Origin of the sequence: Sulfuricurvum kujiense DSM 16994, from assembly GCF_000183725.1 — a bacterium.
GTDB classification, from domain to species: domain Bacteria; phylum Campylobacterota; class Campylobacteria; order Campylobacterales; family Sulfurimonadaceae; genus Sulfuricurvum; species Sulfuricurvum kujiense.
Genome location: NC_014762.1, coordinates 1,207,964 through 1,265,634, shown reverse-complemented (window position 1 = coordinate 1,265,634; position 57,671 = coordinate 1,207,964). Strand labels below are relative to the sequence as shown.

General features: G+C 47.2%; 51 protein-coding genes, 3 tRNA genes and 1 pseudogene (2 of these 55 running past the window's edge). 37 read left to right on the top strand and 18 right to left on the bottom strand.

The features are described from left to right. On the bottom strand, positions 1-1,067 hold the 5' portion of the coding sequence (locus SULKU_RS06340) for an arsenic transporter (protein WP_013460116.1). Its footprint begins 187 nt before the window's first position; 1,067 of the gene's 1,254 nt are visible here — the first part of the coding sequence; the start codon lies at positions 1,065-1,067; its stop codon lies off the left edge, out of view. Further along, the gene (locus tag SULKU_RS06335; RefSeq protein ID WP_013460115.1) at positions 1,064-1,501 is read right to left on the bottom strand and encodes an arsenate reductase ArsC; all 438 of its coding nucleotides are present in this window, start codon (positions 1,499-1,501) and stop codon (positions 1,064-1,066) included. Before SULKU_RS06335 ends, SULKU_RS06340 begins: the two co-directional genes overlap by 4 nt. 110 nt (positions 1,502-1,611) lie before the next feature. On the opposite strand from SULKU_RS06335, the gene SULKU_RS06330 reads away from it, so the two are divergent. Genes SULKU_RS06330 through SULKU_RS06295 form a run of 8 tightly spaced genes read left to right on the top strand, consistent with a single transcriptional unit; the run spans position 1,612 to position 5,698 of the window. After that, positions 1,612-1,935, top strand: a complete 324-nt coding sequence (locus SULKU_RS06330) for an ArsR/SmtB family transcription factor (RefSeq protein ID WP_013460114.1) — start codon at positions 1,612-1,614, stop codon at positions 1,933-1,935. Beyond that, the gene (locus tag SULKU_RS06325) at positions 1,932-2,336 is read left to right on the top strand and encodes an arsenate reductase ArsC (RefSeq protein WP_013460113.1); all 405 of its coding nucleotides are present in this window, start codon (positions 1,932-1,934) and stop codon (positions 2,334-2,336) included. The genes SULKU_RS06330 and SULKU_RS06325 overlap by 4 nt, the downstream gene beginning before the upstream one ends. A gap of 2 nt (positions 2,337-2,338) precedes the next feature. Next, positions 2,339-3,283, top strand: coding sequence for a permease (locus SULKU_RS06320; protein ID WP_013460112.1), 945 nt, complete (start codon positions 2,339-2,341; stop codon positions 3,281-3,283). A gap of 8 nt (positions 3,284-3,291) precedes the next feature. After that, positions 3,292-3,552, top strand: coding sequence for a hypothetical protein (locus tag SULKU_RS06315; RefSeq protein ID WP_013460111.1), 261 nt, complete (start codon positions 3,292-3,294; stop codon positions 3,550-3,552). Then, positions 3,549-3,779, top strand: a complete 231-nt coding sequence (locus tag SULKU_RS06310; protein ID WP_013460110.1) for a thioredoxin family protein — start codon at positions 3,549-3,551, stop codon at positions 3,777-3,779. The genes SULKU_RS06315 and SULKU_RS06310 overlap by 4 nt, the downstream gene beginning before the upstream one ends. A 42-nt stretch (positions 3,780-3,821) precedes the next feature. After that, positions 3,822-4,214 (top strand): fluoride efflux transporter CrcB, encoded by a 393-nt coding sequence (gene crcB, locus SULKU_RS06305; protein ID WP_013460109.1) that lies wholly within the window; start codon positions 3,822-3,824, stop codon positions 4,212-4,214. Then, positions 4,211-4,522: a DUF190 domain-containing protein gene (locus tag SULKU_RS06300; protein ID WP_013460108.1), complete on the top strand. Its 312-nt coding sequence runs from the start codon at positions 4,211-4,213 to the stop codon at positions 4,520-4,522. Before crcB ends, SULKU_RS06300 begins: the two co-directional genes overlap by 4 nt. A gap of 9 nt (positions 4,523-4,531) precedes the next feature. After that, a complete protein-coding gene (locus tag SULKU_RS06295) occupies positions 4,532-5,698 on the top strand; it encodes an MFS transporter (RefSeq protein ID WP_013460107.1) in 1,167 nt (388 codons plus the stop codon). Positions 5,699-5,709: 11 nt separating this feature from the next. Here the strand turns inward: SULKU_RS06295 and SULKU_RS06290 are convergent, their stop codons facing one another. The 5 genes from SULKU_RS06290 to SULKU_RS06270 are packed head-to-tail and all read right to left on the bottom strand — an operon-like array spanning position 5,710 to position 12,347. Further along, positions 5,710-7,311 (bottom strand): cation:proton antiporter, encoded by a 1,602-nt coding sequence (locus tag SULKU_RS06290; RefSeq protein WP_013460106.1) that lies wholly within the window; start codon positions 7,309-7,311, stop codon positions 5,710-5,712. A gap of 59 nt (positions 7,312-7,370) precedes the next feature. Beyond that, on the bottom strand, positions 7,371-8,453 hold the full coding sequence (locus tag SULKU_RS06285; protein WP_013460105.1) for an ABC transporter permease: 1,083 nt from the start codon (positions 8,451-8,453) through the stop codon (positions 7,371-7,373). Next, positions 8,450-9,562, bottom strand: coding sequence for an ABC transporter permease (locus tag SULKU_RS06280; RefSeq protein WP_013460104.1), 1,113 nt, complete (start codon positions 9,560-9,562; stop codon positions 8,450-8,452). Before SULKU_RS06280 ends, SULKU_RS06285 begins: the two co-directional genes overlap by 4 nt. Further along, on the bottom strand, positions 9,559-11,175 hold the full coding sequence (locus tag SULKU_RS06275) for an ATP-binding cassette domain-containing protein (RefSeq protein ID WP_013460103.1): 1,617 nt from the start codon (positions 11,173-11,175) through the stop codon (positions 9,559-9,561). Before SULKU_RS06275 ends, SULKU_RS06280 begins: the two co-directional genes overlap by 4 nt. 14 nt (positions 11,176-11,189) lie before the next feature. After that, entirely contained in the window at positions 11,190-12,347 is a 1,158-nt protein-coding gene (locus SULKU_RS06270) for an HlyD family secretion protein (protein ID WP_013460102.1), read from the bottom strand. 160 nt (positions 12,348-12,507) lie between these two features. Here SULKU_RS06270 and SULKU_RS06265 point away from each other — a divergent pair, with 160 nt between their 5' ends. Beyond that, complete coding sequence (locus tag SULKU_RS06265) at positions 12,508-13,797, top strand: TolC family protein (protein WP_013460101.1); 1,290 nt, start codon at positions 12,508-12,510, stop codon at positions 13,795-13,797. A gap of 91 nt (positions 13,798-13,888) precedes the next feature. Continuing rightward, positions 13,889-15,556 (top strand): SulP family inorganic anion transporter, encoded by a 1,668-nt coding sequence (locus SULKU_RS06260; RefSeq protein WP_013460100.1) that lies wholly within the window; start codon positions 13,889-13,891, stop codon positions 15,554-15,556. 33 nt (positions 15,557-15,589) lie between these two features. Here the strand turns inward: SULKU_RS06260 and SULKU_RS06255 are convergent, their stop codons facing one another. Next, the gene (locus SULKU_RS06255; protein WP_013460099.1) at positions 15,590-17,932 is read right to left on the bottom strand and encodes an EAL domain-containing protein; all 2,343 of its coding nucleotides are present in this window, start codon (positions 17,930-17,932) and stop codon (positions 15,590-15,592) included. An 89-nt stretch (positions 17,933-18,021) separates the two neighbouring features. Here SULKU_RS06255 and flgA point away from each other — a divergent pair, with 89 nt between their 5' ends. The 12 genes from flgA (at position 18,022) to SULKU_RS06195 (ending at position 27,877) form a co-directional block, all read left to right on the top strand. Then, positions 18,022-18,885 (top strand): flagellar basal body P-ring formation chaperone FlgA, encoded by an 864-nt coding sequence (flgA, locus tag SULKU_RS06250; RefSeq protein WP_013460098.1) that lies wholly within the window; start codon positions 18,022-18,024, stop codon positions 18,883-18,885. Then, positions 18,882-19,412: a UbiX family flavin prenyltransferase gene (locus SULKU_RS06245; RefSeq protein WP_013460097.1), complete on the top strand. Its 531-nt coding sequence runs from the start codon at positions 18,882-18,884 to the stop codon at positions 19,410-19,412. Before flgA ends, SULKU_RS06245 begins: the two co-directional genes overlap by 4 nt. Beyond that, positions 19,405-19,896, top strand: coding sequence for a pantetheine-phosphate adenylyltransferase (coaD, locus tag SULKU_RS06240; protein WP_013460096.1), 492 nt, complete (start codon positions 19,405-19,407; stop codon positions 19,894-19,896). The genes SULKU_RS06245 and coaD overlap by 8 nt, the downstream gene beginning before the upstream one ends. Then, the gene (tmk, locus tag SULKU_RS06235; RefSeq protein WP_013460095.1) at positions 19,881-20,462 is read left to right on the top strand and encodes a dTMP kinase; all 582 of its coding nucleotides are present in this window, start codon (positions 19,881-19,883) and stop codon (positions 20,460-20,462) included. The genes coaD and tmk overlap by 16 nt, the downstream gene beginning before the upstream one ends. Further along, a complete protein-coding gene (hisS, locus tag SULKU_RS06230) occupies positions 20,459-21,676 on the top strand; it encodes a histidine--tRNA ligase (protein ID WP_013460094.1) in 1,218 nt (405 codons plus the stop codon). Before tmk ends, hisS begins: the two co-directional genes overlap by 4 nt. A 10-nt stretch (positions 21,677-21,686) precedes the next feature. Beyond that, the gene (speA, locus tag SULKU_RS06225) at positions 21,687-23,516 is read left to right on the top strand and encodes a biosynthetic arginine decarboxylase (RefSeq protein WP_013460093.1); all 1,830 of its coding nucleotides are present in this window, start codon (positions 21,687-21,689) and stop codon (positions 23,514-23,516) included. Positions 23,517-23,525: 9 nt separating this feature from the next. Further along, positions 23,526-24,227, top strand: a complete 702-nt coding sequence (gene cysE / locus SULKU_RS06220; RefSeq protein WP_013460092.1) for a serine O-acetyltransferase — start codon at positions 23,526-23,528, stop codon at positions 24,225-24,227. A 112-nt stretch (positions 24,228-24,339) separates the two neighbouring features. Further along, a complete protein-coding gene (locus tag SULKU_RS06215) occupies positions 24,340-25,728 on the top strand; it encodes a COG3014 family protein (RefSeq protein ID WP_013460091.1) in 1,389 nt (462 codons plus the stop codon). Continuing rightward, positions 25,715-26,083, top strand: coding sequence for a DUF1425 domain-containing protein (locus SULKU_RS06210; protein ID WP_013460090.1), 369 nt, complete (start codon positions 25,715-25,717; stop codon positions 26,081-26,083). Before SULKU_RS06215 ends, SULKU_RS06210 begins: the two co-directional genes overlap by 14 nt. 11 nt (positions 26,084-26,094) lie before the next feature. Next, positions 26,095-26,712, top strand: a complete 618-nt coding sequence (locus SULKU_RS06205) for a penicillin-binding protein activator LpoB (protein WP_013460089.1) — start codon at positions 26,095-26,097, stop codon at positions 26,710-26,712. A 3-nt stretch (positions 26,713-26,715) separates the two neighbouring features. Beyond that, entirely contained in the window at positions 26,716-27,474 is a 759-nt protein-coding gene (locus SULKU_RS06200) for a hypothetical protein (protein WP_013460088.1), read from the top strand. A 13-nt stretch (positions 27,475-27,487) separates the two neighbouring features. Then, positions 27,488-27,877 (top strand): glycine zipper 2TM domain-containing protein, encoded by a 390-nt coding sequence (locus SULKU_RS06195; RefSeq protein ID WP_013460087.1) that lies wholly within the window; start codon positions 27,488-27,490, stop codon positions 27,875-27,877. A gap of 12 nt (positions 27,878-27,889) precedes the next feature. Here the strand turns inward: SULKU_RS06195 and SULKU_RS06190 are convergent, their stop codons facing one another. Then, positions 27,890-28,927: a bifunctional 3,4-dihydroxy-2-butanone 4-phosphate synthase/GTP cyclohydrolase II gene (locus SULKU_RS06190; RefSeq protein ID WP_013460086.1), complete on the bottom strand. Its 1,038-nt coding sequence runs from the start codon at positions 28,925-28,927 to the stop codon at positions 27,890-27,892. A gap of 160 nt (positions 28,928-29,087) precedes the next feature. Here SULKU_RS06190 and SULKU_RS06185 point away from each other — a divergent pair. The 3 genes from SULKU_RS06185 (at position 29,088) to SULKU_RS06175 (ending at position 29,409) form a co-directional block, all read left to right on the top strand. Next, positions 29,088-29,162: transfer RNA gene (locus SULKU_RS06185), tRNA-Gln, on the top strand. 36 nt (positions 29,163-29,198) lie between these two features. Further along, positions 29,199-29,275 (top strand) — tRNA-Met (locus SULKU_RS06180). 57 nt (positions 29,276-29,332) lie between these two features. Next, positions 29,333-29,409: transfer RNA gene (locus SULKU_RS06175), tRNA-Met, on the top strand. Positions 29,410-29,498: 89 nt separating this feature from the next. Here SULKU_RS06175 and SULKU_RS06170 read toward each other — a convergent pair. Genes SULKU_RS06170 through SULKU_RS06135 form a run of 8 tightly spaced genes read right to left on the bottom strand, consistent with a single transcriptional unit; the run spans position 29,499 to position 37,546 of the window. After that, a complete protein-coding gene (locus SULKU_RS06170; protein WP_013460085.1) occupies positions 29,499-30,716 on the bottom strand; it encodes a type II secretion system F family protein in 1,218 nt (405 codons plus the stop codon). Continuing rightward, positions 30,716-32,230 (bottom strand): GspE/PulE family protein, encoded by a 1,515-nt coding sequence (locus tag SULKU_RS06165; RefSeq protein ID WP_013460084.1) that lies wholly within the window; start codon positions 32,228-32,230, stop codon positions 30,716-30,718. The genes SULKU_RS06170 and SULKU_RS06165 overlap by 1 nt, the downstream gene beginning before the upstream one ends. Then, on the bottom strand, positions 32,227-33,834 hold the full coding sequence (locus SULKU_RS06160) for a secretin N-terminal domain-containing protein (protein WP_013460083.1): 1,608 nt from the start codon (positions 33,832-33,834) through the stop codon (positions 32,227-32,229). The genes SULKU_RS06165 and SULKU_RS06160 overlap by 4 nt, the downstream gene beginning before the upstream one ends. Next, a complete protein-coding gene (locus SULKU_RS06155) occupies positions 33,818-34,636 on the bottom strand; it encodes a PDZ domain-containing protein (RefSeq protein ID WP_013460082.1) in 819 nt (272 codons plus the stop codon). The genes SULKU_RS06160 and SULKU_RS06155 overlap by 17 nt, the downstream gene beginning before the upstream one ends. Then, on the bottom strand, positions 34,620-35,132 hold the full coding sequence (locus tag SULKU_RS06150) for a hypothetical protein (RefSeq protein ID WP_013460081.1): 513 nt from the start codon (positions 35,130-35,132) through the stop codon (positions 34,620-34,622). Before SULKU_RS06150 ends, SULKU_RS06155 begins: the two co-directional genes overlap by 17 nt. Next, positions 35,129-35,530, bottom strand: coding sequence for a hypothetical protein (locus SULKU_RS06145; RefSeq protein ID WP_013460080.1), 402 nt, complete (start codon positions 35,528-35,530; stop codon positions 35,129-35,131). Before SULKU_RS06145 ends, SULKU_RS06150 begins: the two co-directional genes overlap by 4 nt. Next, positions 35,527-36,678: a hypothetical protein gene (locus SULKU_RS06140; protein WP_013460079.1), complete on the bottom strand. Its 1,152-nt coding sequence runs from the start codon at positions 36,676-36,678 to the stop codon at positions 35,527-35,529. Before SULKU_RS06140 ends, SULKU_RS06145 begins: the two co-directional genes overlap by 4 nt. Further along, the gene (locus tag SULKU_RS06135; protein ID WP_151174260.1) at positions 36,662-37,546 is read right to left on the bottom strand and encodes a general secretion pathway protein GspK; all 885 of its coding nucleotides are present in this window, start codon (positions 37,544-37,546) and stop codon (positions 36,662-36,664) included. Before SULKU_RS06135 ends, SULKU_RS06140 begins: the two co-directional genes overlap by 17 nt. Before the next feature lie 175 nt (positions 37,547-37,721). Here SULKU_RS06135 and gspG point away from each other — a divergent pair, with 175 nt between their 5' ends. From gspG to dgt, 12 genes and pseudogenes are all read left to right on the top strand, one after another. Beyond that, positions 37,722-38,153, top strand: a complete 432-nt coding sequence (gene gspG, locus SULKU_RS06130; protein ID WP_013460077.1) for a type II secretion system major pseudopilin GspG — start codon at positions 37,722-37,724, stop codon at positions 38,151-38,153. Next, complete coding sequence (locus SULKU_RS06125) at positions 38,154-38,708, top strand: type II secretion system protein (RefSeq protein WP_013460076.1); 555 nt, start codon at positions 38,154-38,156, stop codon at positions 38,706-38,708. It abuts the gene before it with no gap. Beyond that, complete coding sequence (locus SULKU_RS15005) at positions 38,680-39,132, top strand: prepilin-type N-terminal cleavage/methylation domain-containing protein (protein ID WP_172633602.1); 453 nt, start codon at positions 38,680-38,682, stop codon at positions 39,130-39,132. The genes SULKU_RS06125 and SULKU_RS15005 overlap by 29 nt, the downstream gene beginning before the upstream one ends. Then, positions 39,129-39,629, top strand: coding sequence for a PulJ/GspJ family protein (locus SULKU_RS06115; RefSeq protein WP_013460074.1), 501 nt, complete (start codon positions 39,129-39,131; stop codon positions 39,627-39,629). Before SULKU_RS15005 ends, SULKU_RS06115 begins: the two co-directional genes overlap by 4 nt. 115 nt (positions 39,630-39,744) lie before the next feature. Then, positions 39,745-41,937 carry a PhoX family protein gene (locus SULKU_RS06110; RefSeq protein ID WP_013460073.1) on the top strand — a complete coding sequence of 731 codons (2,193 nt, stop codon included), beginning with the start codon at positions 39,745-39,747 and terminating at the stop codon, positions 41,935-41,937. Between the two features lie 43 nt (positions 41,938-41,980). Beyond that, positions 41,981-42,403, top strand: coding sequence for a lytic transglycosylase domain-containing protein (locus SULKU_RS06105; protein ID WP_013460072.1), 423 nt, complete (start codon positions 41,981-41,983; stop codon positions 42,401-42,403). Positions 42,404-42,481: 78 nt separating this feature from the next. After that, a complete protein-coding gene (locus SULKU_RS06100) occupies positions 42,482-43,573 on the top strand; it encodes a methyl-accepting chemotaxis protein (protein WP_013460071.1) in 1,092 nt (363 codons plus the stop codon). A gap of 151 nt (positions 43,574-43,724) precedes the next feature. Further along, complete coding sequence (locus SULKU_RS06095) at positions 43,725-44,855, top strand: metallophosphoesterase family protein (protein ID WP_013460070.1); 1,131 nt, start codon at positions 43,725-43,727, stop codon at positions 44,853-44,855. Further along, the gene (locus SULKU_RS06090; RefSeq protein WP_013460069.1) at positions 44,845-47,202 is read left to right on the top strand and encodes an AAA family ATPase; all 2,358 of its coding nucleotides are present in this window, start codon (positions 44,845-44,847) and stop codon (positions 47,200-47,202) included. The genes SULKU_RS06095 and SULKU_RS06090 overlap by 11 nt, the downstream gene beginning before the upstream one ends. 42 nt (positions 47,203-47,244) lie before the next feature. Then, positions 47,245-47,748 (top strand): annotated as a pseudogene (locus tag SULKU_RS15440) (esterase/lipase family protein); the annotation flags it as partial. Positions 47,749-48,648: 900 nt separating this feature from the next. Next, a complete protein-coding gene (locus tag SULKU_RS15390; protein ID WP_342613691.1) occupies positions 48,649-49,551 on the top strand; it encodes a DUF2779 domain-containing protein in 903 nt (300 codons plus the stop codon). Beyond that, positions 49,544-50,986, top strand: coding sequence for a dGTPase (gene dgt / locus SULKU_RS06080; protein ID WP_013460067.1), 1,443 nt, complete (start codon positions 49,544-49,546; stop codon positions 50,984-50,986). Before SULKU_RS15390 ends, dgt begins: the two co-directional genes overlap by 8 nt. Before the next feature lie 33 nt (positions 50,987-51,019). Here dgt and SULKU_RS14875 read toward each other — a convergent pair whose 3' ends face one another. Beyond that, positions 51,020-57,671, bottom strand: partial view of a calcium-binding protein gene (locus SULKU_RS14875; RefSeq protein ID WP_172633601.1) — the 3' portion only. Its footprint extends 3,113 nt past the window's final position; the window shows 6,652 of its 9,765 coding nt (coding positions 3,114-9,765); its start codon lies off the right edge, out of view; its stop codon occupies positions 51,020-51,022.

The following is a 57,671-nucleotide window of genomic DNA, read 5'->3' as shown; positions in this document are numbered from 1 at the left end:
AGTGCTTGATTTCCCGCTTCGGCGATCGCGATATCCATCACCATAATGGTCGGCATATTATTCATGACCGAACTGAGGATGGCGGAGAGGAAGCCCGTTCCTATCACGGCATAGACATTCCCCATGCTTTGCAACTCGGTGATCACCCCAGCGAGATAGGTGGTCAATCCCCCGTTTTTAAGACCGTAGACGACGACGTAGAGGCCGATACTGAACCACACCACCTGCCACGGGGCAGCCTTGATCGTCATAATCGGCTTCGTAGCTTTAAAATAGGTTGCAATAGCTAAAAAGACGAGTGCACCGCCGAGGGCAAATACCGACACGGGGAGATGATACGCATCCCCGATGAAATACCCCGCCATCAGCAGAGCCAAAAACCACCAGCTCAGCCGAAACATCGTCATATTTTTGATCGCGGATTCGGGTGTAGCCAACTGTGTGATATCGATGAAAGTGGGAATATCTTTGCGAAAATAAATCCATAATACCGCAATAGAGGCGACGATACTGAGGAGATTCGGCAAGAACATCGTTTTGGCATACTCCCAAAACCCGATCCCAAAATACCCCGCCGTCACGATATTGGTCAGGTTCGAGATTACGAGCGGATTGGAAGCGCTGTCGCCGATAAATCCCCCCGCCATCAAAAAGGCGAAAACCGCGATCGGGTTCATTTTGAGGTGCTTCATTTTGGCGAGTACGATCGGGGTTAGGATCAGTGCTGCGCCGTCGTTGGCAAACAGTGCCGATACGAGTGCGCCGAGGATGAGGATATAGACGAACATCAGATGACCGTTTCCGCCGGATAGGCGCGCCATCTTGAGCGCCGCCCACTCGAAAAACCCGATCTCATCGAGTACCATCGAGAGTAAAATAATCCCGATAAACGCCAGCGTCGCATCCCATACGATGGAAGTGACCGTCCAGACATCGGTAATACTGACAACCCCCAACACCACGGCTGCAACAGCTCCGATAACAGCCGTAGTACCGATTTGCAGTCCGCGCGGCTGCCATATGACAAAAACGAGCGTCACTAAAAAAAGAGAAACAGCTAAAATCATAAGACATTCTCATCAAGCGGATTGGCAATAAATGCCTTTACTTTTTCTTCGATTGTATCACGGACAGCACGAACCTGCTGCATGATCTCCTCATCGCTTCCGGTAAATGTTGAAGGATCGGGAAAACTCCACATAATGATCCGGCTTATTCCGGGAAATATTGGGCAGCGCTGCGCCGCTTCCGCATCACAAACCGTAATAACGTGACTGTAGGTTCGCCCCTCTTTGTAAAGATTAAATACACCTTTCGTTTCATTAGCTGATATATCTATTCCTTTTTCGCTCATTGCCTGAACAACATAGGAATTGAGTTTACCGGGTTCTATCCCTGCACTTTCGGCACAATCGGTATTTGCCGCATATTGATTGAAAAAAGCTTCTGCCATTTGACTTCGAGCACTGTTATGAACACAGACGAATAATACTTTCAACATGGTATACCTTTTATTTTAATGACAACACTATAGCTAAAAGCAGATATTAAATCAATATATCTTGATATATGATTTCATTTATGTTACAATGCTGTAAAATGGAGGTGACAATGGATATCTTCTTAGAAACCGTATCGGCGCTAAACGATGAAACACGCGTGAAGCTCCTCGCTTTTTTGGATACGCACGGAGCACTGTGCGTCTGTGATATGCAGGAGAGTTTCGGGATGATCCAATCACGCCTCTCCCGTCATCTCAAAATCCTGAAAGACGGCGGCTTTTTACGGGTGGATCGGTGCGGCACGTGGGCCTATTATTCTATCCGTTCTCCGCTGGATCGTTTCCGCAGCGAAGCGTTAGCGGAAATCCGCTGTCTAAATCTCGATTTGCCTCCCTTGAAAAAATTATCCCAAAACGAAGGTTGTACCCTATGAAAAATGTTCTTATCCTCTGCACCGGCAACAGCTGCCGCTCAATCATGGCCGAAGCGCTGATCAATGCTAAAATGGGCGATTGCGTGTATGCGCAAAGCTCGGGCGTCAAAGCAAGCGGCAAAGTCAATCCGAACGCTCAGTCTCTGCTGGAAGAAAAAGGGTATTGGAAAGATGTGTACCACTCCAAAGTGATCGATACCGTGATCGATACTCCGTTCGATCTCGTTGTCACCGTCTGCGACCATGCCCATGAAACCTGCCCGATGTTCCCCAAAGCGGTCAAAACGATCCATGTCGCTTTCGAAGACCCGAGTGGTAAGGCGGTTGAAGAGTACGCAAAAACACTCGATCTGATAGAAAAAGAGTTGCTTCCTATCGTCAAATCCGAGTTGTGTGACTGATCATGTGGCAGGAATTCAGCGGCAAAATCGTCCTCGATTGGCTCGGGTTTTCCGGACGGTTGGGTGATGCTTTGCACTTTTTTCTCTACGATACGATCAAAATCTGGTTTTTACTCCTCTCCATCATCTTTGCCGTTTCGTTTTTGCGTACCTGGTTCAACACCGAGAAAGTACGTGCCTATCTGGCGGGCAAACGCGAGTTTACCGGCAATATCCTCGCCGCCCTCTTTGGGATCATCACCCCGTTTTGTACCTGCTCGGCAATCCCCCTCTTTCTGGGATTTTTGCAGGCGCGTATCCCCATCGGCGTGACGTTCAGTTTCCTCATCAGCGCCCCGCTGAACAACGAAATCGCGATCGCCATGCTCTTTAGCCTCTTCGGGTGGAAAATTACCGCTATCTACATCGGATTCGGTCTCTTTATCGCCATTTTGGGTGGATGGATCATCGGTCGTTTCAACGTCGAGAAATACGTTCTGATCACGGTGCCGCCACTCTCGGGCGATATCGAGCTGCCGACCTATAAACCGCCGTTTAAAGAACGGGTGAACGAGGCATGGAGCAATACGCGCGACATATTCGCCAAAATCTATCTGTGGGTAATGGTCGGGGTCGGTGTGGGGGCGTGGTTTCACGGCTATGTCCCTGCCGAATTTATCGCAACGTATGCCGGCGGAGATGCATGGTATACCGTGCCCGTCGCCGTATTGATGGGGATACCGATGTACGCCTCCGCGGCGGGGGTGATGCCGCTGGTCGAAGTGCTGACCCAAAAAGGGATGCTGTTAGGCTCGGCACTGTCGTTTATGATGGCGGTCACCGCCCTGAGCCTCCCTGAGGCGATCATCCTCAAACAGATTCTCCATATCCGCTTGATTGCCCTCTTTTTTGCCATCATCGGAGCGGGTATAATGGGTATCGGCTTTATCTTTAACACCATTTTATAGGATTTAATATGAATATTAATATCAGCAACCAAAAAGACGGAGTCAAAGCTATTCTTTCAGGATTTAAAACAGATGAACTCAATGCAAAGATCGAGTTATGCAAGAACGGTGAATGTGCCTGCAGCTGTGATCCTGACATGATGCAAAAAATCAAATCGATTGATGTCACAGGTCAAGACGGTTTTGCTACAATAACCATCACGGGCGATGTTGACGCTCAAACCCTTGCACCGATGATGCAGAAATGTTTACTAGGAGAAAAACAATGAAGATTGAAATACTCGGCACCGGATGTGCCAAATGCAACGAACTGGAGATGAAAGTAAAACAGGCGGTTGCACAAAGCGGCAAATTCGTCCAAATCGAAAAAGTCTCTGATCTCCAAAAAATCATGGGCTACGGCGTCATGAGTACACCCGGTCTGGTCATTGACGGTATCGTCAAATCGACGGGACGCGTTTTAAGTGTAGAGGAAATATCAGCATTTCTAGGATAAGCTATAATTGTGACAACTAAATTATCCCTATCAGGTTCATAAATGATCTATTCCATAGCCGCTATCGTATCAGGTGCAGGAATCGGTGCGCTGCTGCGATGGTTTTTAGGACTTAAATTCAATTCGCTCTATCCCGCCGTTCCGCTCGGAACGCTCAGTGCCAATATTTTAGGCGGCTATCTGATCGGTATCGCTATCGCTTTTTTTGCAACCAATACCTCGCTTTCGCCTGAATGGAAGCTCTTTATCATCACCGGATTTTTAGGGGGATTGACCACCTTTAGCACCTTCAGCGCCGAAATCGTCACCGCTATTCAAGAGGGGCGATTAACCCATGCCGCGACGGGAGTCATTTTACACGTCGGCGGATCGCTGATCATGACCTTTTTAGGGATCGCCAGCATGCTCTATCTTCAAAATAAGGGGACACTATGAAAACAGGATTTCAACTCACTTTTTATACCCTTCGAAGCCGCCGTCATAACGGTGCGAGTATCGCTGATTGGCTCGAAGAGATCGCTCAGAAAGCCGGTATCAGCGGCGTAACCGTGACGAATGCTTCCAAAGGGCTCGGACATGACGGAAAATGGCATTCTGCCTCATTTTTCGAGCTGACCGATCAGCCGCTTGAGATCATCATGATTGCCGATGCGGAAGCATGCGATCGTCTTTTCACCTTTTTGGAAACGGAAAAACCCAATCTTTTTTATACCAAAACCGCCATCGAATACGGAACGATCTAATCCCTTTTAATGAAGCTCTTATCGCTAAACCGAAATATCATCGCGTTAGGAGCTAACAGCTTTTTTACCGATTTTTCAACCGAGATGATTCTCCCCCTTCTCCCTATTTTTTTGGAGCGTTTTTTACACGCGACTAAAAGTGAAATCGGTCTGATCGAAGGTGCCGCTGAATTCGGTGTCGCCATGCTGATCGCCCTCTCAGGCTTTTATTCCGACCGTCTGGGAAAACGAAAAGGGATCGTCGTTCTCGGATACGGACTCTCCAATCTCATCAAACCCCTCGCTTTTTTCGCCCAAAGTGCAACCATGATCGCCACGATCCGTATCGGAGACCGTCTTTCAAAAGGGATCCGTGTCGCCCCCCGTGACGCTCTTATCAGCGCATCCACACCCAAAGAGATCAGCGGTTTTGTTTTCGGATTTCATAAAATGATGGACGGTGCGGGGGCACTGGCGGGTTCGTTGAGCGCATTTTGTGTTCTCTGGTTTTGGGGAAATAGCGAAGAGTCGTTTCGTACCGTCTTTGCCCTCAGTCTCATTCCCGGTCTCATCTCGATGGCAATTCTTATCTTTCTTGTCACCGATACCCCGTTTAAACCCTCAGCCGAGCGCCGTTTCAGACCCGAATCGCTTTCAAAGCCGTTTTACTGGCTGGTCGGTTTTCAGAGCCTGTTTAGCCTTTTTGCGATGAACTATTCGTTCATGCTTCTCAAAGCCGAAAACAACGGCTTGGCATTAGCGATGATTCCTCTGGCCTACGCCCTCTATAATCTGACCCAGTCGGCGTTCGCCATCCCCATCGGAAAACTCTCAGACCGTTTCGGAAAACCGGCACTTTTAAGCGTCGTTTATCTGGCTTTCGGGCTGGGAGCATTATCCATCGCTGCCGAAAGTATCTACGGGGTATGGATCGCATTTGCGATCTACGGTTTTTTTGCCGGGGGGTTCAATGCGCTGGCAAAAGCCGTCATCTCCGATACCGCGCCGCTTGAGCTAAAAGCCACCGCATACGGCATCTATTATACGGCAGTCGGATTCTCGACCCTCATCTCTTTGGTATGTGCGGGATGGCTATGGGATCATATCGGAAGCAGCGTCGTCTTCTGGATTGCATCGATCGCGGCGATTATCCTATCGATTGCCCTGTTTCTCATGCGAAACCGATTGAAAGCGTAAACTCTTTTTCTTTATTCGCTTTTCATAATCAACCGTGAAACCATCTGGCTCATCACGTCATTTTCAATAATAATATTACTGATACCGAGTTCGGCAATAATATTTTTTTCGTGCTGCGTATGAACTTTGACGATGATTTTTGAGCTATCCACAAACTGCTGTATCGTTTGGCAGACATGATAAAGCTTTGCCGGATTGTCGATAGCCACGATAACGTACTTCGCCATCTGTATATTGGCTTTTTTTAATACCTCTTTTTTGAGCGTATTTCCAAAAATAGCCGGCTCTCCCATTTTCTGTATCGCATGAAAGGTATTGATGTTATTTTCGATGGCTAAATAGAATTCGCCCTTTTCTTTCAAAGCCGCGGCGACATTTCGCCCGAATTCTCCGAAACCGAGAATCACCGTATGGTTTTTGAAGCCATCCGAATCTATAAGATGTTCGATTTGCTCGTCTTCTTGTTTCTGCAGCATATCGGTCAGTGGTGTCAGATGTTTCAAAATCAGCGGAGTAATGATCATGGATAAAACGATCGTCGCGATCATTATTTGACCGTAGGGCTGGGCAATAAGTTCATTTGAACGTGCCAATTCCAAGATTGCCAGAGAAAACTCACCGATCTGTACAAGACTGAAAGCCGTTTTCAAACTGACTCTTTTGCTTTCATTAACCCTAATCAAGCCGAAAATGATGATAAATTTCAGCACCATTACACCCAGCAAAAGCGCTAAGATAATATGTATCCGGGCAATCAGAATAAAAAAATCTATTTGCATCCCTACCGTGATGAAAAAGATTCCCAGCAGCAGGTCTCTAAAGGGTATCAGATCAGCTTCGGCCTGATGTTTGTATTTTGTTTCGGCGATCAGCATCCCCGCGACAAACGCCCCCAATGAATACGAAAATCCGAAAAAATGGGCAACATACGATGCCCCTATCGCCAAGAACAAAACGCTTCCGACAAATAGCTCATCGGAATTCGTTTTAAAAATCTGGGTTAAAAATGGCTCCAGTATATATTTTCCGAATATCCATAAAAATGCCAATAGGGCTACGGCACTGACCAGCATATTGCGCAATGCCGAAGATATATCATCCGTACTGCCGCTCATAAAACCGATAATAAGCAAAATAGGGATAACCGCAATATCCTGCATTATCAAAATACCCATTGCTCTTTGTCCGTGTCTGCGATTTATCTCACCGCTTTCATTCAATAATTTGAGAACGATAGCCGTTGATGAGAGGGCGATGACGATCGATATGATAATCGACGATTTTTGCTCAAACCCTAATGCGTAATAGGTGACAAAGAAAACAATCGATGAGGTCAGAAATATTTGGAGTGTGCCGGTGATGAAGACCTCATGTTTCATGCGCTTCAAATGGGCGAGTGAAAATTCCAATCCGATCGTAAACATCAGAAACACAACACCGAATTCGGCTATTTCTTTGAGCTCGTGATTATGAATCGCTTCATGCAGATTAAACAGGTATGCGATAAGCGTCCCCGTTAATATGTATCCTATGATTGTGGGCAAATAAATTTTTCGAAGAAAAATATTGATAAGCAAAGAGAGCAGTAGTGTCGTTACGATAATGGCCAGCACACGCTCTCCCACTTTTTCTTTTGGATAATTGTAACGCAAAAGCCTTAATCAAGTGTTTCTTAAAAGAGCCGTCCGATTTTTCGAAATCCGATCAGGTACATTACCCCTCCGACCGCTATAACACCCATAAAATAAGGCCACAGGTCAATCCACTCCGTTCCGCGGTAAAAAATGCTCTCGCTTCCCTCGATATAGTAGCGCAGCGGCGATATGTAGGATAGGTATTGCATCGCCGGATGCATGGCATATATCGGGGTCCACGCACCGCTTAAAAAGATTAACGGCATCATCACGACGATAGAGAGCTGTGCTACCTGCATCACGTCACGGGCAATCGCCGCAATAAACAGCCCTATGCCGGCACTGGCAAAGACAAAGAAAAAACTCAAAAACAAAAAAGCCCACAGCGATCCGTTGACGGGCACATTAAATGTCCCCAGTACGACAAATCCCAACGAGATGACGATCCCCGCCATGACAATGATTATCTGTGAAAACGATTTTGCGAGAATAATAATCTTGGGATTGACCGGCATCAAAAGCATCAGGTCCCAGGTCCCCTGCTCTTTTTCCCGCACAAATACGACGGCGGTCAATATGATGGAGAGCATTGTCGTAATGGAGAGCAGTTCCGTCAGCGCCATAAAGGTATGATTATCGGCATTCTCGTTAAAAAGCTTGTGGGTAACGATATCGACGGGAATATCAGGCTTTGAGATATCCAACACGATGTGCTGAAGATAGTTCAGGGTCGTATAGGCCTGTGACGCGGCCGTCGCATCCATCAGCACGTCAAGCTGCGTTCTTTTGTTTTGACGCCATTTTTTCTCAAAATCATCATCAAAAATAAGCCCGACGATAATCTCTTTATCAAATATCGCACGGCTCAGTTCCTGCTGAGAGTTAAAACGGCGCGGTGGGAGAAATTCGGGGCCGTGGAGACGGGTAAGGATTTTTTGGCTCAACCCTCCCCCCGTGGCGTCGACATATCCCACCGCAACATTTCGGGGATTGATCTCGATACCGCTTCCGGCGATGTATACTTCAAAAATAAACATATACAGCACGACTACGACAAGCTGCCATGAGCGCATAAAGGCGATCAGCTCTTTCCCCACGATAGACCAAAAGATTCGGCTCATTTAAGCTCCTTTTTAAGCCATAGGGTTCCCAAGCCAAGCAATACGGTTCCGTACAATGCCAAAATAACTAAATATGCCTGTGTTTTCACGGATGAAAGCCCTTCCCCTACCAAAAAAACATCATACAGAATATGGTTGTAGTACATGACGGGAAAAATATGGGCCTCATAGCGCGACATACCGACCATCGAAGAGATCGGCATTATTATCCCCGAATACATAAAGCCCGGGATAATCGTTACCATAACGGTCAACACCACGGCAACGATTTGGGTACGGGTAATGACGGAAATCAAAATGCCGATCGATATGCTCACGAGAATGTAAATCTCCGATGCTCCCCAATAGAGCCAAAAGCTCCCCCGAAACGGAACCTCAAAAAGATACATCGCCCATAAAAAGAGGATGAAGATATTGAGCGAATGGAGCAAAAACACCGGAACCAGTTTTGCCGCCACAAACTCCACTTTCGAAAGTGGCGATGCGTAAAAATTAAAAATAGTCCCCCTCTCTTTTTCTTTCACGATAAGCAATGCGGCAATAATGGCCGGAGCAACGAGCAAAACCAGCCCGATGAGCCCCGGGACGATCGCATCTTCATCTCGCATCGCCTGATTGAACATGGTTCGCTGATTGATCTCGATCGAGCCTTTCGAGACCGCAGGAACCAAACCTGCAGCGGCATTGAGAATAACCCCCTGCACATAGCTTTCGATCGTCGAACCGCGGCTCGGAAATGCCGCATCGACAAAAACACCGATCTGTGTCGATTGACCTTTTAGAAGCCGTTTTTCAAACGATGCGGGAATACTGATAATCGCGTCGCTCTCGGCCTGTTTAATACGTCTCAGCGCCTGAGCTTCATCTTTTACGGTGGTGATCGTATTAAAATATTTGGAGTGCTCGAATTTGCTCACCAGCAAACGCGACAGCCGGCACTGATCGTTATCGATAATAATCAGCCTCGCGTGCTTCACCTCCATTCGTATTCCGTATCCGAACAGCAGCATCAGCATCGTCGGCAATAAAAATACCATGATGATCAACCGGGAACGGAGCATTTCGCTCAGTTCTTTTTGGATATACGCTTTGAGTACCCTTGCTTTCATCGGTAATACTCCAAAAATATATCTTCAAACGTTTGGGCATTCGGATGCATTTGATAAAAGTCACTGATCGTTTCATCGGCCACTTTACTCCCGTCTCTCATCAATACGATCCGATCGCAAAACTCCGCTTCGCTCATGTAGTGGGTCGTAATCAAAATCGCTATCTTCCATTTCTCTTTCAAGGCTACCAGCAGCTGCCAGAACTGTGCACGGGCTATCGCATCGACACCTGACGTCGGCTCATCCAAAAAGAGAATCACCGGTTCGTGCAGCAGCGCCGCGGCCAGTGAAAACCGCTGATTAATCCCCAAGGGGAGTTCGGTAGGGATCGCATGCAAATACCCCTCAAATCCGAGTTCATCGGCATAACGGGCTATTCGTCTAAGCGCTATATCCATCGGTATTTGGTGCATCGATGCAAAATAGAGGAGGTTTTCTCTCACCGTCATATCGTTATAAAGGGCAAAATGCTGAGAGACATAGCCGATCGAGCTTTTGAGCGTCTGCCGATCCCACGTCGTTTCAATCCGTTTGCCCAGCAGATTCAATTCTCCGCCGTCCATCGGCAGCAATCCCAACAACATTTTGATAAATGTCGTTTTCCCGGCTCCGTTGGCACCGAGCAATCCCAAAATTTCGCCACGGCATAGCCGGATGTCTACACGGTCATTGGCTATGAAATCTCCGAATTTCTTCGTCAATCCGATCGCTTCCATCACAACCGAAGAAAAACCGTTATTACCGTCTCTGGGGGTAATTTCAATCAAAGGGAGAAGCCGATTTTTTTGCAGTGCATTGACGAAAAAAAGCGCTTCAAGCGTCGGTTCTTTATGCTCCGCATCCAGCGGCTCCAGCGAATAGGTCGTATCGAGGGTACTCATCGAGAGGAGATCGCTTGCGGAAGTCAATGTATACGCCATATCACGTACCGATTCGATCAGCTCGTTTGCATGGCCCTGAGCGATGATCTCGCCGTTATCAAACAACAAGACACGATCCATCCGCGCCGCCTCTTGCATATAGGCGGTACTTACCAGTACGATCGTCCCCTCTTCTTTGCGTATCTGATCGAGTATTTCCCACAGTTCTATCCGGCTGAGCGGATCGACTCCCGTTGTCGGTTCATCCAAAATGAGCAGTTTCGGACGGTGAAGCAGCGTACAGATCAAAGAGAGTTTTTGCATCATACCGCCGCTTAGATTTCCGGCTCTCCGGTCGACGAACCGATCCAATCCCGCCATCTTTAAAAGCCGTTGTTTATATTGAGAAAACTTCTCATCCTCTCTGATATCCCGTATATTCGAAAAAAATCTCAGATGTTCTTCCACCGTGAGCAGATCATAAAGCACCAATCCGATCCCCTGAGGCATCAGACCGATGATCGATTTTAATTTTTCGGCTTCCGCGGGAGAACGGTATGAGACCCCTTGAAACGATATTTCCCCTTCGAATCGGATAACCCCCGCTATAGCGTGCATCAAAGAACTTTTACCGGCACCGTCAGCACCGATAAACCCGATTATTTCACCCTCTTTGACACTCAAAGAGACCTCTTTGATCGCTAAACGATTGTTGTGCGCGACACTGACACGATCAATCTTCAGCGTTTCCATACTCTCTATCCGCTTTACTCAGGGACGGCATGCAAACTCGTAGGCAGCCCTTTGTTATCCAACGATATTACTCCAACTGCAGGGATACCCAGTTTCAAAAGCGGATCAACTTTCAGCGGCTGAAGATGAACGGCAAAAACACGCTGGATACGGTCACTCGCAACGCTCACCTCTTTGGGGGTAAACTCCGCTTTTTGCTCTATACGGACCACTTTAGCCGCTATCGGATGTTCCGGTGCGGCATCCAAAAAGATCACAGCCGAATCACCGATTTTTATTTTTCCGTTTTTGAGGGTATCGACGAATATTTTCAGATAAAGGCTTTTGGGATCGATGAGGGTCGCGACCGCCATCCCGGCACCTACGACTTCACCGTTATTGGCGATCTTTTCCATGACGAAGCCCTCAACGGGCGAACGCAGCACCATTTCGGAAAGAACGGCATTGGCCTGTGTCTGCGAAGCGATCAACGCTTTGATTCCCGATTCTGTTGCATTAATCCCCTCGCGCAGGGCATCCGTTTTTTGCTGTGCAGCAGATGCTTCGATCTGGTCGCTTTGCGTTATGTCAATTGCCTTTTTCAATTGTTCACGCTTATCCATCAGCGAGGAGAGCTGATCTTGATCGCTTCGAAGTTTTAGCACAGACATTTCAAGCTGATGTTTTTCGATCAGCCGATTATTAAAAAGATTGTTCAAACGCTCATTGTCACGCTGATCCTGAGTTACGAGATTCTTTTGGGTATTGATCATTTTATCCAGTTCGTCCAGCTGCGCTTTTTTGATCGAGCTGTTCGCTTTGGCTTTGACAAGCGTTTGCGGAATGCTTTTTTGGGCTATTGAAAGTTCGATTTTTCGGGCGGCGAGCTGTTGTTTTTGCGCTTCGATCTGCGCATCGATTTGGGCTTTCTGAGCTTTTTGCTCCGCACTATCAATCACAGCGATCACAGAGCCTATGGAAATCGCTTCCCCCTCGGACACTTCCATACTCGCAATCCGTCCGGGGTATTTGGCATTCACGTTAATCAAATCGCCGTCAATCCGACCACTCCCCTGTACCAGGTTATCAGGCAGTTCTTTCGTGTGAAGTTTGAGATAGATCAATACCGCAGCAATAGAAAAAAGGGCTGCTACAGCTACTCCGAGCCAATATTTTTTAGCAATCTCAATCATATCTTCCTCTCTTCAATCTCATCTGTTTACAATTTCTTGCCGTAGTAAGACTATATTATATTTTTCTTCCTTAACTAAGAGTGAATTAATATGTTCATGAATACAATTGATGAAGTATCTCTGATAGCTTTTTTCGCAGTCAGATTTAACAAGGAGTCGTGTGAGACGGTTGCTGTTTTTAATTTTTCCGACTTTTTTAGGGGCGCAAAGCTATCCCGACGTCATCATCGCCTTGGAAAACTCCCCGACGCTTCAAAGCGCACGGCAGCTCGAAACGGCGGCATTAGAGAGTTATCGTGCGGCAGAGGGAAAAAATTTACCGACATTGGATGCCAGTTTCAGCGATATTACGTTTCAAAAAACCCCTACCGTCACTTTTTCCTCCATGCAGCTTCCGATGGGGACCAAAAAACATATCGAGGGCTCATTAACCCTCTCTTACCCTCTCTTTAGCGGTTTTGCCATCTCCTCTTCTATCGAAAAAGCAAAGCTGTCCCATGAAAAAGCGGCATTGGAAGTTGCCGATCTAAAACGAAACCTTTTCATAAACGCGACAAAACTCTACACTGCTATTGCGGCTGCCGACGAGATTATTTCGGCACAGCACGAGGCCAAAAAAGCGATCGGCGAATCGTATGCCAAAGCCAAAGGACTTTATGACAACGGTTTGCTGGCTCCGGCCGAACTCTATGCTATCGAAGCCAAAATTTTTGAGATCGATGCACAGATAGTTGAGAGCCAAAACCGCAAATCTCAAGCCCTCAATCAGCTCTCCTATCTCACCGGAGATACGATTGATTCGGCTCAGTTCCCTGCAAACGTATTGCCGCTGATGGAAAAAGACGAAATGATTGCTGTTGCCCTGACACATCGTGAAGATCTCCTTGCACTTGCCAAAGGAATGGATATCGCCCAAAATGACATAGTACTCGCCCAAAGCCGCTATTACCCTAACGTCGCACTTATCGGCAGTCTCAAAGGCCAGGGGGATACCATAGCACTCAGCGGAGACGGATACAGCAACGCCAATAAAAGCTATGCAGGGGTATCAGCATCATGGAATCTTTTCAGCGGCTTCAGCGACTTTCATACCGCTGAAGCGGCAAAAGCCGCAAAACTTGCATCCGCCATTACACTGGAAGATTATAAACATCGCATCACGACCGAAATAAAGAATACCTATCTGGATATCCAAGCCGTTCAAAGCAGACTGGAAAGCGCTCGTATGCAGGTCAAAGCTTCCGACGAATACGCCAAACTTACACGGGGACGCTTTGACAATCAGCTCGTCGGAGCCGACGAACTCAGCCGATCGATTGCCGATCTCGCGTCCGCCAAAGCCAAAATGGCCAATCTTAAGAGTGAACTCTTTAACCAAAGCGCTCTTCTTTGGCTTGAGGGAGGGCTAAGTGCCTATGAAGAAAAAATTATGGGTGCCATCCGCAAATAAACACTGCATAATTTGATCAAATATCCTCATTGACTTGCATCTGCGCAAGTGATACACTTCTCACATCAATTTTCCCGAGGAAACATCTTTTATGTTGCGCTCTATACATGACTCTCTGGAGCCGAAACTTGTCACCCTATTCCGACGTCAGGGATACAGCCGCTCTGACTTTATAGCCGATGCCGTAGCCGGATTGGCGGTTGCCATCGTCGCATTGCCCTTGGCGATGGCGATTGCTATCGCTTCCAATCTCCCGCCTGAGAGAGGACTTTTTACCGCTATTGTTGCCGGTTTCCTGATTTCGGCACACGGGGGGAGCCGCTACCAAATCGGCGGGCCGACAGCCGCATTTATCGTCACCGTCGCTATGGTGGCGATGAAACACGGTTATGAGGGGCTGGTACTGGCTACCATCATGGCGGGAGCCATTTTAATCATTATGGCATTTCTCCGGGCGGGAGAATTGATCAAATTCATCCCCTACCCCGTCATCGTCGGATTTACCTCCGGTATCGCCCTTTTGATCGCTTTTTCGCAGATACGGGACTTTTTCGGCCTGAAAATCACCACCGTCCCCCCCGATTTTATTGACAAACTGAGCATCTATGTCGCCCATTTGCATGAAACAAATTTTACAGCGGTACTTCTAGCCCTGATCTCCATCGGCGTAATCTACATTGCAAAGCACCGTTTTCCGCGTATTCCCGGACCGATAATCGTCGTTACCCTCAGCGCATTTGCCGTATGGGGATTTAATCTTCCCGTCGAGACGATAGAGAGCCGGTTCGGTTCAATCCCATCGATGCTCCCCTCTCCGGTATGGCCTGAAATCACATTTGAGCGTCTACGATTTTTGCTCCCTGATGCCATTACTATCGCGACGCTTGCCGCCATCGAATCGCTCCTCTCTGCCGTTGTCGCCGACGGTATGACCGGAACCCGCCATAAATCCAACGCCGAGCTTTTGGGCCAAGGGGTTGCAAACATCGCTTCGGGCATTTTCGGCGGCCTCCCGGCAACCGGTGCTATCGCCAGAACGGCAACCAATATCAAAGCCGGGGCCAGAACTCCGGTGGCAGGAATGATGCATGCCATCTGGCTTTTTCTCTTCATGCTTCTGCTCGCACCCCTCATTATAAAAGTCCCGTTGGCGGCTTTGGCGGCCATACTCATGGTTGTGGCATGGAATATGTCGGAGATCAAACATATCAAAGAGATCATGCACTCACCCAGAACCGACCGGATCGTTCTGATCGTGACGTTTTTGCTGACCGTTTTGGTTGATCTAAACTTCGCGATTCAAGCCGGTATCGCCCTAGCCTCGATCCTCTTTATCGATCAGATGATGAAAGCGACCCAAATCCGTCCTATTACGTCAGAAGAAAACGATCCCGATTCGACCTCCAATAAAACCATCCCTCACGGGGTAGAAGTGTATGAGATACAAGGACCGCTCTTTTTCGGTGTAGCCGAAAAACTCGTCGATACCCTCATGCTCTTTGAGAAGCCTCCTCAGGTATTTATTTTACGTATGCGTTACGTTCCGCTTATCGATGCGGCGGGACTGCATTCGCTTGAAATACTTCACGAAAGGCTCTCTCACTACAACACCCGTCTGATTCTTTCAGGAGTTAACGCACAAGTGTATCAATTCATCCGATCATCACGCATCGACGAAAAAATCGGCCGCGAAAACATTGTCGATCACATCGATAAAGCCATCTTCAGAGCCGGTGAAATCATGGGGAAAAAAATCTAAAGTGCGATTTTTTCGATCGCAATACGCTGATTGTTACTGTGCGGCACAGCTTTGTATTTCATGAACCAGCAGTTCTTCAAAGTGCTTTACCTGAACCGGTTTGCTGCACAAATACCCCTGAAAATATTGGCATCCGTGACTCTCTAAGAATTTAAACTGCTCGATCGTCTCCACCCCTTCCGCAATAACATCAAATTTGAATATCGAAGCCATAGAGAGTATCGTCTCTACCAGCGCGGCATCATCCGTATCCGATACGATATCTCGGACAAAACTGCGATCGATTTTCAGTGTCGTAAACGGCAGCTTTTTAAGATACCCCAGTGACGAATACCCGGTACCGAAATCATCCATCGAAATGCCGATTCCCGCATGCCGCAAGCGGTTCATTTTGTCAATAACGATATCAATATTATCGATAACCGTCGATTCGGTCAGTTCCAATTCAAGCATAGAGGGGACAAGCCCTGTTTCCGCGACGGTTCGAATAACTTTATCCACGAAATCGCTCTGGCGAAACTGTACAGCACTCACATTGACGGCGATACGGTCGATATGCGATTGTCTCAGATTTTCAGCACGCCAGCGTACAAATTGGGTACACGCTTCGCGGAGCACCCATTCGCCGATTCCGACGATCAATCCGCTCTCTTCTGCGATTTCAATCATCTCATCCGGCATGATAAGCCCCAGTTCCGGATGATTCCATCGTAGCAATGCTTCGGCACCGATAATCAGTTTTGTTTTCATTTCGATAACCGGCTGATAATAGAGTTCGAGTTCATTATTCTTAACAGCACTACGCAATGCATTTTCCAAAAAGAGCCGTTTTTTGATCCATTGATCCATCTCTTCTTGATAGAACCGTGTCGTATTTCTCCCCTCTTTTTTTGCCTGATACATTGCAGTATCGGCAAATTTGAGTAAATCATCAGACGTTTGGTCTTTCGAACTGACTAGGACAATCCCGATACTCGAACTGGTAGAAATGGGTTCCGCCAAACCGATATCAAACGGAGCGGAAAACACTTCATGTATTTTTTCCGCTACCGTTTCAGCCCGAGTAGCCGCAACCATCGGATCATTCCCCAGTTCATTAAGCAAGATGATAAATTCATCTCCCCCCAACCGGGCTACCGTATCTCCTTCGCGACAGATGTGTTTTAGTCGATTAGCCGTTTCAATCAGTAGTAAATCACCGATATAATGCCCCAGTGAATCATTGATACTTTTAAAATGGTCCAAGTCCAAAAACATTATGGCAATCAAACTTCCGTATCGTCGATAATGGGCAAGCGACTGATCGACCCGATCTTTCAGCAATGCCCGATTCGGAATATTGGTCAATGCATCGAAATAGGCCTGGTGTTTGATTTTCTCTTCCGCGTTCATCCGCTCGGTAATATCCGATACGATCCCGACTCCTCCGATAATGCGGCGCTCAGAATCATAGATTGGGGATGTACGGAGACTTACCCACATCTTGAGTTCGACAAACGTCGATGTATACGGGCCTTCGTAAAATCCTTTCTGTCCGTGCACCGACACGTTCAACGCATCGGATAAACGGGTATCCGAAAGGGCTTTTAGATCCAATCCTATCATCGTCTCTCTGGGAATCTGAAGAGCCTGCAGCATCTCGTTATTGGTTTCCATCACGATCAAATCTGTGTCGTAATAAAAAATCCCGATCGGCGCCTCTTTAAAAATCGTTTCAAATCGCTCTTCCGAAAGCGCCAATGCATTCGCCGCTTTTTGGTGCAATATCTTTGATGTCAACGCATTCATGATGTTGGAATTTATCCGTTTCGCCGCACTGACTAACAGCATATAAAACGCCAGTACGAGCATTCCCATCATCTGAACTTCAAATTCGCCGTGAAAAAACATTACGATAAAAATCGGAGTCAAAAGAAAAGATAAAAAGACGATCGTCACTCCCAGCAAAGAGGCCAAGGTACCCGATGCCACCGATGCGATACCCGTCAATAAAAAGATAATGAAAAAATGGTGAAGATAATCAGGGGTTTGAAAAATAAAAAATGCCGCACTTCCCCATATCAATGCAGAAGAATACATCACATATTTAAAACGTCTTTCCCATATCGAATGATCCAAACGATGGAAATTGCGACGATAATCGGTTAGTAACCAAATTCTCCATATCAATGTCACAATGACGACGCTAAACCAAAGGAAAACGAAATCGGTTAGATTGGTTTTATAAAATAAGAGCAGAACAATGAAAGCACCGAAAAAAAGGGGAAAAATTGAGGCAAACGCCTGCTTGTAAGCAATGGCTACCTGTTCATTACGGATCCGCTTTCTGTCATCGCCGTCCATATATCCAGTTAAATCTTTTTTGTTTAGAACCATTGCATCCACATCAATTCAAAATTTTATGGTAACAGTTAGAATAGCGTAAAACTAATGAAAAACAAATGACGTTATGTTACAATTCTACAATGACTAAACTCTTATTCTTACTCTTTGTTTTATTGAATCTAGATGCATATGAATTATCCAGAAACTATGAGTATGAAAATAATATTATCTATTCCGACGATTTATTCCCAACGATTGAAAAAAAGTTTGAAATCCTGAAAATTCCTTCCGATCAGGACCACTATCGTCTTGATGCACAGGTTATTGCCAAAACATTCGAACTTAACGGCATTTCCATCGATAGTACGAAAACCCGTTACGTCAATTTCACCAAACGCAGTCCGGTCGATTTCTCCCTGCTAAAACAGCAGCTTGCATCGATGTTCACGGAGCGTTATCCGACCATCCGCATTGATGATATTACGATAAGTTCACGAGGCTATCTGCCCGCTTTGCCGAAAAATGTCCGTGGCGTTTTTGATGAGCGGTTTTATCAAAACGGCAGCGGAACGTTTTATTATTTTGACGAACAGGGTATCCGCCATTATCTCGATTATTCGGTTCGGGCTACCATAAGCGTCCTGCATTCAAACCAGAAAGTATCCCGAAAAGAGCGCTTGAGCGGATTCAATACCCTTCTTAAGCCGATCCCTTTCGTTTCGTTCAAAGATATTCCGCTGACATCTATTCCGAATCAGCCCGCACGGTTCCGCTCAAATTTAAAAGGGGGACAGCTTTTAACAGTCCGAAATATCGAAACGATCCCCCTTGTTTTGAAAAATGAAAAAGTAATCGTAGAAGTTCAAGACAAAGGGGTAATTGTCGAATTTGGAGCACGTGCGACGCAAGAGGGGGCACTCTATGATATTATTACAATCCAAAAAAATGACGGCAAACGGGCCAAAGCTAAAGTTATCGGAGAAAATCGGGTGGAATTACTATGAAAATCGTCGTAGGGATCAGCGGTGCCAGCGGTGCGGCATTGGGTCTTAAACTCGTTCGCGCCCTCCCCGCCGATGTGCAAAAGCATCTGATCGTATCGGATCATGCCTCTATCGTATTGGAAAAAGAGGAAAATCTTACCCTGCACAAAAACGATGAAATCTGGGCATCGGTGGCATCAGGTTCCTACGGAGCAGATGCGATGATCATCACGCCGTGCAGTATGAATACCTTAGCCAAAATCGCCTGCGGTATTGCCGATAATCTCATTACGCGCGCGGCGGCGGTCATGATCAAAGAGCGCCGCACCTTGGTTCTTGCTCCTCGCGAAATCCCGTTTTCACCGATTGCGCTGGAAAATATGCATAAGCTCTCCATGATGGGAGTTATTATTGCCCCGCCCGTACTTGCCTACTACGGCGATCAAGAGGATTTGGAATCGATGGAAAACTTTATGATCGGCAAATGGTTCGATCTGCTCGGCATCGAGAATAATCTTTATAAACGATGGAGTGATCAAAATGCATAAGATCGCCCTTTATCCCGGAACTTTCGATCCCATTACCAACGGCCATTTCGATATTATCGAGCGGGGAATACGTCTCTTTGATGAAGTCATCATCGCCGTCGCCGATTCACAGGAAAAAAAACCGATGTTCACGTTGCAAGAACGGGTGGACATGGTTAAGCTGGCCGTTAGAGATTTAGAGCGGGTAACGGTTGTCGGATTTGACAATCTCACGGTAGAACTTGCCAATACGCTCGGAGCTACCGTATTGATACGGGGGCTTCGCGCCGTCAGCGATTTCGAATTTGAACTGCAGTTGGGATATCTGAATAACTCGCTTGATCCGAATATTGAAACGGTTTATTTGATGCCGAAACTCAAACACGCATTTATCAGTTCCTCCATCGTCCGGAATCTGCTGAAATTTAACGGTAAAACGGAGCATCTTCTCCCCTCGCCGGTTCAAGATGTCATCGGGAGCATGAAATCATGTACATTGCGATAGAGGGGATCGATACGGCGGGGAAAAGCACCCAAATCGAAGCGCTTCGTTCCCTTTTTCCCGATGCACTGATCACCAAAGAGCCGGGGGGAACCACCGTCGGAACCGAGATACGCAACATGGTTTTGCACGGAAATCTGAAAAGCAAAACGGCTGAGCTGCTCCTTTTCCTTGCCGATCGCGCCGAACATACGGAAAGTGTCATATTACCCAATATGAATAAGTTGATTATCAGCGACCGATCAGCCGTTTCGGGGATGGCGTACGCGAGTGTCCAAAATCTGTGCGATGAACCCGTGCTAGTGATGCTCAACCGTCTTGCAACCGGCGGAACGTTGCCCGATACGGTTTTTATACTCAAGCTCACCTCAGAAGAGTTGAGTTACCGCTTGAGCCAAAAGGAACACGACGTGATTGAATCGCGAGGAACCGAGTATCTCCTCGGTATCCAAGACGCCCTTATCGCGTCCGCGTATGCGCTGGGGATACAAACCGTTGTAATCGATGCGACACAATCTATCGATACTATTACAAAAGAAATTACCACCTTTATCAAAGGAGCCTTATGATCCAATCTTTGCGCGGAATGAACGATATCCTCTCTGAGGACTATGAACGTTTTGAATACTTTTTGAGCCAAGCTTCGACAATCGCCAAGCGATACGGATTCCATTACATCGAAACTCCGCTGCTTGAAGAGACGTCCTTGTTCAAACGCTCCGTCGGAGAATCCAGCGATATCGTAGGCAAAGAGATGTATCAATTTACCGACAAAGGTGATAACGACGTATGTCTGCGTCCTGAGGGAACTGCCGGAGTCGTGCGTGCATTTGTTCAGCACAAGCTCGATAAAAAAGGGGGAATCCACCGCTTTTATTACCACGGACCGATGTTTCGCTATGAACGTCCTCAAAAAGGGCGTTTAAGAGAGTTTCATCAGTTCGGAGTGGAGAGTTTCGGTGTCGATTCGGTTTATGAAGATGCGTTGATGATTATGATGATTGCCGATATTCTCAAAGCTCTGGGTATCGGATATCGCCTCAAACTCAATTCTCTCGGAGATCAGCACTGTATGCCCGCATACCGCCAAAAGCTTGTCAGCTTTATCGAAAGCTGCGGCGACGCGATCTGCGCTGACTGCCAACGCCGAAAATCGACGAATCCTATCCGCGTTTTGGATTGCAAGAACGAGCATTGCCAAAATCTCTATGTGAATGCACCGAAGTTGATCGACAACCTCTGTGAGGGATGCCAAAGCGATTTTGACACCCTTAAAACGATTCTTGAACAGCACAACATCGGCTATGAAATCGATACCAATCTCGTCCGCGGCCTGGATTACTACTCCAAAACGGCATTTGAGTTCGTCAGCGACAATATCGGGTCCCAAAGCGCCATCGCCGGAGGCGGACGTTATGACCGCCTTATCGAGTTTCTGGACGGAAAACCTACCCCTGCGGTCGGATTTGCGCTGGGGATTGAGAGGCTGATGGAACTTATCGTGATGCCTGAAAGTGTGCGCGAAGGGTATTATCTGGGTGCAATGGATGCTCTAGCACTTTCTCCCGTTCTTTTGGCGGCTGAAAAAATCCGACGCAGCGACAAAGCGGTGGTCGAATACGAACCTAGATCGCTGAAAGCGCACCTCAAAGGAGCTGACCGTATCAATGCACGCTACTGCGCCGTGATCGGGGAAAATGAACTGGCTCAAAACAGTATCTGGGTAAAAGATCTGGTGGAAAAAACCGAATCGCTTATCCCGCTAAACGATTTTTTTGTATAAGGGAGATGATGTGAAAACCTACGGAATAGATATTTGGGGCGAAAACAACTTTATGATCGACCAAGGGAAGATCAAAGTCAACTATAAAAGTTCCCCTTCCTTGCTCGAAATCACCCAACAGGTTCGTAAAACCAATCTGCGCGGCCCGCTGATTTTACGGTTTCCCCATCTGATCAGCAAACAGATCGACGCTCTGTATTCAAACTTCCGCCGCGCTATTTTCGAAAACGATTATACGGGAAAATTTCATGCCGTTTTCCCTCTAAAAGTAAATCAGTTTCCCGAAGCGGTCGATGCGATCGTCGAACTCGGCGAAAAATACAGCTATGGTCTGGAAGCGGGTTCAAAAGCCGAACTCGCCCTGGCTATGGCCAAAACCGCAATCGGAGCCCCTATCACCGTTAACGGATTCAAAGACGAAGAGATGGTCACGCTGGGCTTTATGGCGGCTCAAATGGGACACAACATCACGATTACTATCGAGGGACTCGGCGAGCTTGAGTGGATCATCGACGTCGCCCAATCGTGCGGGCTGAAAGTTCCCAATATCGGAATCCGTGTCCGTTTGCAGTCTGAGGGAAGCGGTATCTGGGCAAAAAGCAGCGGTATGAGCGCTAAATTCGGTCTCACCTCCACCGAGCTTATTGAAGCGATGCTGATGCTCCAAGAGAACAATATGTTGGAACACTTCAGCATGATTCACTTCCATATCGGAAGCCAAATGCAGGATATCGCACCGCTGAAGAGGGTATTGCGCGAAGCAGGAAATATCTATGCCGAACTCAAAAAAATGGGTGCCGACAACCTAAAAGCGATCAACATCGGGGGAGGTTTGGCGGTTGAGTATTCCCAACACACCTCGACGCGTATGCGTAACTATACCCTCGAAGAATTTTCAAACAGCGTCGTCTTTTTGCTGCGTGAAATTATGAATGCCAAAGGGGTAGCCCATCCCGATATTTTTACCGAATCGGGACGTTTTATCGTCGCGTCCCACTCCGTATTGATCGCTCCGGTATTGGAACTCTTTTCACACGACTATCAGGCCAAATCGCTCAAACTCAAAGAGAACAATCCTCCGTTGATCGAAGAGCTGCGGGAACTTAATTCGCTCCTCTCTCCGCGTACCTGCATCGAATATATGCATGATGCCCTGGATCATATGGAGTCATTATTGACCTTGTTCAATCTCGGCCACATCGATCTGCAAGACCGTTCAAACGCCGAGATTCTGGTTCATCAGATCATCAAAAAATCGCTCTATCTCTCTCAGGACAACCCGATGCCAGAGATCGAGCGGCTTCAGGTGAAATTGCAGGAGCGCTACCTGATCAATACCTCCATTTTCCAAAGTATCCCCGACTATTGGGGATTGCAGCAGCAGTTTCCGATCATGCCGCTGGATCGTCTCGACATTCCCGCCATACGCGCGGCCAGTTTATGGGACATCACGTGTGACAGTGACGGAGAGATCCGGTTTAAAGCCGAAACACCTCTGTACCTGCACGATATCGATCTGGACGAAGAGGAGTATTTCCTCGCATTTTTCAACGTCGGGGCGTATCAAGAGACGCTGGGTATGAACCATAATCTCTTTACCCATCCGAGCGAATGTACCATCATTATCAACGATACCGGATACGAAATCGAAAACTTCACCGAATCGGACAATGTACTCAATATCTTAGAAGATATCGGTTATGACGCTTCCAAACTTCTCACGAACCTTAAAAATAAACTCGCGAGCAGTGATTTTAGGACAGAAGAAGAAAAAAGTGATACACTTCAAAAACTTGAAATGTACCTCTACCAAAACGGATATCTCCGTACCACTCGATAAGGATTGAATTTGGGACTCTTTTCTGAAATAGCCGAAGATTTTTCGAACGTTTATAAAAATGATCCCGCCATTAGTTCCCGCATCGAACTTCTTTTCAACTATCCCGGAGTATGGTCGATCTTCTGGTACCGTATCTCCAACCGCCTTTACCGAAAAGGTTTCCGCGCCCTCGCCCGCTCTATTATGGGGCTCAATCAGATCATTACCAATATCGATATCCATCCGGGGGCCACGATCGGCCGACGCGTCTTTATCGACCACGGTTTCGGCGTCGTCATCGGACAGACGACGATTATCGAAGATGACGTCCTTATCTATCAAGGGGTAACACTCGGCGGTGTCAGCCTTATTCCGGGCAAACGCCATCCGACGATTAAAAGCGGCGTCGTTATCGGAGCCGGAGCCAAAGTGCTTGGAAACATTACGATCGGAACAAACTCCAAAATCGGAGCAAATTCGGTCGTCGTACGTGAAGTCCCCGACAACAGTACCGCTATCGGTATCCCCGCACATGTGATCCAAAAAGGTCGTGATAAAGATCCGTTCAGCCACAACAAACTTCCCGATATCAACAAAGAGATGTTTGAGTATCTTCTCCGTCGCGTTGCCGTACTGGAGCATTATATGGTTCAAGATAATACGGAAATTTTAGAGCAGGATCTGCAGCTTGAAAATATCTACGAATCGTTTATCCGGGCTATGAAAAATTAGCCCTCATTTTCCTCCTGAATACCGAATTTTCGCCCACTTTTTTAAACAACGTTTAATCCATATAAAATTACAATGGCTTCTATCCAGCGCTGATTTATACACAAGGTTTTGAATGGCGAATTCGCTAAAAACTATCGCTTTCTCTTTGCTCTGCACACTCCAGATTCATGCCGCATCCATAGATGCCGATGCCTTGCGTGCCGGTCTCTCAAAACCCCGATTCGATCAGACACTCGCAACCATGAGTGCTGATACATCGGATCAAAATGAATACTGGTACTGGCTGGATCTTGCGCGTCTGCAGCAGGCAAACGGTGATTTTAACGGCTCCATCGTCTCTTTTCAAAAGGCATTCGATATTTTGGATGAATATGAAAACCGGGCCAAAGTGAGTCTTCGCAATGTCGGCTCTTTTTTAGGTTCAACCTTTTTATCCAAAGGGTCCGAAACCTATTACGGAAAAGGGTATGAACGTACCCTTATGCATACCCTCAATGCCCTTAACTACGCGATGATCGGCAATTTTGAAGGTGCGTCGGTCGAGATGCGGCGGATGGAGCAGCGCCAAGAGTTTTGGCTTGCCGAGTCCGAAGAAAAAATCAAAGAGGCCGCAAATGACAAAGCCAAAGCGCAGAGAGAAGGAAATAATGTCTCAAATATCCCCGCCGAATACTCCATGGCGGCAATGCTGGAAGACGAAAGTGTCCGCAAACTCGCCAACAACTATCAAGACCCTTTTTCCTATGCCCTGAGCAGCATACTCTCTAACATCGCCTTCCCGTCTGAAAATTTGGGAGAAGTAAGCCTAAAACGGGCCCTTTTGCTCAATCCCGACGTCTCCAAAATTTTTGTCAAACTCCCGATTTCAGCTCCTCAATCCAAAATCACGCCAAAAGGGAAAAAATCGTTTTCCGAAGAGACACCGAAAAGTGCTAAAATGGATGTTACGGTTGTGGTTTTAGCGGGCGAGGCGCCCTCAATCAAGATTGAGAAAATTCGTTTCCCGATTTTTCATGCCGCGGAATATACCAGCATCGATTTGCCGGCCTATAATCCACCGATCAATGATCTCAGTATGATTACCATTTCAACACAGAGGCTTCGCCTTCAGCCTCCGAGACTGCTGCAAACCAATGCACTGGCCTACAAGACGCTTAAAGACGAGTTGACCGGCGAACTTTCCAAAGCCGTCGTCCGTGCCACAGCAAAAGCTGTCCTGGCGAAACAGGCCTCCGATAAGTTCGGAGCTTTCGGGGGGCTGATGGCATCCTTGGCGATGGACGTCGGAAGCTCGATGGCCGATTCTAAATTCCGAAATTGGGAGATGCTTCCAAACTCAGGATATCTCTCCAAATTCGAGGGAATCGAAGGGGAGACTTTGACGATAACCATGAACGATCGACAAGAGTCGTTCACCCTTCCGAAAGGCAAAAAAGGGGTTCTTGTTCTTGTCTCTTACATCACTAACGATAACATAAGGATCGACCATGTTGCTTACTAAAAACACTTTTCTCTCACTAGCCCTCGGGTCCCTTCTGCTTCTGGGATTGGGCGGTTGCGCAACGAAAAATCAAGAACATTTCATCGGTAAAGAGCGCGTTGTTCTCAAAGAGCATAAAAGCTTTCAAGAAGGAAAATTTTTAAAAGTCGCCGCGACGTTTGAAAACGAAGACGATACGAAAGTCGAAGGGATGGTATATCAAATCGAATGGCTTGATGGCCGCGGTATCGTCGTGGATCAAACACCTTGGACACCGTTTACCATCATCGGAAGACAACAGATTCATGTGGTCAATATGGCAAGTCGCCCGGATGTGACCGATTACCGCATCGTGATTTCAACCCCAAATAAATAAGGAAAACAGACATGAACACATTGACAAAACTTTCTCTCTCGACAACGCTTCTTATCTCATCTTTTTTAATAAGCGGATGCGCTACCGGCGGTGCCGGAATGGTAGGCGCTTCATCAAACGTGAAATACGGTGACGCAAAAGCGGCTGAAACGGTGACCGCCGATTTCGGATCGACCGATCTGCAGTCAACGGCTGAGACTCTGACCCAATCGCTTCTGGAATCACGCTATATCGCCAAAGCGCAGCAGCCGCCGAAAGTGCGCCTCCGAAGTGTTGAAAACAAAACCTATGAGCATATCGATACCAAAGCGATTACCGACAAAATCCGCATCAAGCTTCTCAAATCGGGACAAGTCCGCTTTTTGGCCGATACCGCCAACCTCAATCAGGTCAATGCGGAGCGTGACTTGACGGTGAGTGCTACGACTAAAACCGCTATGAAAGCGATGACCGACTCAGATTACATCATCACCGGAAACGTCCGCTCCATTAAAAAAGCCAATGACGATATCAAAGACGTCTATTACAATGTTTCTCTCGAACTGGTAGACCCGCAAAGCGGAGAAATCCTCTGGGCCGACGAAAAAGAGATTCGCAAGGTAACGTCTAAATCTTCGGTCGGATGGTAAACCATGAAACTCATACAATACGCCGTTATCGCTTTGTGTACGGCCTCCTTTGCTCTGAATGGCGCTATCCTCCCCGCAGGCGAAAGCGTAGAGGTGAAACCTCTCACCTACAACTATGTCGTGGTTCAGGATTTTGAGCACAGCGTCGCAGAAGTAAGCCATAATGTCGACGGAACGATCAAAGAAAATGAGAGTCTCTCGCACAGTGAGCACGTAAGCGGATCGGGATTTTTCTCTGTTCATGCCGCCGGGTCGGCAAATACAAGCGCAAAACGCGATAACGAATACAAAGCGTATAAGGAAAATCATAACTACATGGCAAGCAGATACAACGATACGGTCATGGTTGAAAAAGTGATGTATTCGGAGAAAATGACCGGTATTATCGAATCGGCATTCAATGAGGCGGGTGTATCGATGTCAAAGTCCGGAAACTATGTTCTAAGCGGGTCGATCAAAGCGATGCGCTGCAGCAAACCGCGTCTGGTGCCCGATGGTAGCAACGTACGATACGCCATCACCGCAACCACATCCGTACACATCCAAATTGCAAACAAAAATACGGGTAAAGTTATTTTCGCCAAAACATTTACCGGAACGGGGCAACAAACCTTCAACATGAACGATCCGGTTCCGGTCGACGATACGGTTGATATGTCGGTTAATGATTTGACCGCCTCCATGATTGAAACGCTCACAGGCAAAAAAAGACCAACCGAAGTCGATTATCAAGACTCTCCCGGAAAACGTCTCGTAGAGTAAAAAAGGGGTTATTATGAAATATTACACAATCGCCCTCGCGGCTTTGATCGCCTCATCGCTTTCTCATGCCGAGATGCTCAATACCGGGAGCAATGATTATTATATGAGTTCTCCAACATCCTCTTCACCCTCATCGGCAACCTCTTCCGTGCAAGAGCAATGCTGGTATGAGCAGGTACCCGTAAACGGTACCGCACAAGGGGAGAATACCCCCAACGTCGGCGGAGCGATCGTAGGGGGGATCATCGGAGGAGTCGTCGGCCATCAATTCGGAGGCGGAAGCGGCAAAACAGCCGCAACCGTTGCCGGTGCCGCACTCGGGACGGCGCTCGGAGCGGGTGCGGGCAATACCCCCACTACTCCTCAGTACCAACTGATTAAAAAGTGCAATACCTCACGCTAGCAAGAAATACGGTTAAATCCCCTCAGCGGGGTTGATCGTCTCTATCACATCAAGGCCGAATCCGCCGAGTCCCGCAAAATCCGAAATTTTCGAATCGGCAATCAGACGCATATGTTTTACACCAAGTGATTTGAGGATCTGCGCACCGATACCGTACTCTTTCATATTGACCTGCTGGTGGTGCGGTTTGTTAATAAAAAGCAATACGCCGCTGTTGTGTTTGAGATAATGGATCGAATCGATCAAATGGCCGTATTTGCTTTGATTCAGCAATAAATCGATGTCCGGTACGACGTTATGTACTTTGACATTCGCCGTCTCTCCCGCTTTATAAAAGACCACCGCCGTATGCCGGTTGTCCTGATGATCGGCAAACTCGTACTTTTTGACATGAACGCCGAAAAATTCGATCTCCTCTTCCGAGACCGCTTTTACCAGTGTTTCATTAGCCAGACGGAATTCGACGATGTCCGAGATGTAAACGGTTTTGAGATCATGTTTAGCGGCAAAAACATCCAAATCGTCGCGGCGGGCCATCGTCCCGTCTTCTTTCATGATCTCACAGATTACCGCCGATTCGGCTAAACCGGAAAGGCGGCAAAGGTCGACGGAGCCTTCCGTATGTCCGATACGGACCAGCGTCCCCCCCTCTTTGGCGATCAGCGGGAAAATATGTCCCGGTGCGACCAGTTCGGACGGGTGAGACAGAGGATTGGCGAGAATTTTAATCGTCATATCCCGCTCTGCAGTAGAAATACCCGTAGTCGCCGCCGTAGCGTCCACAGAGACGGTAAACGCGGTTTCATGCATCGATGTATTGGATTTGACCATCGGTTCCAGATTAAGGCGCTTGGCAATGCCCGGATTGATAGCCACACATATCAGTCCCTTGGCGTGAGTTGCCATAAAATTGACATGTTCGGGGGTCGAAAAAACAGAGGCATAGACCAGATCCCCTTCGTTTTCGCGGTCTTCGTCATCTACCATGATGACCATCCGCCCTTTTTTAAACTCTTCTATCGCATCCAATACCCGTTGTACTGCTGACATTTAATACTCTTTTGTTATTAATATAGTTAGGCAATTATAGGCAAAAAGGTTTAAAATTCCGGCACAAACAAAAAAATACTCCATTTAAAGAGCGCATTTTCCGAAACACTTGACAAATTTGATAAAAATGTCTATAATTTCGGCCTCACAACGAGAACGTTGGGGTATCGCCAAGCGGTAAGGCAACTGGTTTTGGTCCAGTCATTCGGGGGTTCGAATCCCTCTTCCCCATCCACTTATCTTTCTTTTTATTTATAATCAGAAGACACACCGCGGAATAGAGCAGCCCGGTAGCTCGTCGGGCTCATAACCCGAAGGTCACAGGTTCAAATCCTGTTTCCGCAACCAACCTAGATATTATTTCTTTCTAATATTTAACCATTCTTTTGATAACGATTTTGACACCGCGGAATAGAGCAGCCCGGTAGCTCGTCGGGCTCATAACCCGAAGGTCACAGGTTCAAATCCTGTTTCCGCAACCAACCCCACAATCACCCTACCCCATTAGAGTAACCCCTTTTTTAAACGATTTCAACAATACTTCATTCACCATCAAATTTTTATCGATTTATCATTCCAGATTAAGCGAAAAAATCGGCAGCAGCATCGCCGTCACGATCACTCCGATCATCCCCCCGATCAGCAGCATCAGAGCCGGTTCCAGTACGGCAAGAAAGATCGAAATACGGTCTTTGTTCGTATCAATGTAAAGCGTTGAGAGGTGTTCCAGCATCGTGGAGACTTCGCTCGTCTCTTCCCCGATGGCAACCGCTTCGACAAACGAAGCGTCGATAGAATACACATCGGACTGGCGCAAGGCGTTCGAGAGGGAGGAACCCTCTACGACTTTTGTCGATGCCTGTTCAAAAAGCTCTTTGATTACGGCGGATGAGAGGGTGATGCTGGAGAGTTTCATCGTATTGACCACCGGAACACCGGAACGGATCAGCAAAGACGAGATAGTGCAAAAACGGGCGAGATCGGCTGTCTCAACCATCTTTCCGACAATAGGGAGTTTTAAAACTATCCCGTGGATCAATCTTTTAAACCGGCTGTCCGTTGCCATTTTAAATACGAAAAAAGAAATAGCCGCAAGCAATCCGGCAAATAGCACTATCCAATACTGGGCAAAAAAATGGGCACTCGAAATCACCCACTGCGTCAGCATCGGTAAGGGCTGTCCGGTACTTTCAAAAACCGAAGTGATTTTCGGAACGACCACCGTCAGCATAAAAGAGATCATCAGTACTGCGACAATAATGATGAACGACGGATAGACCATCGCCTGCGAAAGCTGCTTTTTGATTTTTTCCTGTATGTTTAAATAGTGCGAGAGTTCGTTCAGCACCTGCGCGAGGATACCGCGGTCTTCGGAAATTTTCAATGTACCGACATAAAAAACCGGCAGGGTGTAAAACTCTTGCATATCGAGTGCCTGCGCAAAGCTTTTCCCCTCATGGATGTGTTCGATCAGTGTATCATAGAACCGCTCCATACGGCTATCCGATCGGCTTTGATGCCGCAGCAGCGTCAAAGAGCGCACCAAAGGGACACCGGCGTTGAGATAGACCGCTAGGTCACGGCTGAGCTGTGAGAGAGCGCCGGAGGAGAGGGTATCTCTGCGAAAGAGCGATAACGTCTCCAAAAGACCTTGTGAACGCTCTGACAGCTCGGAGAAAAGAATATTTTGGGCTTTGAGCTTTTTTTTGGCCTCGTCGAGATTGGCCGCTTCAATGGAACCTTTTATCGTGTTTCCGTCGGTACTGATCCCTTTGTAAAAAAATTCCATTAGGCCTCTTTGACCCCGACACGGATAATCTCGTCCAGACTGGTGGTATGCTCTTTCAGCAATGCTATGAGCTGGTTGCCGATCACTTTCATTCCGCTTTGTTTCATCGCTTCTCGGATTTCAAAATCGCTGTCAATATTTTTGAACAAATTCCGAACCCCGTCATCCACCATAAAAAACTCTCCGATGGCAATGCGCCCCCGATATCCGGTATGGTGGCAGTCGGCACACCCTGAGGCTCTGGCGACGCTCAAACCGTGTTCAATCCCCAGTTCATCCGCATCATGATCGGCAAGCGGCACACGCTCTTTGCATGAGGGGCATAAGCGTCGTACCAGCCTCTGCGCCAGTACCCCAAGGAGGGTGGAACTGATCAGGAATTTGTCTACTCCCATATCCGCCAATCTGGAAAACGCCGCCGTTGCATTGTTCGTATGCAGTGTGGAAAGAACTAAATGTCCGGTCATAGCTGCCTGAATCGCAATGTGTGCCGTTTCGGCGTCACGGATCTCCCCCACCATGATAATATCGGGGTCTTGACGCAATATAGAGCGAAGCCCGCTCGCAAACGTCAATCCTGCTTTGGTATTGACGGCGATCTGGCTCACATGGGGGGCATCGTATTCGACCGGGTCTTCAATGGAGAGGATATTTTTCTCCGGACTGGCCAGCTGCTGCAAAAATGAGTGGAGGGTCGTCGATTTACCGCTCCCCGTCGGCCCCGTTACCAAAATGATCCCGTGGGAAAATTTGAGCAGATCTTCAAACTGTGAGGTGGTCGTTTCGTCAAAACCGAGTTCCCGAAGCGTCGGAATCGATGCGGAATTCATCAACAGCCGCAATACCACCCTCTCACCGTGATACGTGGGGAGTACCGAAACACGGATATCGAGATTTTTCCCCGCAACTTTTACCTGCGTTCTCCCGTCCTGCGGAAGCCGTTTTTCGGAGATATCCAACGCAGAGATCACTTTTATGCGACTGATGATCAGATCGATAACGTTCTTATCCAGATCGATGTGTTTGATGAGCGCTCCGTCTATCCGGAAACGGACCTCCCCTTTTTTCTCATGGGTTTCGATATGGATATCACTTGCTTTGCGCTTGATCGCCTGATAAAAGATGGTATTGACGAATTTGATGATCGGAGCCGATTCTTCGCTGGTCAGCAGGTCGGCCGAATTTTTGATAAAATCGACCAGGGAAAGCTCTTCGTCTATAAACTCATTCGTCTCCATAGGGCGTTTGGATATTTCCATATCGGTACGCAATTCCAAAAATTTCAAATAGAGGTTGTCATACCCTTCCCGGGACAAACGTGCCAATGGATAGATCAGACCGAGTTTGTTGTACAGCTGCAGCGCTTTTGTCTGCTCGGCTTCGGGGATAATCGCATAGACTTCCCCCTCGTAACGGCCAAACAGAAGCGAATAGCGGATTGACAGTGAGGTATCCACACCCTCGGGAACCGCAAATTCTAAGTGTTTTTCGTCCAGCAGTGGAAGTGAGATCATGGATTGCTCTTCTTTTTGCTTTCGAGGCTCTGGGTGATCCGGTCGACATAGCGGGCTTGAATAGCGTCCAGTTGATTCAGCTGTGCTCTCAGAGAGCTCAAATCGCCGCTTTTTTCAATGATATACGGCGTCAGTAAAATAACCAGATTGATTTTATCGGTTTTGCTGGATTCATCCCGAAACAAATGGCCCAAAACGGGAATATCACCCAAGAACGGGACTCTGTTGTCATTATGGTCCGTTTTCTCCCGAATCAAGCCCCCGATTATGACCGTTTCTCCGTTATTGACAATCGCCGATGTGATCACTTCGCGCTTTGTCGTACTCGGCAATTGCAGGTTTGTGTTGCTGTCGATATCCTCGAGTTTGGCATTTACCCCCAAAAGGACCTTATTATCGTTTGAAAGCCGCGGTTTGATCTTCAGGGTAAGCCCGATGTCCTGACGGGTAAAGTTTTGGGTTATCCCCGTTCCGACCCCTTGCGTTACCCCTGAACTGATGGATTCGGTTTTTCCGACATAGATCGAGGATTCCAGATTATCGATGCAGAGGATAGAGGGCTCCGAGAGGATCTCAGCCGCACCGTTGGTGTTGAGCAAGGCGATATTGGCCCCCAACGCAATCCCCGATGTAATGGTCGGAATATCGAATTTAAGGGCGGTTGTCACGGAGGGATCGAGGGCTACCGCCGCCGCAGTCCCGTCCCCTAACATCGTATTGAAGGTAAACACGCCATTCGAGCCTACGGTTCCTCCTGAGAGGCCGTATTTGATCCCCACCTCTTTGGATTTCCCCTCGCTGATTTCAATGATTTTTGCTCGCACATAGACCTGCTGGCGATCAAGATCCAAACTTTTAACGGTCGCTTCCAAACTCTTATACAGTTCGTCGCTGGCGATCACGATCAAAGAGTTCGTCGTCTCGTCGCTCGTAATACTCGGCGGCTGCTGGCCGGGGATCAGCGTCATCTTGCCGATGATGGTATTGAGCGTGGTGACCAGCGACTTGGCATCGGCATTTCGGAGTGAAATCACATGGGTGGTATTCGCGATCGTTTCATCGCGGGTATCCAGAATTTTCATCGCCTTTTCGATCGTGGAAATGTAGTCGGGAAAATCGGTTACGATCACGGAATTGGACTCTTTCGACGCAGTAATCTTGCCGTTTTTGCTCGTAAAATGTTTGATTTTCGTACTCATGTTCTCGGCTGTGGCAAAACGGAAGGTAAAGATGTGGTTCTGCATCTGGGGAATATCGCTTTTTTCCATCAGCGGCAGATTCATCTGCGTGGCATCGGCCATTTTTACGACGCTGAGATACCCTCCTCCCGTATCGATCATCGTATAGCCTCTGGATTCAAGCGTGGTCTGAAGCAATCCGTACAGCTCACGCTTCGTGATCGGCTTGTTGCCGACATAACTGATCGTGCCGGGTACCTCTTCTCCGATAAAGATATTTTTCTTTGTGGTTGCGGCGACGAGTTTGATCAAATCATTGACCGCCATCCCGTCGATCGAGAGAGATATTTTTGGGTTGACAGTGGCGGCTGACAACGAGAAACTCAAAGCCAGGGATAGGAAAACGGTTTTAACGGATGATTTCATAGACGATATCCTTTGGGAGGTTATTTCGAAGAACAGTTATTTGGATACTTCGCATACGGGGCACTTTGTTATAGATACTGAATGCATCGGCATACGATTCGAGCTTCTGATTGTTCACGGCGAGGATCACATCCCCCGACACCAAACCCAGCCGTCCGAATATCGAGTTCGGATCGATCGAATTTACCCGGAACCCGTCGATTTTATCCCCTTTGTAAACTTCGCTTATGTCGATTTGCTTATAAATGGCTCGGAGATCTTTTGACTGCTGCATCACTACATCGCGCGGAATCGTGCGCCACTCGTTTTTATTCTGCGACACATCGGCAACGCTTCGGGTAACGGTCTGCTCAAAACTCAGAGGATCGTCATGTCCCAAACGGAGGCGATAGGATTTGCCGTGTCCTTTGAAAACAGCGGCATCGTCACTGAGCCCTATGAGGGAGTAGACTTTTTTGTATTTTTCGCCCAATGCGACTACCGTCGTCGTTTGTCCGTCGCTGATACTCGCAAACGAAGAGGACGGTGAACGGTAAATCGCTTTGATGCGGTGCGGATAGGGAACCGATATCGTCGTAGTGACGGTTTTGCCTTTTAGAAACGATCCCGCCTCATGAGTGAGGAGAAATTTATCTCCGAGACGGATCATCTCAAAAAAAGGATCGAAGGTGTCGGAATAGTGCTCGATCCCTTTTTGAGCGAGCAGCATACTCCCCATATTTATCATGCACCAGACCACAGCGATTGGAAGAAAAAAGAGATTAAACTGACGCAGATTCAGTTCATTAAAAATCCGATTCATAGACCATCCCCTCCTTCTCTTGATGAAGTTTGAGCACAAGCAAAGGGTAATTTCGCAGTTTCGGCGTCTGAGCAAACACGACTCTCACCGTCCCTTTGATCAAATCCGCCGATCCTTCGCAGCTGCCGAAATCCCCGTCCGCACGTATACTCAGGCTCAAAGGATGAAGAATCGAATAGCTCACCACCACGTTATCCGCTTTTCCGGGAAAGAACGTCCGAAACTGCGGCGATACCTCGATCTCACTCAAACTGAAACGGTTGTAGATAATCCATGGGGTAAATCGCATCTGTTTTATGCTGGCGACATTCAGATGATCGGCCATTACCTGTGTATTGTCGATCTCCAAAGAGATAAACCGGTCACTCAGAGTTTCATTGTTCAAAAATATCTGATTCTCGGCCAATACCCCCTCTAGGGTATAAAACATTTTCTCTTTAGGAATCAGTACGATCGCGATCACAAGAACATACAAAACATAGAGGAGCCGTTTCATGATTCAAACTCCACGACGATTCTCCCCTTAGCCCCAGAGGCACGCTGCATCGTGAGTTTTTTGATCATCAGCATGGAGTTGAGAATCTTGTTCGAGAGGGTATCAAACTCGTCGCTCGAGAGATGATCGAACTCCATTTCACTCTTCCCTCCACGCGTCTGCTGTTTAACGAGATTCGGATGCGATTTTAGATAGGCGTAAACATTTTGAGAAGCTTCTGTCGACCATCGCTGTTTTAGGGAATCGTATTCGTTGATCTGGGTTTCGAGAAGTGTCTGCTGTTCCAGAACCTCCTCTTTTTTGGTATGCTCATACCATGCGGCACTTATGCTGAGCAGCAAAATTCCCAACGATACGCCCAAAGGTATTGTCAGAGGGTTCGAGGTATCCGTTTTCATTTGATGCGCACCTCAATCTTATGATTTTGTTCATTGATACGGGAGTGTTTGAATTTTTTTAGCACTATGCTTTTAATCTCGTCCGCACGCTTGTCATCCGCGGCATCGAGCGTTATTTTGAGCGTTTTTCCATCATACAGAAGTTCTGAAAACCCTGTCATTCCTCCAATAGCGGAGGCTGTATCCGTTTTCCCGTCGATCAAAAGACGATTGCTATCCCCCGGTTTTGACCCTGGGATCAGTACGATACCCTCATTCCCGCTTAAGGTTGCAGGAACGTTTGAAACGGCTTTCTCTAGCGGAATATCAAGCATGCTCACTGCGTAGCATTTCTGGCGCAATGCCAACTGCGTCTCTTCTTTCTCCCTGAGCGATCGCAAAATCACATCCCTCTCGATCGATGTCGCACTCAGATGCGATGAGTTGAGCAGCGCCTCGATTTTTGCATTCGATTCGGCTATCGTGAGATGATCGTTAACGGCCTGAAAGAAAAAATTTCCCGAAAGGAGCAGCAGCACAAAAAGCGACATTTTAAATGTTTTAGGAGCCGGCGTATCGCTGATAAGCGTTGAGAGTGAAACCGATTTATAGGATTTTTGTGGAGAGCGCAGCGCCTCCTCAAGAGTGATTGAACCGTGTTTGGAAAGATAGGCTACTTCCATTTCCAAAACGATCCCGTCTACCACGCTTAAATAACGGTTATTGTTCAGACGTACGGGCTTATCAAGATCGCCAAACACCCATTGGGCGAACGTCACTTTCTGTGCATTTGATAAAATCGGATTCTTGCGTATTTTATTTTCCACTTCTTTTGGGTTGTACGCGAGAAGGAGATAGGAGTTATCAGCTGTTTTTTTAGCTTGATAGAGGTGGTTTTCGCCGAGATCGAAAAGAGCCGGTGCGTACTTGATCGCCTCTTTTTCTGTACTGACGTTTAGAGAGGCTTCCATAACCCAATACTCTTTGGGCGAGAGAACAACAAGGGTCTCGGCGCTAATTTCTCCCCTCACGTCATCGGCGTATACCAGAGGGTAGATCGGGCAAAGTATACGTCTCAGCAAAGAAACTCTGTCGCATGCAAAAAGACGCAGCTTTTCCAAACGCTGAAGAAACGGCACAGAAAAAACTGCTTTAAAGAAATTCGACATGTTTGACTTTCTTCTCAAGCAAATCGTATTGAAATGTCAGATGTTGATTTTGAAAATTTTCCTGCAGCTGTACATCGCACAAAAGAGTGTATGAGGCTCCTCCCTGATAAACAAAAAAATAGGTGTCAAATACGGGGTAAAGCTGAGGCTCCGCGGCGACCGCCTCCTCTCTGGAGACATAGGCTTTGGTTTTATACCGGCTCATCGATCGGATTTTCTCAGATGCCGTATCCGGGAGTATCAATGCCAATACCTGCGGATTGACCGTATTAATGTCCATCTTCTCGCCTAGAAAACCGATGTAATCGTTCCACGGTATTGCCAAGATCGCCGTATCCCCGCTTAATTCGATATACCGTTCCAAAATCTGACGGAACTCTTCTGGCGTATCGATCGCGCCGTTTTGAAAATCGGGCCGTCTCAAAGAAATCTCAGTCTCATTCCCCCGTTCATCCGCATCTTTATCTATCGTGTCCGAAATAAGATTATAAAAAACCTCCGGCTGACTGATCGGATAGAGCGTGAATAGCCGTGCAAACAGCAAATGGTAGGATTCATTCAACGAGCCGTCGGCACTTATGAGACGGTTGATATTGATTTTCGAATAAGGAGAGGTGAGGATTGCTTTGAGTTTAAAGGTCTGATCCTCTTTTTCGATTTGCAACGGCAGCTTCATCGCCATATCCAACTCTTCGGCGCCCGTCACGGAACTCAGCAAAGCGGGAAGCTCACGTTCGAGATCATTGACTACGCGCATGGAGAGGTTCTGCGTAAAACTGTTCTGGACAAGTTTGCTGAGGTAGGAGCTCTGACTCAGTATTAAAGCAACGATACCCATCATCACCGTAATAAGAATTAAAGTCATCATTAAAACGATGCCGCTTTTTTTCATTCAAATTGTGTCTTTGTTCGATTGATTCATCGGAAATTGGCAGAAGTATAGTTGCGGCAGGTTACAAGACGGACTCAAATGATCCGGATAAGTCTCGTTATACTTACATCGATTAAATCGCGTTTGTGATAGAGGAAAAAGGTACCCGTGCATGAAAATCAACAATAGCAAAAAGGCATTCACCCTGATCGAAATCATGGTTGTTATCATTATTCTGGGGCTGCTGGCAGCGTTCGTCGTCCCTAACGTGACAGGAAAAAGCGATGAGGCAAAACAAAAGCTCGTCTGTGTTCAGATGAAAAGCCTGAACGAAAGCCTCAAAATGTTCAGAGTCGACAACGGCTCCTATCCGACTACCGAAGAGTCTCTTAATGCGCTGATCGCCAACCCTGATCCGGATACCTATACCACATATTCTGAAAACGGCTATATCGAGGGGAAAAAGCTTCCGCAGGACCCATGGAACCGCCCTTACATTTATCTCAATCTTGAGGATAAAATCGAGCTGATTTCCCTCGGAAGTGACGGCAAAGAGGGTGGAAACGGCGCGGACAAGGATCAAAAACTCTCAGAGTGCCGCTAAGTGGATCATGCTAAAAAGGGGATGACCCTTTTTGAACTGTTGATCGTTATGATAATCGTAGGGATCGTTTACTCTATCGGCCTCTTTGCGATCAAAAAGGAAAAAGCCGTATCCTCTTCCATTAAAGCCTCCGAACTCAAAAGCGCCCTCACAGCTTTGGATCATAGTAAAAAAATCCGTCTGATTTGCGACAATTCGTGTCATGAATGCCGCGTATTGGATACTAGGGATTCTGTGGTCGCATCGATCCGTCTCTCATCAGACGGCCCCCTTCAGCGCTACGGATTCGATCGCCTCGGCGAGCTCCGTCCCCTTGAAAAAACCGTTACAAACATCGATAATAAATTCTCTCAGGAGTGTTTTGAATTTACCCTCTATCCGGACGGGACTTCATCGCCGCTCATCCTCAAAGACAACGCATCCTATTACCTCTACACACCGCTGCAGGGAGAGAAACCTTTTATCACCGACTCAGCCGAAACGCTCCGCCTTCACCTTTTTGATGAACTTCGCTACCCTCTCAAGAGTGACCGATATTATGTACAACAGCCATAAAAGAGGGTTCTCTCTTATTGAGACCATGGTTGCCGTTGCCTTGGTGGCAATTGCCGCCTTAGCACTGTTGAATGTCGTTTCCAATGCTTCGAAAATATCGCAAAATGCACTCGATCGTTTTGATGCATCGATGATGATGGGGCTTCTTGCCGAAAGTGCCGACGATACTATGGACGGACAAACCGTCTATGTATCTGATTTTCTGAGAGAGCGCTACACTATCGATAATTCCGATATCCTCGAATCACTTGAACCTTATCGCATCAATGTCCGGACAATGGACAAAGAGTATCTCGATCCGCTTATGATGATGGATGTTTCCGGTGCAGCGGCCGCACATTCGCTCGCCGTCCAAAACATCCGATTTGAGATCGGCAATGATAAAAAAAGCTGCTTCGGCATCTCGTCGGGAACGTTTCAATGAAAAAAGGGTTCACTCTTGTCGAACTGCTGGTATCGATACTCCTCTTCGGCCTCATCACCGTCATACTGTTCGGAACGATTGACAATCTCCGAGCTCAGCTCTCGTTTTTCAAGGAAAAAGAACGTCATCTCGGTGAAAAAAACCAAATCCTCTCTCTCATGCGAGGCGATTACGACCGACCGGCCTCACTTAAAATCCTCGCTACGTCTGAAAAAAACTTCAATACCGTCTCCATAAGCGGTTCAAACCGCTCGTTGTACGGGATTTATCGCCCCAATGTCATATGGATGGTGATCAAATCGGATAATACGCTGATACGCCTCGAATCTGCTTCTCCCATCACCTTACCCCTACGTCCCGAATCGATTTATCAGATACACAGTGATGTTGTAGGAAAAGAGTGTGAAATTTTCAGGGTGTACGAGTCATCATCCGGCAGAATGATTTATATCAAATTTACAAATGAGTCGCCGCTGATTGTTGAAACAAAAAAATAACAACCGCTATACCACACTAATTTATTTTTATTACCGATAGATTTCATTACAGTAATTAATCCGTAACCTCAGCCCCCTACTATTTACGCCGATAAATTAATAAAAGGAACTCACAATGACGAAAAAAGAGTTTGACATCGGACACGATGACTGTAACACTTCAAACAACGAAAGTTTTGATAATGTACTAGCGGATCGCATGAGCCGACGCGATGTAATTAAAATGGGAGCCGGGCTTATCGGAACTGCTTTATTCGGCTCATTTATAACAGGGTGCAATGATGATGATTCATCTACTTCCACTTCGCCTGCGGCAGCGGCTGCTCTTTTAGGATTTACCGCTGTTGCTAAAAATCTAAATGACACGGTAACTATCCCTAGCGGATACACTGCAAAAGTTTTATACAGTCTTGGTGATCCTATCAATACATCAACGGCAGCCTATGCTAATGATGGTACAGACAGCGCAGCAAGCTTTGAATTCCGTGCAGGTGACCATCATGACGGTATGAGCTATTTTGGTCTTAATGTTGGAGGTACCGCAAAAGATACTACCAATTCAACACGTGGACTTATCGCAATGAATCACGAGAACATTACACAAATGTTCTTACATACATCTGCTGAAGTTGCATCGCTTTCGACAACCAACAGACCTGCGTCACAAATTGATAAAGAGGTGAATGTTCACGGTATTTCTATTATCGAAGTTCAAAACACAGGAAGTGGTTTTACACTCAATAAAAGCTCTAATTTCAACCGTCGTATTACGGCTGCAACACCGATGGACATTTCAGGTCCTGCAAAAAATAGTACCATGATGACAACCAAATATTCCACAGACGGTAGTAAAACACGTGGTACACTTAACAACTGCGCAAACGGCTATACACCATGGGGAACGTACCTCACTTGTGAAGAGAACTGGGCTGGTTATTTTAAACGTACATCAACTAGTTTTAGTGCCAAAGAGCTTGTAGCTCAAAGCCGTTACGGCACAACCAGTTCAAACGGAAGCTATGGATGGGCAAACTCTGCAACAGCTGATGATAAATATGATCGTTGGCATATCGCCATCACCGGTGCGGATGCTACAGCTGATTACCGCAATATCGCGAATACGTTCGGATGGGTTGTCGAAATCGATCCGTATAATCCTAGTTCAACACCACGTAAACGCACCGCTATGGGACGTTTTGGACATGAAGGTGCAATGCCGGGAATCGTAACTGCCGGCAAACCGATCGTTTATTATATGGGTGATGACTCAAAAGGCGAATACATCTACAAATACGTCTCAACACAAAACTGGGATGCAGCCGATGCGAACGGTGGACTTGTCGCCGGAAATAAATATCTTGATAACGGTAAACTCTATGTTGCTAAATTCAATAGTGATGGTTCAGGGACATGGACAGAGCTCACTCTCACAAATACTTCAATTGCTTCCTATGCAACGTATGCATTTAGCGATGCAGCAGATGTTGCGATCAATACCCGTCTCGCAGCCGATGCAGTGGGAGCAACCAAAATGGACAGACCGGAATGGTCAGGAGTTCACCCGACAACCGGTGATGTCTATATCACACTCACCAATAACTCAGATCGTGCCAAATCAGGTAAATATGGGTTAGATGCCGCTAATCCACGTTACTATACCGATACTTACGGAACTTCTACAACGAACAAAGGAAATGTCAACGGACATATCATCCGTATCAAAGAGAGTGGTGCCAATGCTGCCGCTACAACATTCAACTGGGATATCTACCTCTTCGGTGCACAATCGGATGCCAATGGAACCAATGTCAATATCTCAGGACTCACCAATGATAACGATTTCTCTAGCCCAGACGGCCTTTTCTTCAGCCAAGCGACAAAAGGATTAATGTGGCTACAAACAGATGATGGTGCGTACCGTGACGTTACCAACTGTATGATGCTTGCAGCCGTACCGGGGACACATGGTGATGGTACTGCAAACTACAAAGTAACCAATACCGCTGTTCCTACTAATGGCAATGCCGATCAAGAGATTACAACCTTTGTCGGTAAAGATGCTAGTGCAAGTACACTCAAACGTTTCCTCGTCGGACCAAAAGGATGCGAAATTACAGGTATTACTGAAACGCCGGACGGTAAAACCATCTTTATTAATATTCAGCACCCGGGTGAAAATACTGCCGATGCGGATATTGCAACTCCTGCCAATTATGAAAGCCACTGGCCAGCATCCGACACAACATCTCGCCCGCGTTCGTCAACCATTGTCATTACTAAAAATGACGGTGGAATTATTGGAATGTAATCCCTTAAGTACCTCTTGTAAGAGAGGTGCTCTACTTGTTTTTATGAATAAAATCCTTTTTATTATTTTTTTTATCCCCTCTTTGTACAGTGCTTCTTTTGATCCCTATTTCGAAGAGGCGGGACACCATTACAACATCCCCCCTCTTTTGCTCAAAAATATTGTCAGGATTGAGAGCAACGGTAATCCGAACGCCCTGCGAATCAATGACAACGGAACAAAAGACTACGGTCTGATGCAGATTAACTCGATCCATTTTCGCCGACTCGCACAGTGGGGAGTCAATGAACACAATATCATGAATCCGAAAGTCAATATCTACGTCGGAAGCTGGCTCCTCTCGGAACATATCAAAGAGCACGGATTTAACCTGCAGGCGGTCGGAAACTACCATTCGAAAACACAAGCCTATAAAGAAAAATGGCTTAGAAAATTGGTAGCCGCACTTCGAAACGGAGCACAGTAATGATTTAGACATAAAGTTAATAATTGATTTAGATGTATTCCGTTATCGTATCGCACAATTACAGGACAAAGGATATTGATGTTTAACACTGGTAAAGTCAGAGAACTTACTGAACAAAACAAACAGCTTCAAAACGAAAACGAAGCGCTCAAACGTTCACTTGAAGAAGCACATGAGTCTCTTAAGTCATGTAAATATGAACTCAGTGAACTCCAAAACGACAAATCGCCTAAAGTTCAGGATGAGATTCTATCTACCCTGCTCGAAAGCTATGGCGACGGCATGCACTTTTTGCAGGGGACGATGGAAGAAAACCTCAAAATGCTCGCCAACATCAACGAGGTCAACAATAAAACAGCCATGCGCAGTGAAACCCTTCGGGAACAAACCCAGTTTGTCGTCGAATCGATCGACAATATCCAGCAAATGAGCGGAAATATCCAAAGCGACACCTCGTCACTCAACGACAGCGTCCTCTCGATTGCCCAAATCATCAATCTGATTAAAGACATCTCGGATCAAACCAACCTTCTCGCTCTGAATGCCGCTATCGAAGCGGCACGGGCCGGAGAACACGGACGCGGCTTCGCCGTCGTTGCCGACGAAGTGCGCAAACTCGCGGAGCGGACCCAAAAAGCGACCCAGGAGGTCGAAGTCAACATCAGCGGACTCAAACAAAACTCTACGGCGATGACCGAAGCGAGCGAAACGTTTTACTCCCTCGCATCCAACGTAATGAGTACGTTGCAGGAATTCCAGAACAATATCGATTTTGTCAACAAGAATTCTCAGGATATCCTCAACCAAACCATTAACGTTACGAACGAAGTCAGCATCAGCAACGGAAAAATCGATCATATCAATCTGAAACTCCAAGGATACAAAGCCGCTCTTTACCATCAAAAAGCGGAGATCAGCGACCATCACAGCTGCCGTTTCGGAAAATGGTTCTCGAACGACGTCGTAAAACTCCTCGGAAACGACCAGCAAACCATCAATGAGGTCGGACGTCACCATGAAAATGTCCACACAGGCCTTACGCGTGCGGTGAGCATTTTTTCAGAGGGCAAAAACCTCGCTGAAGGGGTCAAAGTTCTCAAAGATGTGGAAAAATCGAGTAAAGAGGGATTTGAAATTCTTCTCGCCGCTATTCAGAAAAAACGTCTCTAAGCTGTCGTGCCGCTTTTTCGCGGCAGATGCCGCTCTCCGTAATTTTCTCTTTTAAAAATCTATTTCATAGTTATCACAAAATCCACTCCGCCGTATTCTTCGGTTTAAGCAAAAAAATTATATTCTGTTAAAAATAATACTAAGGCCTGCGTTGAGAATCCTCCATTTCTCCGACACCCATCTGGGGTTTAACGATCTTGAGATACTGAGTGTTCAGGGTATCAATCAGCGCGAAGCCGATTTCTACGACGCCTTTACCCAGGTCATCGACGCGGTACTGGAAACCAGACCCGATTACGTCATCCACACGGGCGACCTCTTCCACCGGCCCCACCCTTCCAACCGCGCCATCAGCTTTTGCCTCAGCCAGCTCAAACGGCTCAGTGTCGCCCGAATCCCGACGATCATCATCGCGGGAAACCACTCCACCCCCCGCACCCGTTCCGCCTCCCCGATCCTCGCGGCACTGCGGACGCTCGATCATATTTTTCCCGTGTTCGAAGAAGCGTATGAAAAAGTAATATTTGATAATATTAACTTTCACTGCATTCCCCATATCAACGATGAGGAAGCCAATCTCGCGGCGATCGGGCAATGCGAGGCCTCTGTGGATGAGGAGAAGCATAACGTGATGATGCTCCACTGCTCCGTCGGCGCGCAGTTTATGATGGAGGAGTACGGCGAGCGGGTCTATCCGAGGGATAAAGAGGGATTGTTTGAAAAAATGGACTACGTCGCCCTCGGACACTGGCACGGATTCGGAAGCGTCGGCAAACACCCCAATGTTTATTATGCCGGCTCCACCGAGCGCACCAGCAGTGCCGATACGCGAAACGACAAAGGGTACGCCCTCATCACACTGGGAGATTCTCTTGAGGTGGTTTTTCACCCGATCCGTCTGCGCCCCAGCCACCGACTCCGCATCAATGCACAGGCATCCGCGGATATATTCGACGACCTTCGCATACTTGGCTCCTCCTTGGAGATTGAGGGAGCATTGCTCACTATCACCTTGGAGAACCTGAGTGCCACCCAATCCATCGACATTTCCAACCGCGACATCGAGGCATGTTTTCCTACGGCTCTGAACGTCCAAATTCAGCGTAAGTTCCGCCGAACCGAATCCGCCGCCACCGCCGAATCGGTCAATGCCGCCTCGTTGCAGGAGTATTTTGGCGCCTTTTTGGAAGAGCAGACCGCCAGCGCTGAGGAAGCCGCACGCCTTAATGCCAAAGTAGCAACCCTCTTTGCACGCTATGACGAGGTGACCCGTGACGCTTGAATCGCTGAGACTCCAGAACTTCAAACGCTACGCCGAGTATGAGATCACGTTCGAGAGCGGTCTGTGCGGAATCCTCGGACGCAACGGACGGGGCAAGTCGACGATATTCGACGGAGTGTTCTTCGCCCTGTACGGCGAGTACAAAGGCTCCAAAGAGCTGATCCCCACCGCCGGAAGCACAGGAGGGGTCAAAGTCGAGTTGAATTTCGAGATCGAGGGGAAAAGCTACACCGCCATCCGCGAGTTCCGGGGCAAAGCCCTCACCGCCTACGCCACCCTTAAAGAAGCGGATGTGAGCATCATCACGGGTGCGCGTGAAGTGAGCACCGCCGTCACGAAACTTCTGGGAATGGGGAAAGAGGCTTTCTTGCACACGGTCTTCGCCTCCCAAAAAGAGCTGACGGCGCTGAGCTCCATGAAAAACGACGAACGCAAAGCGATGATGCGCCGACTGCTGGGGCTGGAGAAGATCGACAAGATCGAGGAGATGATCCGCGAAGAGTTGCGGGAGCTTAACCGCGAACTCAAAAGCGCTTCGGGCTTCCTGCTCGGCGACGACGTCCTCAAAGCGCACCGCGAGGATCACAAGAGCAAAACAGAAACCGCCCTCACACTCGAAACCCGTATCAAACAGCTGAACGAGGAAGCCGCAACCCTGAAATCCGCCTACGAAGCCGCCAAAGTTCTCGTAGAGACCCACCAGAGGGCCAAAGAAGAGCGGCAAAAGAAACTGGATTCGCTCGACAAACTCCAGCAAGCCCTCGCACTGGAACAAAAACAGCTCACCGCCCTCGATGAAGAGCTTAAAACCCTCCAAGCACAGCAGAGCCGCTACACCTCACAGCTCCCTCAAAAAGCGCGCTTCGACGCTCTCGAAAAATCGCTTTCCGAGCAAGAGAGCCTCAAAGCCGCATTTTTGAAAAAAGAGGGTTTGGAAAAAGAGCAGGAAGAGCTGCGCAAAAGCTACACGGCCCGAAAAGAGGAAGTAGCACAGCTCATCAAAGAGACCGCCCCGCTCGAAACGCTGAAAACACAGCTGATTCAGGAGCAGACGCAGTTTAAAGCCCTCAAAAGTGCGTTCGATACCCTCACCGAGCAGATAACCCGCACTACCGCCGAGATCGCTTCCAACCGCACCAACATCGCGGGCGTTCAGGAAAAAGTCTCCCGCATCACCGAACTGGGGGCCGAGTCCGCCTGCCCTGTCTGTACCCGCCCTCTTCTGGAAAACTACGATGCCGTCCTCTCTTCGCTCCACCGGGAGATCATCGACGTCTATCAGCGTCAGATCGACGAAGCGCAAATACGCCTGAACACCCTCAACGAGCAAAAGACCCAACAGCAAAAAGCCCTCACCGAGGCCGAAACACGCCAAAGCACCACCGACAAACAGATCGCTCTGCTGCTGAGCAAGACCCATGACCTCGCCAAAGCGCAGGAGAAGTTCCGTGAGATCGAAACGCGCGGACTGGCAAACAAAACCGCCCTTGCACAGCTCGTTAATATTAATTACGATGAAAAGGTGCACATCGCTCTCAGAGGCGAGCGCGATACCCTCAAACCCCAAGTTGACGCCCTCCTCTCGCTCGAAGCCCTCATCGCCACGATCCCCGCCAAAACCGAAGCGGCGCAAAAGCTCGGAGCGCAGATACAGACCGATACCCAGAGCATCGCCGCACAGCAGAAGCTCATTTCTGAGGACACCTACAGTGAGAAAGCCCACGCCGATGCCGCCGTCCATGTCAAAACAGCCGAGAGCGCCAAAGACGCCAAAGCCGTCGAGCACAACGCCGCACTGCTGGAGCAGACCAACCTCCGCCGCGACATCGAAGCGATCGACAAAGAGATCAAGCGCGACGAGACCAACCGCGCCTCCCTCAAATCCCGCGAAAACGACCGCGACGACTACGAGAAGCTCAAAGCGGTAATGGCGGAGTTCAAAACCCACATCAACGCCCGCGTCGCCCCCCACATCGGCGAAGTCGCCAGCGAGATGTACAGCCGCATCACCCGCGGACGCTATCAGCACATCGAGGTCTCCCCCGAGTTCGACTTCTACATCTACGACAACGGCGAGCGCTACCCCATCGAGCGGTTCAGCGGCGGAGAGATCGACCTCGCCAACCTAGTCCTCCGTATCGCCATCTCAAAAACGCTGGGAGAACTCAGCGGCGGCGACAATATCGGGTTTCTGGCATTCGACGAGGTGTTCGGTTCTCAGGACGAGGAGCGGCGCATCCAGATCATGGAAGCGTTTCACACGATCAGCGAATCGTATCGGCAGATATTTCTGATCTCACATGAGACGGAGATTAAAGAGATGTTTGAGAAAGTGGTGGAGTTGTAATAAACAAATCGTCCAATATGATATATTTTATATTAAATTTTATTGAGAGCTATTATTAGAATAAGGATTATCTTGAATATACATTATGAAATAAACAATAAAAATGATCATCTAATAATTTTCGTTCATGGTTTACAAGGAAGTAAAGAAACTTTTTTTGAGCCAAAAGATAAAACATTTTTTCATGAACACTTTGAACAATCAATTTTAGACCATGTAGATATTGGTTATTTAGAATACCATACAGAAGACATATTAAGTAAAAAGAGTATTGTATTTTTGTTATATAAGATATTTGGATTTACTAAAAATGAACCAATTGAAAATTTAAATATTGAAGAACTATCAACATTTGCTGCACTCAAAATCGAAAAAGTAATTCCTCAATATAAAAGTATTAATTTTATTTCTCATAGTATGGGTGGATTGATTGTAAAAGGTGTTTTAATTAAGAATGCAGATATTTTTGAAAAAACTAATTTTTATATTACATTAGCAACACCTCATAGAGGAACAAATAAAGCAAAATTTTTGAATGGAATTAATAGACAAGTAAAATCACTTGAAGAAAACTCACAAATAATTAAATATTTAACGGATAATTATTTAATTTTACAAAATCAACTAAATAGACATTACTATAGAGCGACTGATGAATCATGGGTGTTACCAAAAGAAAATGCTTTTCCTATTTTTGAAGAAATGCATACAAGCCCAGTAGATTGTTCACATACCGATATTGCGAAACCAAGACATAATTTATATCTTGCGCCACTGATTTATGATATTAATAAAAAGATCAAAAACTATCTTTCCCTCAATAAAATTTCTAAAGAGTTATACCGTATAGAAGAGAGAATAAGTATGCTATTGTCTAAATCACTATATATAAGAGGCATCCAATGTCCCAAATCGCTTTGGTTAAAAAAGCACAAACCATCTGTCCTTACAATTGAAAATGAATCTGCTGAAGCAATACTTGAAACTGGTAATGTTATAGGTGATTTAGCATGTAATCTTTTCCCAAATGGACAAAAAGTACCATTTAATAAAGATTATAAACAAATGCTTGATACAACTAAACAGTATATTGAAAATAATGTGCCGTATATTTACGAAGCCACCTTTAACTACAATGGTATTTTAGTCATGATTGATATACTTCATGTTGATGCTAGTGGTTTTTCAATATATGAAGTAAAAAGTTCCACATCTGTAAAGGATATATATATTCATGACGTGTCTATTCAGTATTATGTATTAAAGAATCTTGGATTAAATATTAAGAGCACAAATATTGTTCATGTCGATAGTTCCTATGTTAGAGGTAATTCATTAGACATTTATAAACTTTTTTCTGTAGTAGATATCAGTGATGAAGTAGAAAAAATTCAAGTCGATATTCCCAATATTCTAGAAAGCTTTGAATCTTACTTAAGTAATAAAATGAACGAACCTGCCATCGAGATCGGCAAACACTGCAAAAATCCCTATGAGTGCGACGCGATGCACTACTGCTGGAAAGTACAGCGCAGCATCCCCGATTACTCCGTCTTTAATATCTTTAACCTCGGGAGCAAAAATCAGGTCGAACTCTACGATCAGGGGATCGTCCAGATCGAAGAGATACCCGATAGCTATAAGATGACCCCCCTCCAACGCCAAAAAGTCGATAACTGGAAAGCACAGCGCACCCATATCGACCGCGACGCTATCGGTGAGTTCCTCTCCACCCTATCCTATCCGATCTACCACCTCGATTTCGAGACGTTTCAGCAGGCGGTTCCGCAGTGGAGCGGGATCAGCCCCTATCAGCAGATACCGTTTCAGTATTCGCTCCATATCGAGCACGCCGACGGGACACTGGAGCATCGGGAGTTTTTAGCCCCCGCAGGTGCCGATCCACGCTACGCATTGGCACAACAGCTAATCCGTGACATCCCGAACAACGTCACGGTACTGGCGTACAACATGAGCTTCGAGCGCGGAGTGATCGAAAAGCTTGCTCAGAGCTTCCCCGATCTCAGCGAGAGCCTCAACAGCATCCTCCCCAACCTCCGTGATCTGATGGTGCCGTTTCAGAAGGCTCATTACGTCACCCCCTCCATGAACGGAAGCTACTCGATCAAATACGTCCTCCCCGCCCTCGTCCCAGAGATGGCAGATGCCTACAAACAGCTCGACGGCGTCCAAAACGGTAGCGAAGCGATGAACGCCTATGCAAGGCTCGCAACAATGACCTCGAATGAGCAGGAGCGCATCCGCCGCGCCCTTCTCGAATACTGCAAGCTCGATACACTGGCGATGGTCAGAGTGCATCAAAAACTCAGAGAGGTTATCCATGATTGACTACACGAAAAAAATAACGACCGACAGAGAGGTCAACCCCATCGATAACCTCGATTACTCCATCGAAAGCGACCGCGGACGCATTTTCTCGGCTCCGGCATTCAGGCGGCTCCAAAAACGGACACAGGTATTCGCACTGGAGCTTAACGCCTCGATCCGTACACGCCTCACCCATTCGCTCGAAGTGGCTCAGGTGGCCCGTTTTATCGCCAAAACGATCCTCGCAAAGCTCAAAAAACAGGGGCTGGATACCTACGGTCTCGAAGAGCTCGAAAACGCTTTCGTCTCCACGGCGGAGATGACGAGTCTGCTGCACGACATCGGCAATCCTCCGTTCGGTCATTTTGCGGAGCAGACGATCAACAAATGGATGCGGGATAACGCGCTGCCGATCCTCGATGCCTTCCCTTCAACACGTCCAGAAGTTCAGACGATCAAAAATATCATTGCTAAAGATATCTGCAACTATGACGGCAATGCACAGGCGATACGGGTCATCTCCAAACTCCAGCGCCTCAACCTCTCCTATACCCAAACCCTAGCGGTTCTCAAATACACGCGCGGCGCTTATGAGGCAAAACCTCCTAAAGAGGATAGCTTTAGCTATCTCAAGAAAAAGCCCGGCTTTTACTACAGCGAAGCGTCTTTTGTTGAAAAGGTGCAACAAACCCTTGGTGTCGAAGCGGGACACCGTTTTCCCCTCACCTACATCATGGAGGCGGCCGATGACATCTCCTATCTCACCGCCGATCTGGAAGATGCGGTCGAAAAAGGGATTTTGAGCCTCGATCAGGTCTACGATCTCATCAAAAAAGCGTGCGAATCCGAAGGGGAACACTATCTCCTTGAGATTATCGAGGATCGGTACCGACAAGCCAAAGAAAAAGAAGAACCCTACCAGTTCAATATGTTTTTCACCCTGATCAAGGCTAAACTCGTTACCTCGTTGGTCTATCATGTCGTGGATATCTATATTAAAAATCATCAGGCGATCTTTGAGGGAAGCTTCAACTGCGCACTGCTCGACTATGATACACAGAGCAAATACTACAAAGCGGTAAAAATCCTCGAAACGCTCTCCGCAAAACACATCTATCAAAACCGTGAAGTCCAAACGCTGGAGCTTCAGGGGTATACGATCGTTAACGGCCTTTTGGATATCTATAAACCCCTATTGGAACTCAGTGCTAAAGATTTCACAAAACTATTGCAAGATGAAAAGATCGAGTGTTTTATCGCAATGAGGCTAATCCGACGCATTTCCTCCAAACAAATCGTTGCGTATCAGGCTGATATAAAAACACTCAATCCCGAGGATTCGGAAACCTACAACCTTATGGAACGCTATTACCGTATCCGCCTCGTCACTGATTACGTCAGCGGAATGACCGACGACTTCGCCCTCAACGAGTATCAAACGCTGATGGCGTTGTGAGAGACTAACGTAATTCTTCCCCCTACTCGTTCCCTATAGGGCATGCCACCCTGCCGCTACGATATTCATCAGTGCCTGGTTGGATTGTATTTGAGTATTGTCTTTGATGTGGAAGCCTTGATCTTTGCTGTAGGCACTCAATTGCTGAATGATTCGGTCAATATCGGTATTCGTAAGATAACTTCCATCATTTAGTTCAAATTTTTCGATTCGGTTAGCTTCGCTCTTCTGATTATTGATCGTTATGAACTCATTATCGCCGTATTGGAGCAAAAGATCATTTCCTTTCATCAGGAAACTAATATCTTCTTTCGTAATTTCTTCACCGAATTTGAGTATATCGGTACCGCCCTCTTGTCCGAACCAACGACCGAATAATCCGAATCCTAGTACATTTTCAGTGATAGTCGTATTAGGGGTACCCTTAATAATCAGGTAGGTATCATCTCCTGATCCTCCGCTAAGGGTGTTTGTTCCTTCTCCTCCGGACAAAAGGTCGTTTCCGTTTCCGCCGAACAGGGTATCGTTACCATTACCTCCAAAGAGTTTATCGTTGCCTGCGTCACCGCTAAGTGTGTCGTTGCCGTTATCCCCATAGAGGATGTCTGCCCCATCACCGCCGCTTAGAGTGTCATTCCCTTCTCCGCCTACCAACAGATCATTTTCTGTATCTCCTAATAAAGTATCGTTTCCATCATTACCGAAGAGAATATCATCATCTTTGCCTCCGGAGACAGTGTTGTTTTTTGTGTTTCCGCTAATCAGATTATCATGATTGTTCCCCAATGCTATACCGAAAAAACTACCGCTCGTCCCAATTTGTTCTTTGAAGAGATTTATATTCCCTTCTGAAGTTTGAATCGACTCGACACCATTAGCCGGTGATGCAAAGTAATCGGTAAGGAGTACATCCGGTTGATCTTTAACATCGATACGAAGGTTATTTCCTTCTTGGATAAAGGTAAGTTCATTCATAGAGACAGTGTTCATCATCACCGTATCAGTTCCGTCATTATCGTTGATAGTGAGGGTTTCTCCGGCGTAACTGTATTGCCAATCCGGGGTCATCAGGTTTGTGAAATTCAACGTGGCCACTGTGCTGCCTCCGTTTCCGTCATCGATGGTAACGGTAGCACTGCTTTGCCCTGCGTAGTATGGTTCTGCGGTGTAACTCCACGCTCCGCTCTCATTTATATTGAGAACTCCATGTTCCGGAGCAGTGACACTATAGCTTAGTGTATCGCCCTCTATATCAGAAGCTTGGATACTGCCGGTTGCTGACGCACCTGCATAGAGAGTAATAGAAGCCGGAACTTCTACGAGCACAGGAGCATCATTCACCGCTTCAATAGCAAAAGAGACGGTAGCCGTTGTACTAAGACCATACTCATTTGTCACTTTGATCGTGACACTATCGTCACCGTTGAAATTTTCCGATGGGGTATAACTCCATTCCCCTGATTCATTGAGGGTGAAGTCACCTTTGGTTGAACTGCCTAGAACTTCATACGACAATGCTCCTTGAATAGGATTCTCTACGCTAAAGATTCCGGTTGTCGATGAGTCTTCTAGGATATTGATAATACTATCGGATAATGTCAGAGCTGAAACGTTGACTTCGAAGTTCAAGGTTTGGGTAACTATCCCTCCGTTGCCGTCATCGATCGTGATAACGGCACTGTCGCTTCCCATATAGCTATCCGCAACACTGTAATCCCATGCTCCGTTCTGATCGACGCTAAGGATTCCGTGAGATGCTGCTGTTGAAACAGTATAAGTGAGAACGTCACCATCTACGTCTGTTGCTCCCACTTCGCCGCTGAGAGCTCGAATGTCTTGGAGGGTATTGGTAGATTCAGCGAGAGCTTCGGGGGCTTGATTTAATGCTTCCATGACGAAAGACAGCGTCGTTATCACTTCACCGCCTTGTCCATCATCAATAGCGATTGTGATTGTATCCGTACCGACTTTCTTCGAGGTGCCGGTATAAGTCCAAATACCGTATTGGTTAATATGGATAGTACCCATCACCGGTGCATTGATAACAGTGTAGGTTAACGTATCGCCGTCGATATCATCGGCAAGCAAAATCCCCTTGGCACTACGTTCTTTGCCGAGGTTTCGTTCTCCTTCTTCGAAAAACATCTCAGGTGTATGATTGGTTGTTCTTTCAATCAGTTCGCTCAATGAGTACGATTGACCGTCACTGAACGCAAAGGATTCAATTTTAAAACCGTCCACAGTCCAGTTTTTGAGCGTAATACGGTCGATTTCATCGATATTTTTACCGTCATCGTAACCGAAAGTAACGACTAAATCCTCACCCTCTTCCGTGATAATGAGATCACGGCGGCTAATTTTTTTACCAAAATAAAGGGTATCGATCCCCCCGGTATCGATAATGAGGTCTTTGCCGTCCCCTTTGTCAAAGAGATAGTAATCATTACCCATCCCCCCCTCAAGGGTATCGGCTCCGACTTCCCCATTAAGCGTATCGTCACCGTTGCCGGCATCGAGGCGATCATCTCCGGACAGTCCACGAAGGTAGTCGTCTCCTCCGTTTCCGTTTAATACTTCGCCCCCGTCTGCTCCGTAGAGGAGGTCATTGCCGCTGTTGCCGGAGAGTGTACCCTCGCTGTCGAGAACACGTGCGATCAAATCACCTTCAACGTTTAAGAGTAAATCGTAGATACCTTGACGATCAAGAGCAGTGGTGTCGTTAAATATGAATTGTTCGATATTCCCTGTTCGGTTAAACCAATTTTTAATTGTCAAGGTATTGGCTAATTCCGTCATCGGGGTATCATCCTGACCATTTTCACGGATGCCGATACGCAAATCATCCGTTCCGCGAATCCATTGGACGATCAGACGATCGGGGGTAATGCCGTTTATGAATTTGATCGTGTCCGCTCCCTCGCCATGATCGTCGATCACATCGATCCCGCCGCCGTAGGCGATGACGTAGGTATCGTTGCCGACGTCTCCGCTGAGCGTTTCCTCATCAAGCGTACCGTAGATCGTATCGTTGTCGGTAATCGTATCGGCTGCATCGATCTTAAACCACACGTCGCGCATGGTACCCGTATCCAAAAGCGTCGTATAGTTGGTTTCATTGGTAATGATATTTCCGTTTTCAGTCGTCTGGGTGTAGACACTGCCGTCGATACGGTTAAGCGAAAGAGAGGTAATACCCTCTAGTGAAAGAGACGTCAACTCTCCGCTATCCGTTTTTCCGTTGAGATTCGTATCTTTCCAGAGTTTAAGCTGCGAAAAGCCGGTATCCTTTTTATCGATTCTACCGTCGCTGTCGGTATCGTATTGCGCCAATGCCGCATAACCGTCTGAGGCAAAAGATCCATCGATGAGCTTAGTTTTCTCTCCGAAGAGTTCGCTTCCGTCGTTAATGATACCGTCATTGTTAATATCACGCACCAACAGCGCATCCCCTTGTTCAATCCATGCCGTGTGCTCTTTCAATCCATCTGCCGCATAGTCGAAGTACGTATGTGAAGCGCTAAGAGAAATCGACGTAGTACCGTTGGCATTGATATCCAGAATAAGAGGAGGAGTGAAAGCCCCATCGCGCACATCGACAACGATCGGATTGCCACGTATAACTGCCGTATGCGCATAAGAGGAACTATCTTCCAGCGGATCGACCCCTTCAAAATCATAATGGGCTAATAAGCTGTTTTTTACGCTGCCATCAGCGACCAGAGTCGTCACCTCCTCCGATGTCAATCCCCGGTTAAAAACCTGCACGTCACTGATTGTCCCGTTAAAATAACCGCGTAAAGAAGTCCCCGAACCCCAATACGCTCCGACCACTACGGCTTGGCTGGATTGCATAATGTCAAAACTACCCGTACGAACTTCCGTATCGATCACACCGTTTATATAAATTCTCGAAACTCCGGTCGCTTTATCGTAGGTTGCGGCGATATCATACATTTCTCCAGGCTGCAAAACAGTCGTTGACTCTATAATATGCGTTGAATTATGCACATCGATTGCATCAAATATTACTTTGCCTGTACCATTGACCTGCATATCGTAGGAACGGTTATTGTGGGTGTAATGTTTAGATATAACCATCCCCCCATTACCCTGATAACTCACATTAGCGACCAAAGAGACGCCGTCGGCGACATTAAACGTACTCGCGTCTGAAACGATAACGGCATCGTCTATTCCATCAAACTTCATCGCACGATTATCCTCTTTGGGAATACTTTGTACTATGGCCTCGACATTCATATCCGCTTCGCCGTTTGCAAATCCGAACGTCTCGATACAATTCTTGCCGCTATAGTAATTTTTGATGATGAGCTTATCGCTTAGCTCTTCAAAAGGACGTTCTCCGTCTTTGAGCGCTACAACGATATCCCGGCTTCCCTGAACCTGTACGAGTACGTCCTCAACGCTAATCCCCTCGCCGAACATGACTTTATCGTTTCCGCCGAGATCATACACGGTATCTTGTCCGTCTCCGCGATTATAAAGATAGACATCATCCCCTGCACTGTCGGTAACCGTATCATCGCCTGCACTCATCGTGATAACATCGTTTCCGTCTCCCCCCTCGATTACGTCATTACCTATACCCGCATCGATGCGGTCATTTCCCCCACCGGCATTGATCGTATCATTACCGCCGTTGGTCTCAAAAGATTCATCCGTAACGGTTCCTACAACCGTATTTACATCATCACCGTAAATTTTGTATCGGCTTGATACCCATGCGTAGTTAAACGTTGTCACGGGATAGGCAGCGGTTTTGTCGATTGTCAGGATTTCTCCGTTGCTGAAGATGACTTTTTCAACCCCTTTGTTCGTATCAGCCCAGTTTTTGATAACGACGTAATCTCTGAGCTGTTCGTACGTCTCGACTTTCGGGGTGATTTTGAGGATAAGATCGTTTCCGACCACACCAAACGTCACATCGTTTTTATTAATTCCGCCGCTGAGATAAAGGGTATCTTCTCCCGCGTTGACTTCAATATCCCCTTGTTTATAGCTATCATCGATGACGACGATAAAATCGCCGCGATTGTAAACATAGGCATTGTTTCCGCTTCCCCCGTACATCTGCGCACCCGTTTTGCTGTAGAGCGCTCCGTCTATATCGTTGGGTACAAACAAGCCGGCAACATCCGATCGGCTCATAAATGAGCCGTCTGCGAAATGCAATGACTCCACATTCGTATCGGTTTTAAACCAATCGGTAAAGGTTACGACATCACTGAGCTGATCGAACGTTTTATTCACTTCGGCGATACCGATCAGGAGAGTATTTCCCTGTTGCTTAAAAATCAAATCGTCTTGGGTGATCCCTTCTCCGAAAGTGAAGATGTCATTGCCAAGTTCATCGAAGATCGTATCGGCTCCGTCACCGCGATTGAAGAGATACGTATCGTTCCCCGTTCCCCCTTTGAGGGTGTCACTGCCGCTGCCGCCGCTGAGGGTATCGTTACCCTTACCGCTGAGTAAGGTATCATTTCCATCACCGCCGTTTACTGTGTCCGCTCCATCTCCTGTGATGAGTGTATCGTTACCCCCGAGTGCATCGACGATGACTCCCTCATCGCCGAATACGAGATAATCATCCCCATCGCCGGAGTGTTCGATCTGTGTGAGGGTGATTGCACTTCCATCGCTGAGGCGGAGGTTTTCGACTCGGTACGCCACGTTACGCCAGCCGCTGATAGTAATGACGTCACTGAGCTGATCGAAATTTTTTCCCTCTTCGCGGATTCCGATTTGCAGATCGTCGCTGCCGCTGACAAATCGGGCGATCAGATTATCCGCAATAATTCCCTCACCAAAGATGAGGGAATCGAGTCCTGAACTATCGGTGATGCGGTCTTTGCCATCTCCGATGCCGAAACGGTAGGTATCGCTGCCCCCTCCCCCCTCTAATGTGTCGGCACCGCTGCCGCCGCTGAGGGTGTCATTACCACCGTTAGAGATCAGGATATCATTCCCCGTTCCTCCTCCAAGAGTGTCGTTGCCGTTGGCGGTGATAACCGTATCGTTACCGCCCAGCGCATCGATCACGGTATCGCTATCCCCGAAGACAAGGTAATCATCTCCGTCCGTTCCCCCCTGCATTTGCGAGAGGCTGATTGATGTTCCGTCGGAGAGGACGAAGTTCTCGATTCGTTTGTTGGCGTCAAACCAGTTTTTGAGGGTGACGACGTCACTGAGTTCATCGAACCCTTTGCCGCTCTCACAGATGGCGATTTGCAGATCGTTGCTGCCGCTTACCGCGCGGGCGACGAGATTATCCGCCGTAATACCCTCACCGAAATGAAGAGTATCGTTATCTCCCGAACCGTAGCTGTATTCGTCAATGAAGATATCTTTACCTTCTCCCAGAGCAAAGCGATAGGTATCGTTACCAAGCCCCCCGCTTAGGGTGTCGTTTCCGCCGTTACCCGCTAAAGTATCGTTACCGTTCTCACCGTAGAGGGTATCAGCCCCATCACCGCCGCTTAGAGTGTCATTACCGATACCCGCATACAATGTATCACTTCCCGCATCGCCGTAGAGGGTATCATCGCCCGCACTGCTTCGGAGCGTGTCATTACCACTGCCTCCGTGCAACATATCGGCGGCCGTACCCGTAATCACCGTATCGTCTCCTCCCAATGCATCGACGGTAGTAGTAAAATCACCGTAG

Excerpts from the sequence above, each read along its gene's own strand:
- SULKU_RS06115 (WP_013460074.1), top strand. The coding sequence starts at position 39,129 with ATGAAAAAAGGGTTCACTCTTGTCGAACTGCTGGTATCGATACTCCTC.
- SULKU_RS06320 (WP_013460112.1), top strand. The coding sequence starts at position 2,339 with ATGTGGCAGGAATTCAGCGGCAAAATCGTCCTCGATTGGCTCGGGTTT.
- SULKU_RS15390 (WP_342613691.1), top strand. The coding sequence starts at position 48,649 with ATGAACGAACCTGCCATCGAGATCGGCAAACACTGCAAAAATCCCTAT.
- SULKU_RS06150 (WP_013460081.1), bottom strand. The coding sequence starts at position 35,132 with ATGAAACGGCTCCTCTATGTTTTGTATGTTCTTGTGATCGCGATCGTA.
- SULKU_RS06330 (WP_013460114.1), top strand. The coding sequence starts at position 1,612 with ATGGATATCTTCTTAGAAACCGTATCGGCGCTAAACGATGAAACACGC.
- SULKU_RS06315 (WP_013460111.1), top strand. The coding sequence starts at position 3,292 with ATGAATATTAATATCAGCAACCAAAAAGACGGAGTCAAAGCTATTCTT.
- SULKU_RS06300 (WP_013460108.1), top strand. The coding sequence starts at position 4,211 with ATGAAAACAGGATTTCAACTCACTTTTTATACCCTTCGAAGCCGCCGT.
- SULKU_RS06135 (WP_151174260.1), bottom strand. The coding sequence starts at position 37,546 with ATGATGACTTTAATTCTTATTACGGTGATGATGGGTATCGTTGCTTTA.
- SULKU_RS06140 (WP_013460079.1), bottom strand. The coding sequence starts at position 36,678 with ATGTCGAATTTCTTTAAAGCAGTTTTTTCTGTGCCGTTTCTTCAGCGT.
- SULKU_RS06285 (WP_013460105.1), bottom strand. The coding sequence starts at position 8,453 with ATGAGCCGAATCTTTTGGTCTATCGTGGGGAAAGAGCTGATCGCCTTT.
- hisS (WP_013460094.1), top strand. The coding sequence starts at position 20,459 with ATGATCCAATCTTTGCGCGGAATGAACGATATCCTCTCTGAGGACTAT.
- SULKU_RS06195 (WP_013460087.1), top strand. The coding sequence starts at position 27,488 with ATGAAATATTACACAATCGCCCTCGCGGCTTTGATCGCCTCATCGCTT.
- SULKU_RS06165 (WP_013460084.1), bottom strand. The coding sequence starts at position 32,230 with ATGATCTCACTTCCACTGCTGGACGAAAAACACTTAGAATTTGCGGTT.
- SULKU_RS06255 (WP_013460099.1), bottom strand. The coding sequence starts at position 17,932 with ATGGTTCTAAACAAAAAAGATTTAACTGGATATATGGACGGCGATGAC.
- SULKU_RS06105 (WP_013460072.1), top strand. The coding sequence starts at position 41,981 with ATGAATAAAATCCTTTTTATTATTTTTTTTATCCCCTCTTTGTACAGT.
- flgA (WP_013460098.1), top strand. The coding sequence starts at position 18,022 with ATGACTAAACTCTTATTCTTACTCTTTGTTTTATTGAATCTAGATGCA.
- SULKU_RS06100 (WP_013460071.1), top strand. The coding sequence starts at position 42,482 with ATGTTTAACACTGGTAAAGTCAGAGAACTTACTGAACAAAACAAACAG.
- SULKU_RS06210 (WP_013460090.1), top strand. The coding sequence starts at position 25,715 with ATGTTGCTTACTAAAAACACTTTTCTCTCACTAGCCCTCGGGTCCCTT.
- SULKU_RS06200 (WP_013460088.1), top strand. The coding sequence starts at position 26,716 with ATGAAACTCATACAATACGCCGTTATCGCTTTGTGTACGGCCTCCTTT.
- SULKU_RS06245 (WP_013460097.1), top strand. The coding sequence starts at position 18,882 with ATGAAAATCGTCGTAGGGATCAGCGGTGCCAGCGGTGCGGCATTGGGT.
- SULKU_RS06335 (WP_013460115.1), bottom strand. The coding sequence starts at position 1,501 with ATGTTGAAAGTATTATTCGTCTGTGTTCATAACAGTGCTCGAAGTCAA.
- crcB (WP_013460109.1), top strand. The coding sequence starts at position 3,822 with ATGATCTATTCCATAGCCGCTATCGTATCAGGTGCAGGAATCGGTGCG.
- SULKU_RS06275 (WP_013460103.1), bottom strand. The coding sequence starts at position 11,175 with ATGGAAACGCTGAAGATTGATCGTGTCAGTGTCGCGCACAACAATCGT.
- SULKU_RS06205 (WP_013460089.1), top strand. The coding sequence starts at position 26,095 with ATGAACACATTGACAAAACTTTCTCTCTCGACAACGCTTCTTATCTCA.
- SULKU_RS06280 (WP_013460104.1), bottom strand. The coding sequence starts at position 9,562 with ATGAAAGCAAGGGTACTCAAAGCGTATATCCAAAAAGAACTGAGCGAA.
- SULKU_RS06110 (WP_013460073.1), top strand. The coding sequence starts at position 39,745 with ATGACGAAAAAAGAGTTTGACATCGGACACGATGACTGTAACACTTCA.
- dgt (WP_013460067.1), top strand. The coding sequence starts at position 49,544 with ATGATTGACTACACGAAAAAAATAACGACCGACAGAGAGGTCAACCCC.
- SULKU_RS06145 (WP_013460080.1), bottom strand. The coding sequence starts at position 35,530 with ATGAAAACGGATACCTCGAACCCTCTGACAATACCTTTGGGCGTATCG.
- SULKU_RS06310 (WP_013460110.1), top strand. The coding sequence starts at position 3,549 with ATGAAGATTGAAATACTCGGCACCGGATGTGCCAAATGCAACGAACTG.
- SULKU_RS06270 (WP_013460102.1), bottom strand. The coding sequence starts at position 12,347 with ATGATTGAGATTGCTAAAAAATATTGGCTCGGAGTAGCTGTAGCAGCC.
- SULKU_RS06155 (WP_013460082.1), bottom strand. The coding sequence starts at position 34,636 with ATGAATCGGATTTTTAATGAACTGAATCTGCGTCAGTTTAATCTCTTT.
- SULKU_RS06260 (WP_013460100.1), top strand. The coding sequence starts at position 13,889 with ATGTTGCGCTCTATACATGACTCTCTGGAGCCGAAACTTGTCACCCTA.
- coaD (WP_013460096.1), top strand. The coding sequence starts at position 19,405 with ATGCATAAGATCGCCCTTTATCCCGGAACTTTCGATCCCATTACCAAC.
- gspG (WP_013460077.1), top strand. The coding sequence starts at position 37,722 with ATGAAAATCAACAATAGCAAAAAGGCATTCACCCTGATCGAAATCATG.
- SULKU_RS06295 (WP_013460107.1), top strand. The coding sequence starts at position 4,532 with ATGAAGCTCTTATCGCTAAACCGAAATATCATCGCGTTAGGAGCTAAC.
- SULKU_RS06160 (WP_013460083.1), bottom strand. The coding sequence starts at position 33,834 with ATGAAATCATCCGTTAAAACCGTTTTCCTATCCCTGGCTTTGAGTTTC.
- tmk (WP_013460095.1), top strand. The coding sequence starts at position 19,881 with ATGTACATTGCGATAGAGGGGATCGATACGGCGGGGAAAAGCACCCAA.
- SULKU_RS06215 (WP_013460091.1), top strand. The coding sequence starts at position 24,340 with ATGGCGAATTCGCTAAAAACTATCGCTTTCTCTTTGCTCTGCACACTC.
- SULKU_RS06325 (WP_013460113.1), top strand. The coding sequence starts at position 1,932 with ATGAAAAATGTTCTTATCCTCTGCACCGGCAACAGCTGCCGCTCAATC.
- SULKU_RS06170 (WP_013460085.1), bottom strand. The coding sequence starts at position 30,716 with ATGGAATTTTTTTACAAAGGGATCAGTACCGACGGAAACACGATAAAA.
- SULKU_RS06190 (WP_013460086.1), bottom strand. The coding sequence starts at position 28,927 with ATGTCAGCAGTACAACGGGTATTGGATGCGATAGAAGAGTTTAAAAAA.